Raw genomic sequence first — 54,467 nt, 5'->3', positions numbered from 1 at the left:
GCAGAAGCGCAGCATGAGGGCGGCCCGGGCTACGGCCGGAACTTCCTGAGCCAGCTGTTGACGGGTTCGACAACGGAATCCACAGTGGAGTCGAGCAGGCCCGTGCCGGATTCGTCATTCTTCCGGCTCTTCTGCCCGCGGTCCTCGGCGCTGTTTTCTTCCGGCGACGGAGTGGCCTGGTCGGAGGATTCGCCGGGCTGATCCGCGGAGTCCGTTCCGGACAGCTCCTCCGGCGCCGATTCGGACCTGCCCGCGCCGGAGGTTTCAGCGTCCGGCCTGCCCGTTTTGCCGTTGCCTGAAGCGGCTCCGGGTGCCCCGTCGTGTCCCTTTGCCGTCGGAAGTACCTGCGCGTCCGGTGCTGTCGTCGAAGCCTGGCCGTTGGCGTTGCCTGGACCGGCCGGGAGGGTATCCGGGCCGGCAGCCTGGTCATCGGCTGAAGAAAGAGCCTCGTCCAGCTGCAGGAACAGCGGCGAAACCCACGCCGGCCGTCCGTCCTGGTCCGAACCTGCCGGCGCAAGGGGAAGCGTCCAGTCCGGGGTCCAGTCCGTGGTCAGGTCCTGGATGGACCAAAGCCCGGAGCCGCCCTCCGATACCTGGCTGGTGGCGGCGACACCGCTGACCCCGAGGCCCATGCCGGCAAGGACTGCCAGGCCCACGATTGCCGGACGGTACTGGCGCAGCCAACGCTTCTTGGTCAGCTCATCCCGCGGTCCGGCCAGCATGGCCGCAAGTTCAGGACCGGGAGCAGGAACCTGCATCTGCGCCAGTGCGGCTATGGACAGGAGCGCGGCCCTGAGCTCGGGCACGTCCGCGTGGCCGGCGTCGAGCAGAAGCCGGTCAACGGTTCCACCAGAAGAGTCATCCCTGGTTGTCATGGCGCTACGTAGTCCTTTACGGCCGAATGTTCACGGAGTCTGTCCAAAGCACGTCGCTGAAGCTGTTTAACGGCCCCGGCGCTTTTCCCCATGATTTCGGCCACCTGCTCCACGGTGAGATCTGCAATGATCCGCAGGGTAAGGACCTCTTTTTGGTCCTCTCCCAGAATGTCAAGCAGTGCCAGCACTTCCCTCGGCGCCACCAGCAACATGGCCGCGGCTTCCGCCGAAGCCGATTCCCGCCGGTCAAACTCCGGTTCGAAGGGTTGTTTCGGCGGCGTCCGGCTTTGCCTCCGGTGATCGTCCACCATCCGCGCATGGGCCACCGAGAACAGGAAGGTGCGCAGTCCGCTGGCACCGCCGCTGAGGGTTTCTATACGGGGCAGCACCGCCAGGAAGACATCCTGCATGGTGGCCTCCGGGTCCTCGACGCCACGGGCGGTCAGGTAGCCCAGCACCTGCGACGCATAGCTCCGATAGACCAGATTGAACAACTCGCCGTCGCGGCCCTTAAGGGCCCGCAATGCATCGTCGGTCAGTGCTTCGGTCACGAACGTGTGGCTTTCGTTCAAGGGGGATGGCTACATCATTGTATGGCCATCATGTGGCGGCTGGGGTGGAACCCTCTCCATAACTTTACCCCTGGTAACCAAGGGAAAAAGCCGTCAGAGACCGCACACTCCTGGGCCAGCTGTCTGCTGAACCGGCTTCGGACAAAAAAGGGCCGGGCTGGAACATGATGGGGGACAGTTCCAGCCCGGCTCTCTTTTTGCAGTCAAGCGCCAGGCTCGAACCTGATGGGGGACAACTTCGAACCCGGCGCTTTCATAGTGGTAATCGCCACGGCACGGTTGAGGGTTACGCGGAATCCAAAAAACTTTTAAGAAAGTTTTTCAGGGCCGTTCCGGTACCGGATCAGGGGCTGGATCCGGGCGGAATAACGGGCCCGCGACACGGCCGGATCTGCCACATCGGAAGCTGGCATCACAGTATGCACTCAGTGTATAGATGGGGTGTGAACAACTCCCTCGCCTTGCTGGGCCTCCTCAGCCGCCAGCCCAGCTACGGCTACGATCTCAAGCATTCCTACGACCGCTACTTCGGAACCGGGAAGGCCTTGGCTTTCGGCCAGGTATATTCCACCCTCGCCCGAATGGTTCGTGACGAACTGATCCGCGCCTTGGGCGGGGAGACCGGTTCCGGACCGGACCGCAAGAAGTACGAAATCACTTCCGCCGGCCAGGTCAAGGTCCACGAGTGGCTGTTCACGCCCGACGTTCCCTCGGAGTCCCTCCAAAGCAACCTGTTTGCCAAGACCGTGATCGCTTTACTGCTCGACGACGACGCCGAACGGCTGCTCGATGTACAGCGCAGCGAACACATGACCCGCATGCGTGAACTGACCCGCCTGAAAAAGGACGCGGACCTGATGCAGGTCCTGATGTGCGACCACGGCCTGTTCCACATCGAAGCCGATCTGCGCTGGATCGACCTCACGGGCGCCCGCCTGACCCAACTCAAGAAGGAGCTCCAGAACGCATGAGCACGATTAGCACCACGTCATCTGTTCTCAGTGCCCGCGGCCTGCACCACTCCTTCGGGCAGACCAAGGCCCTGCGCGGAATCGACCTCGACGTCCAGCGCGGCGAAGTGCTCGCCGTCATGGGTCCCTCGGGGTCTGGCAAATCCACGCTGCTGCACTGCCTGGCCGGTGTTCTTGTCCCCGACGGCGGTTCGGTGACCTACCGTCCCGCCGGTCGGTCACCGATGGAGACCAGTGCACTTGGGGAGCCGAAACGCGCACGGCTGCGGCTGACCGATTTCGGGTTCGTGTTTCAGTTCGGCCAACTACTGCCGGAGCTCACGGCGGCGGACAACGTCAGCCTCCCGCTCCTGCTGGCCGGGACCAGGCGGCCGGAGGCGCTGCGCCGGTCCACGGAACTGCTGGAACGCCTCGGTCTGAACGGGATGGGCACCAAGCTGCCTGGTGAACTGTCCGGAGGCCAGGCCCAGCGCGTCGCCGTTGCCCGTGCCCTGGTGGCATCCCCTGCCGTGTTGTTCGCCGATGAGCCCACGGGTTCGCTGGATTCCCTCGCATCCGAAAATGTGCTGACTCTTTTGCTCGAGCTTGTCCGCGAAGCGGGCACCACCGTGGTGATGATCACCCACGATGCCCGCACCGCCGCTTATGCGGACCGGGAAGTCATCGTGCGCGACGGCGGACTTGGGGCCGGATACAGGGTGACAGCGTGAATCCCGCATTGCTCAAACTGGCAGTCGTCGGCAGTCGCTCCTCCTATGGCAGGCTCGGCGGAATCGCCGGAGGAGTCGCTGTCGGAGTATGCCTGCTGTTGTTGCTGTGGGGCGGCGCCAACGGGCTTAGCGCACGTGATGACCGCGGCGCCTGGCTGCGCGAAACCGGCTTGCCCTCCGTGGCCGCGCCCCTGACGGCCGATCCGACCGCTTCGGGGCCGGCGATGCCGGTGCCGCTTACCGCGGACACGGTGCTCATGGAGGCCAACCCGGTGGAGGTCTTCCGCGACCGGCTGATCAACCGCCGCGACGTCGCGGCCCTGGACCCGACCACCGTCAAGATCCCCGGGATCGGCAGCCCTCCGGCACCGGGCCGCTACTATGCGTCCCCGGCGCTGCAGCGTCTGATCGAGGCGACTCCCCGGAACGAGCTTGGCGACCGTTTCGGGACGTTTGCCGGCACGATTGACGATGCTGCCTTGCCCGGACCTGATTCCCTGATCGTCGTCACGGGAGCAACGGAAACCGAACTCCGCCAGAACGGCAGGGCTTTCCTGGTGTCAGGCTTCACGACCAACCCTTATGGTGGCAGCGCGGCCGCCTACAACACGGTGCTGTCCATCGGGGCCATTGCGGTGTTCTTCCCTGTTCTGCTGCTGATCAGCATTGTCACCGGCCTGGGTGCTGCCCAGCGCAGGGAACGCTTCGCCACCCTGCGACTCATTGGCGCATCCCCGCAGGTGATCTCCAGGATCGCCGCCGTCGAAACCGCTGTCCCCAGCCTGATCGGGGCAGTGCTCGGCGTCGTGCTGGCCCTCGTGCTGAGGCCGGCTGCCGCACAGATACCGGTCAACGGCACCCGGATGTTCGCCGCGGATCTGGCCACCGGCCCGGCGTCGGCCGCCGCCGTCGTCGCCGTGGTGGTCACGGCCTCGGCACTGGTCGCCGCGCACCGCACGGCCCATGCAGGCACTGGCCCCTTGGGCGTGACGAGGGCGGTGCACGAAAAGACACCCACCATGTGGCGGAGCGTTCCCTTGCTGGCCGGTTTGGCCGCCATGATCACGGCTGTACTTATTATCCGCGTAATGGGGGTGCGGCTGCCGTGGTTGGAATCACCGCTCCTTATCGGCGGCTTCGTGCTGATCCTCGTCGGCATCGTAGCCATCGGCCCGTGGCTTACCCGGCTGGTGAGCCGGATGGGGCTGCGCCAGGCACGGAGCGCGGCAGGAGTCATTGCCGCCAGCCGGATCCAAAAAACCCCGGTGGCGACCTTCCGTTCCGTATCAGGTCTGGTGATTGCCGTGTTCGTCGTGTCCGTGTTCGCTGGGGGATCCAGCATCATCGAATCAACTGAGGCACCTGCCACTCGGCCCGGTCTGCTCCAGCCCACCAGCCTCCACGCGACCGTGAGCGCCGGAAGTACCCCTGCTCAGGTCGCCGACGCCGCACGCCAGGCGAAGGAACTGCCGGGAATCCGGAACGCCGTCGTCGGCTACGGCCCGGCAGCCCTCTCCGAAAGGGATGCCGGCCCTGAGATCTACCTTCATGCCGAGGACGCTCCCGGCCTCGGCTTCAAAGACATTCCAGCTGAAGAGACCGTCGCCGTTGATACGTCGTTCCTCTGGACGACGCACCCACTTGCCCTAAACCCGGCGCCCTCCGCCAGCCTGGACGAAATGGTGCCGATCGTGATTGTGCTCGGCACCGACGGGACCCCCGAGGCCATGGACCGTGCCCGGACGGCATTGAACGGTTCAGGCATCACGGCCATCCCGGCCAACTCCCCATTGGACCTCAACTTGCAGTCCACCACGCGCCTGATTCAGGGCCTGGCTGTGCTCGCATACCTCGGCATGTTTGTCGCGATCGCAATAGCCGGCCTGTCCCTGGCCGTCGCCACCGCGTCTGCCATCCTGGACCGGAAGAGAGTCCTCGGCCTGATGCGGCTGATGGGGATGCCGGTGTCTGTCCTGCGCCGGATCATCACCCGTGAAGCAGCGGTCCCGCTCCTGACCGTTCTGCTTCTCTCGGTCGGCCTGGGGTTCCTCGTGGCCTGGCTAATGGTGACGTTCATTGACGACACCTACCGGGTGACCTGGCCGTCGCCCGGTTACTTCATGGCCCTGGGCATCAGCCTGCTTCTGGCTCTCGGAGCGGTCATCGCGACATTCAGTCTCATCCGCAGCAGCACGGCGGTGACGGCTACACGCTTCGAATAGATTCCGCAGCGCGAGCGGCACCAAAGTTCCGGGAATCTCCGGGTTGCCGTCAGCGGCCCGTCAGCAGGCGGGACAGGGCTGATGCCAGCTCGGCGGCGTCCGGGCCAAGGCGCCGGCCCGTTTCACGTGCCCGATCCAGCCGGTCAGTACGGAGGTCGCTGTCCACGAGCCAGGCAACCAGCTCGAGTCGGGAGGCCCCCGCCATGGCAGCCGACGACGCCAGGCTTTGGGTTGCGGCACTTGCAGCCTCAACGTCTCCGCTGTCCAGGGCAGAAACCACGTTGTTGACCCTGGACGGGAGCAGGACCAAAAAGAGGTTCAGGAATTCAATAAGCCGGCTCTGGGAGTGGACACCCCCGGCAAGCTCCTGCACCCGCATGCGGTCAAGGACCGGTGCCCGGTTGATCCGGGCACGGTACCGGCGCGGCCCCTGATCCGGCGCTTCGGCCCGGTCCGGTAGCCCTGACGCGGGACCGGACTTGTACTTTTGTGACTTCAAGCTGAGACCCATGATGTCCATCCCTCCCGTTAGCGGTCCGACGACTGCCCTGTGGGAGCCCCACTCCAGGCGATGCGCCGGTGACTCCAACATAAGGAGCACCGACGCGCCGGTCACGAGTGGCCGGTACCCGGTTCACACCCGGTACCACCTGCAACATGGGTGCCACTACGTATCAACTTCCCGGCGGCCCTGCAGGTCCCGATCCTGTAACGCTCCGGCGCCGGGGGTTACGCGGGACGGTCGGGGGTGTCAGGATACCGGCATGAGCGAGGAAGTGATGGCCGTCCCTGCCGCCGGTCCGGCAGCGACCCCCAAACATGTGACCGGACTGATCAATCCCCAGGGTTCCGCCGCGACCCGGGCCATGCGCGAGCAGGCCCGCAGGCGGCGGGATGCCGAAGCGAAACTGCAGCAGCACCTACTCGAGATCCGCAACAAGCAGTCCGCCGGGTAGCCGGTAATCACTATAACGACGACGGCGGCGGGCCACCTTTCCGGGTGACCCGCCGCCGTCGGACGTCAGTGAGCGTCAGTCAGTTTTCAGTCCAGGATCAAATCGTTGACCACAATGGTCTGGTCGCGGTCCGGGCCGACGCCGATCGCCGAGAAGCGCGTCCCGGACAGCTTCTCGAGGGCAAGGACGTAGTTGCGTGCGTTCTCCGGGAGGTCCTCCAGGGTCCGCGCACCGGTGATGTCCTCGGTCCAGCCCTCGAAGTATTCGAAGATGGGCTTGGCGTGGTGGAACTCGGTCTGCGTCATGGGCATTTCATCGTGCCGGACGCCGTCCACGTCGTAGGCCACGCAGACCGGGATCTGCTCGATGCCGGTGAGCACGTCCAGTTTGGTGACGAAGTAGTCCGTGAAACCGTTGACGCGTGAGGCGTGGCGCGCCAGCACGGCGTCGTACCAGCCGCAGCGGCGGGGCCGGCCGGTGTTGACGCCGAACTCGCCGCCCGTCTTCTGCAGGTACATGCCCATCTCATCGAACAGCTCGGTGGGGAACGGGCCGGCGCCTACACGCGTGGTGTACGCCTTGATGATGCCGATCGAACGGGAGATCCGGGTGGGGCCGATGCCGGAGCCCACCGAAGCGCCGCCGGCGGTCGGGTTCGAGGACGTCACGAACGGGTAGGTGCCGTGGTCCACATCGAGGAACGTGGCCTGGCCGCCCTCCATGAGGACCACCTTGCCCTCGTCCAATGCCTTGTTCAGCACGAAGGTGCTGTCGATGACCAGCGGGCGCAGGCGTTCGGCGAAGGAGAGGAAGTAGCTGACGATCTCCTCCACCTCGATGTCACGGCGGTTGTACACCTTGACGAGGAGTTCGTTCTTCTGGCGCAGCGAGCCTTCAACCTTCTGGCGGAGGATGGACTCGTCAAAGACGTCCTGGACGCGGATGCCGAGACGGGCCACCTTGTCCATGTAAGCCGGGCCGATGCCGCGGCCGGTGGTGCCGATGGCGCGGCTGCCGAGGAACCGCTCGGTGACCTTGTCCAGCACCTGGTGGTAGGGCGCCACGAGGTGCGCGTTGGCGGAGACGCGCAGCTTGGAGGTGTCCGCGCCGCGGGCCTCGAGACCGTCGATCTCCTGGAACAGGGCTTCGAGGTTCACCACGCAGCCGTTACCGATGATCGGAACAGCGTTCGGGCTCAGGATGCCGGCAGGAAGGAGCTTGAGCTCATACTTCTCACCGCCTACGACGACGGTGTGCCCGGCGTTGTTGCCGCCGTTCGGCTTGACCACGTAGTCGACGCGGCCGCCAAGCAGGTCAGTGGCTTTACCTTTGCCTTCGTCGCCCCACTGGGCTCCGACGATCACGATTGCTGGCATGGGATCCTCCCCCATTCGTTCGGGCTGGACCGCAGCCGGTTCACCAAAGTGATCCGCCAAGGGACAGCGCCGTTCATGAGAATGCCCCGAACGTACCGGCCTTCGCTGGTCCGCGGGGCAGCGCAGCGACGCAAGAGTTCCGGGGCTCTTACCACCCAAGTTTAGCCGATGACGGCCTTTGCCCCGTTGATGGCCCGCCGCGGCCCTTCGCACGGAGTAAAGGACCGCGGCGGCCTGACGAAGGCGCCTCTACTCGTCGTCGGCCTCCTCGCCCGGGCGGGAGGTCTGGGTGTCAAGGGTGTCCCAGAAGGAGGTGTCGGCGTCGGCGATTGATCCGTCAGCGATGGCAGCCGCAGTGGATGTCAGCGTGGTCACCGTCTGCTTGATCAGGTAGCCGTTGCTGCGGAGGCCGAGGGCGTAGCCGTCCAGGTAATGGTCAGACATGCCCCGCATTTCAAAGAGCAGGGTGGCTATCCCGTACTCCACGGCGATGCCGTTGCGGCTGATGGTCTCGGCGCTGCCGCCCACGTACTTGCCGAGGTGGCCCCAGCCCGTGGAGTCCACATTGTCGAACACCACGGCCCCCAGCTGCTTGGACTTCTCAACCACCGCCGGATCGGCATTGGGGGTGGTGGGGTACAGAATCGAGCCGGACACCAGCTCCCCGTCGCGTTCGCTGCGGGTCCCCTGGTGGTGCAGGTCGATCATGTAATCGATGTTGTACTTGCGCATCACGTTGTCATGCAGAGCCCGGGTCTCGGGCTGGACCTTGGCTACGTGGTCGCGGTTCAGGTCCACCCCCTCGGCGTTGTAGCGGGTGAGGTTGCGGTCGCCCTTGGCCTGGTAGTCATCCAGCGGGAAATTAACGTCCCCCATGGCCCCGTCCGAATTGAGCATGGGGACGATCAGGATGTTCACCCCGTCAAGGATGTCCTCCGATTTGCCCGTGCCCAGATGCCTCACGAATTCGAGGGCGCCTTCGGTGGTGAGCTGCTCGTTGCCGTGCTGCTGCGTCAGGTAAAGGATGGTGGGCTTGGCCGGGTCCGAGATGTACTTCACCAGGTGGATGTCCCGGCCCTTGACCGTCTGACCTATGACTTCCAGCTCCATCGCGGACTGGCGCGCGTCCTGGTCCTTGAGGAAGGAGACCATTTCTTCGTAAGTGGCCAGCTTCGAAGTGGTGATCTGGCCGTTGCCGTCATAGTTGGGTCCTTCGCCAACGGCATTGGCCAGCGGAACAGGCGCCGCCACGACGGCCAGAGCCAGGGCACCGGAAACGGCAAGGGTCCTGAAAGTCGACAGGTTTTTTCTCACGGGCGAAACCTCTTTCGAGTGCGTTGATGCGGCTGGCCGCCATGTCCCCCATCGCGGTCCGTGACAACAGCCAACCAAGCTCAACGAGTCCTGTCAATAAACTCAACAAAAGCTGACTGGAGGCGGGCTGGACGATCCTTCCCTGGCCGAAAGGTGGGACCGACATCCCGTTCGCGGACATCATCGGGTCAGTGCTGCAGGTCAACGCCGGCGCCTACTGCTTCGAAGCCGCCAGTGTCCGCCACGAACATGAATGGCCGGTCTGGGGAAGACACCAGGCTCCCCGAGGGCAAGGTCATCATCCCGGGCGTCGTCTCGCACGCCACCAACGTTGTGGAGCACCCCGACCTCGTAGCGGACAGGTTCGTCAGGTTCGCTGACCTGGTGGGCCGTGAGAACGTCATCGCGTCCACTGACTGCGGGCTGGGCGGCCGCGTCCACCCGCAGATCGCCCTGGCCAAGCTGGAGTCTTTGGGCGAAGGCGCCCGCCGCGCCACGAAGCAGCTGTGGTGACGGCTTAGCGAGTTTTCCCTCACTTCCCGGTCCGGGATGCCGGGCCTGCCGCTGCCGGCAGGCCCGGCATTTCGCTGGGCTTGATAGACTGATAAAGATCGATCAGGAATCGGTCCACTCACCACATTTTCAAACCACACCGTAACTGGCGTGCCCGGTAATTGGCATGCCTGCTTTCGGTGTGGCAGCGTCACCGATCCCGCAGGAGACCCAGCAATATATGACAGCCCTGGCTACTGAATCATTCCGCGAGCAGCTTCTGAGCCGCCGTTACGAACCCAACGTCGCAGCTGTCAATGAGCTGTGCGACACCTTCCAGAGCCTCAAGCCGGACACCGTGGTCCCGTACGTGGATCCGATGCACGACGTCGACGAGTGCCGCATCATCAGCCTGTACTCCAACATCGGCACCGCCGATGAGTCCGGTTTCATCACCGCCGGCGACAGCGAAGCAGCCACCCGCATGCTCGGCGTGCAGTGGAAGCTGGGCCTCCGCCCCGAATTCGTGATGCCCTGGAACGTCCACCCGTGGCACATCCCCGGCGAGCCCAACGGCAAGTTCACCCCGGACCAGATTTCGGCAGGCCTCAAGCCGCTGCTGAAGTTCCTTGCCTTGGTGCCCCGCGCCTCCGTGATCGTGGCCCACGGCACCGAGGCCAACCGCCTGGCCCAGCTGCTGCTGAAAACCGAAGTTCCGATGATCTGGCGCCGCGGACTGAAGACCTACAAGGTCCGTTCGCTGAGCGGCCGCGCGTTCGCCGGCACCGAGGCACGCCAGCAGCAGTACCTCGACGAAATGCACGTTGTGTACGCTGACGCCATGGCCCGCACAGGCCTCACGAAGGTGAACTAACAGCCTGAACCAACAACGACGGCGGCTCCCCACCCGGAAAGGTGGGGAGCCGCCGTCGTTAATTCAGTTGAGGTTTTCGCCGATGGCTGCCTTGGCAGTGGGATCGGAGTCATTGAGGAACTTCTCAATGCGCTCCGGTTCCTCTGCCTCGCCGATGGCGGACGCTGCACGGCCCAGGGAGTACAAGGCGCGCAGGAAGCCGCGGTTGGGCTCGTGCTCCCACGGGATGGGCCCCACTCCGCGCCAGCCGTTGCGCCGCAGCGAATCGAGGCCCCGGTGGTAGCCAACCCGGGCATAGGCGTACGAATCGACAATCCGGCCATCATTCCAGGCTTCCTCGGCCAGGATGGCCCAGAGGAGCGAGGAGGTGGGGTGCTTCGCCACGAGATCCAGTGCCTCCTGGCCGAGGGCCAGGTGCTGGTAGATCTCAGGCTCCGCGGGCAGGAGTGTGGGCTCCGGGCCCATCAGGTTCCTGCGGAACTCGTCGGACATGATTAGAACGTCTTTCCGGCCGAGCCGAGCTGCTTGGTTGCCTCAACCACGCGGGCGGCCAGTCCGGCTTCAGCGGAGGCACCCCAGACGCGCGGGTCGTAGGTCTTCTTGTTGCCGACCTCGCCGTCAACCTTCAGCACGCCGTCGTAGTTCTTGAACATGTGGTCCGCCACGGGACGCGTGTAGGCGTACTGGGTGTCGGTGTCGATGTTCATCTTGATGGTGCCGAAGGAAACGGCGTCCGCGATTTCCTGGTCCGAGGAGCCGGAGCCGCCGTGGAAGACGAGGTCGAACGGGCTGTCCTTGCCGATCTTCGCACCCACCTGGGCCTGGATGTCCTTGAGGATCTCCGGGCGCAGCTTCACGCCGCCGGGCTTGTAGACGCCGTGCACGTTACCGAAGGTCAGGGCGGTGATGTAGCGGCCGTTCTCGCCGGCGCCGAGGGCATCGATGGTGGCCAGGGCGTCTTCCACCGTGGTGTACAGCTTCTCGTTGATCTCGTTCTCGACGCCGTCTTCTTCGCCGCCGACCGTACCGATTTCGACCTCGAGGATCATCTTGGCGGCCGCGGTGCGCGCCAGCAATTCGCGGGCGATGCGCAGGTTTTCCTGGAGGGTCTCGGCGGAGCCGTCCCACATGTGCGAGTTGAAGATCGGGTTGCGTCCGGCTTTGACCTCGGCCTCGGAAGCTGCCAGCAGCGGCAGGACGAAGCCGTCCAGCTTGTCCTTGGGGCAGTGGTCGGTGTGCAGCGCGATGTTCACGCCGTAGTTCTTGGCCACTTCACGGGCGAACGCCGCGAAGCCCAGGGAACCGGCAACCATGTCCTTGGTGGACGCGCCGGACCAGTAGGCCGCACCGCCGGTGGAAACCTGGACGATACCGTCAGACTCTGCTTCGGCGAAGCCACGGAGGGCCGCGTTCAGCGTCTGCGAGGACGTGACGTTGACGGCAGGGAAAGCGAAGCCGCCCGCCTTTGCGCGGTCGATCATCTCGGAGTAGATCTCTGGGGTTGCAATGGGCATGCTGACTCCTAAAGTGAATTTCGTCTACGGGTTGTGTTGACCCTGGAGTGAACCTCGTCGGCTAGCACCCATCCTAGCCATTTCTGCGCGGGGGCAGTGTTTCGGGTCACTGGCCGGGTAACAGTTTGCACCGGGACCGCTGCGTCGAGGTGGCACTTCGCGGCACTTCCAGGCCCTTCGACTGCCGCGATCTGTCATCTCGGCAGAGGTTCAGACCTGCTGGCTGAACACGTGCCGGCGGATCCAGGCGTGCATAGCGATGGCCGCCGCGGACGCCGCATTGATGGACCGGGTGGAGCCGAACTGTTCGATCGAGAGCGTGTCCAGGGCGGCGGCGTGCACTTCCGGAGTCAGACCGGGACCTTCCTGGCCGAACACCAGGACGCAGTTTTTTGGCAGGTCGTAGGTTTCCAGCGGCACGGAATCGGGGAAGATGTCGATGCCGATGATGGCGAGCCCCTCCCCCTGCGCCCACGCCACGAAGTCCTCCACGGTGGGGTGGTGGCGGACGTGCTGGTAGCGGTCGGTGACCATGGCCCCGCGTCGGTTCCACCGGCGTCGTCCGATGATGTGGACCTCCTTGGCGAGGAACGCATTGGCGGTGCGCACCACGGTGCCGATGTTGAGGTCGTGCTGCCAGTTTTCGATGGCGATGTGGAACTCGTGGCGCTTGGAATCCAGATCCGCCACGATGGCTTCATGCTTCCAGTAGCGGTATTTGTCCACCACATTGCGGCGGTCCCCGTCGGCCAGGAGGTCCGGATCCCAGTGCTCGCCTTGGGGAAGCTCACCTTCCCAGGGCCCGACGCCGACCTCCGCCTTGGGCTCCGCTTCCTCCCCTGGGCGGGAACCGTGAGGGAGGACGGGCTGGGCTGGGGTCTCGGGGTCAGTCACGCTTCAACTTTAGCCGCGGCTTAGCCGTCCAGCTTCCAGCGGTTGGCGCGGTAGGAGTTGCCGATTTTCTCCAGCAACTCCGGGTTGGCGCGCCAATAGCTTTCGTGTCCGCTGACGCCCATCATCTGCGGCGTGCCCCACGGAGTCACGGTAAACAGGTTGACAGCCCGGATGGCGTCACCCCCGGCGTTGGTGCAGGTGAAGCCGACGACGACGGCCGCCGCGCGGCGGAACTCCCGGATTTCCGGTGCTGTCGCCGCAAAATTGCTGGCGCACTTGTGGCCTACGAGGTGCTGCGGCAGTTCAGCGGCGGGGATGGCTTTGAGCTTTGCCTCAATGTCCTTGATGGCTGCTTGAACCTTTGCGGGCTCCTTGCCGTACTTCCCCTCCTCTGCTTCGGCGAAGAAGGCGAAGGCCGTGGAGATGCCGTCACCGTCACGCTCTTCAGTGCCCTTGGCGACTTGCTGCATGGGGGCGCCGGTGGCCGGGTCCGTGGTGATCCCGAAGGTTTCGTCGCTGCTCCACGAACCCAGGTAGGTGAAGGAGGATTCCCCGGTGACAAAGCGCTTGAAGAGCGGGTCGTCGGCGGCCGGAACGTTTGCCGGTCCCTGCAGTTCGTCCCATCCCTGGGGAAGCGGGAACGCCCCGGCCGGCATGTCGTCCGAGCCTGAATCCTCGGACGGTGCGGCGGATGCCTCGGGAGCAGCGCTCTCCTCCGCCGCTGCCGAAGATGCGGCTGCCGAGGGCTCGACTGGTGCCGGGCTGTCCTCTGCCTGCGGTTTGCTGAACGCCGGAATGACCCAAACGAACACGGCGATCAGGGCAATGATCACGGCGGCGGCGATGGCACCCAGCACAATGATCAGGTTCTTGTTGTTGCGCGGCGGCTGCGGCTGCTGCGGCGGCGGAAAACTCTGTGTGGGGTAGGGCTGCTGCGGGTGGAGCGGCGGCGGTGCGCTGTGGTTGTTGCTCATGGTGGGCCCTTTCAGGTGCTTGCAGGCATCCTGTGGTTCCCCGGATGCCTGGCGATGTGCGGCTGCGGGGACCTGCCGGCCCATGCCGGCACAACAAACCGCCGCAGATATCCCCCGATCCGCGGCCGCTGGCACGCTGGTGCCAGCTACGAGCCTAACGGAAAGGAGAGCCCGGGGACGCCGCGGCCGGGTCCGTCATTCTTCGGCCCCCGGATGTTCCGCCGCCCGAAAAATGACAGACTGGGAGCCGGAACCGGCCCATCAGCGTTGGAGGATCAGCATGGCAGAGTCAGACGAAGTACGTTCATCGGCAGCGGTTTACCGGAGCGGCCAGGAGATCGAGTGCTGGCTCACCGACATGGACGGCGTCCTGGTCCACGAAAACCAGCCGATCCCCGGGGCAGCGGAACTGATCCAGCGCTGGGTGGACACCTCCAAGCGCTTCCTGGTGCTCACGAACAACTCCATCTTCACGCCCCGCGACCTGGCCGCCCGGCTGAAGAGCTCCGGACTGGAGATCCCCGAGGAGAACATCTGGACCTCCGCCCTGGCCACCGCCCAGTTCCTGAAGGACCAGGTGCGCGGATCCGAGTCCGGGAACCGCGCCTACACCATCGGCGAAGCGGGACTCACGACGGCGCTGCATGAGGCCGGCTTCATCCTCACGGACCAGAACCCGGACTTTGTGGTGCTCGGCGAAACGCGAACCTACTCCTTCGAGGCCATCACCATGGCCATCCGGCTGATCCTTGCCGGTGCCCGGTTCATCGCGACCAACCCGGATGCCACCGGCCCGTCCAAGGACGGCCCCATGCCCGCCACCGGCGCCATCGCGGCCCTGATTACCAAGGCCACCGGCCGGGAGCCCTACATTGTGGGCAAACCGAACCCCATGATGTTCCGCTCGGCCATGAACCAGATCGATGCACACTCCGAAACCACCGCCATGATCGGCGACCGGATGGACACCGACATCATCGCCGGCATGGAGGCGGGACTGCACACGGTGCTGGTCCTCAGCGGGATCACGCACAAGGACGACATCGCCGCCTACCCGTTCCGGCCCAACCAGATCCTGAACTCGGTGGCTGACCTCAAGAGCCAGATCTAGCGCCGGACCGGCCCGCAGGCTAGCGCCGGCCCGGCCCGCAGGCTAATAAACGGTCATCCTGGGCCCGCCGGAAGGCAGCGGGAAGATCTCATCCTGGAGGTCCTGCAGGATCGGCCGGTAAACGAACGGGTTCCACTGCGGGCTGGCGTGCGCCGGCAGGGCGTCGTCGGTCCGGCGGTCGTTGGACACCATGTTGGCTGCGAACGTCCGCGCCCACGACTCGCGGGCCGTCTGGTAATTCACGGTGCCGTCACGGGGGTTGCCGATGAAGGCCATCCTTGTTCCGCCCAGCTTGCCGGCGAACCGGGTGGCGTCAAAGTGGTAGATGTAGGCGGACTCGGACTGGATCAGCACGCTGGACGGGGCAATCGGTGACAACTGCTCCATGCTCTGGTCCACCACCTGGCGCCAGGACCGTTCGTCCTTGTGCACGATGCGCTCGCCCAACTCGTACCCGCCGCGCAGCACGGTAGGAACCCGGAATCCGCCCTCGTAAAGCACCACCACGCCTTCGAACCAGCTCTGGTCCAGGACATCGAACTTGCTGTACGGGCTGGAGTCCAACAGGATGAATTCCACTTCCACGCCGTGCAGTTCGCGCAGGCGGGCAGCAACCTGCGTTGCCACCATGCCGCCGAAGCTGTGGCCGTAAAAATACAGGCTGGTCAGCTGCTTAGCGCGAACGTGTTCAATCACCGCGATCACGATCTGGTCAATGTCCAACCCCTGGTTGGAATAGCCGACGGCGGCCAGCTGGCCGCGCTGGTTCAGGGCACCGCGCAGGGAGCCAAGGATCCACTGCGCCTCCTCCCAGCTGGTTTTGTAGCCGGGAAACAGGATCCAGCTGGCGTTCGGGTAGTAGCTCTCCGCGAAGTCATCACTCATGGTCAGGATCTTGTTGGTGCGGCGCTCCGCCTGGACGTGCCGGGTGAAGAACATGTCGGTGGCCAGCAGGGAGGCCGCACCGGCTCCGATCAGGAAGTTTCGCCGGGAAAATCTCTTGAGTTCGGCGGCATGCTTGAGGAGGCGGCCCTCGGCTGATCCGGGGCCGCCCTCAGGCTGTGGTGGCTCCTGGACATACGGCACACCTCTACCGTAGCCACAGCGGAAGCCGGATATGAAACCCGCGAAACCAGCTAGATTACGGGCTCGGCCGGAAGTGCCGGCAGGGCGTCCGTTGAGTCCTTCCGGACGGCTTCAACACTCTTCCGCCGGGAGATCTCCATCCCGATGGCGTCGTACTGCGCCAGCAGTTCCGTGCCGGCGATCGCGGCAGGATCATCCAGCAGTCCGAAGACTGAGTCGCTGGCTGCCAGGAGTTCGTCGTCGGAGTACTGGGCCAGGGGCCCGCATCCCGAAGGGTCGATGGAGGCCGCAAACTCCCCGGTTATTTCAATGGTTTTCAAGCCCGCGCCGGCGTCAGCAGCCGAGCCCGCCGGCCGCGGCATGAATTCGAGTGAAACGCCTGATGCAGCCGAAAGGCCGCCGTCGCCGGCGCCGCCGTCGATCGCGTTGAGGTCGTTGCGCAGCCCCACGAGGGCGGGCGACTCCACGAAGGCGGCCTGGGAGAGGTCCACGCGGATGTGGGCGGTGATGCCCATGCGGCGGATGCGGCGGATGACGTGCACCAGGGCGGGTCGGGAATCCTGGTTGAGGCTGCCCCGGACATCGATCCGAACAATATCGGCGGTGACGTCCAGCTTAACGAGGGCATGAAGTTTGCGGTCCATAGGTACTCCAAAAAAGGGTGTCTATGGCCGACGGCTCAACCTTGCACAGCGTATCCTCCGCAGGGCGGCACCACAAGCCTGCGGTTTGCCCGGTTCCGCTACCCGGCCTGGCTTCGGCCTTCGCGGCGGTTCTGGCTTCGGACGTCAGTGCGGTCCTGGCCGCGGTCCTGACCATGTCCCGGCTCCTCGAAGTGCGTGCGGGTGCCTGCCCCGCCAACAGAATCCACCAGCGACTTGGCGATGTCCCGCAGCTTGACGTTGCTGTTGCTGGACGCGTCGGTCAGGATTTGCACTGCCGCCTCCTGGCTGCAGCGGTTCTGCGCCATCACGATGCCCACGGCAATGTCGATGGTGGTCCGGGATTCCAGCGTGGCACGGAGGTTGGTGGCACTGTCCGTGTGCAACGAGAACCTGACGGCCAGGCGGAGCGCCTGCGAGATTTCGCGGGTGTATTCCCTGGCGCGGGCCGCCGCTTTTTCGTCGAACTTGCGCGGGACATCGGAGTAGAGGTTCAGAGCCGCCTTGGCTTCCCCCTGCAGGCTGAAGGGAAGCGACAGCACCGAACGCAGCCCGTGCGAGGCCACGGCGTTGGCGTAGTCGGGACCCCACCGGTCCTCGTCGAAGAGGTCCGGGACGTGGACTTCCCGTTCCTCCTGCGCCGCGGTCAGGCAGGGTCCCTGCGACAGCCTGTACTGGATCTCGTCCACCTCGCGCGCGGAATCGCTGCTCCAGCCGATGGTGGCGGCCTTGCGGTCCCGGAGCAGGGTGATGCCGCAGAGTGCGTCGTCGCCGTCGCCCGCCATCTGGTGCGCGGAAAAGCGCGCCAGTTCGTTGAGGAAGTCCTCGAAATCGGCGCTCTCCAGAATGAGGTTCTGGATTTGGTCGACGGTGGTGGGAGCTGGGTTCAACGGAGGCATGGCGCGTTCTCTCCAGGAGCGTGACTTGAATTTGAACTACACAAATTGTAGGGTCACGCCTCGCAGCCATCCAAGCGGGGTTAGCTTCCGGCTGAATCGTGCCGTCCCTGCCGGTTGCCGGCCCCCGCCGGTACCTGCCCCGTTAGATCAGGCCAAGCTAGTTCAGGCCAAGCTCGTCCTTGCCGAAAGCGAACAGGTACGGAACACCGGTCTCCGCTTCGATCTTTTCCTTGGCGCCGGTGTCACGGTCCACGATCACCGCGACAGCCACAACGTTGCCGCCGGCCTTACGGACACCCTCGACGGCGGTGAGCGCGGAGCCGCCCGTGGTGGACGTGTCCTCGAGCACCAGCACCTTGCGGCCCTCCACCGAAGGACCTTCCACCTGACGGCCCATGCCGTAGGACTTCTGCGCCTTGCGGACAACAAAAGCGTCCACCGTCCGGCCGGCGTCCCCGGCGGCGTGCATCACGGCGGTGCCCACAGGATCGGCGCCCATGGTGAGCCCGCCTGCGCACTCAAAGTCGATGCCGGCGTCGTCAATCAGCGAGAGCATGACCTGGCCTACCAGCTTGGATGCCTCGTGGTGCAAAGTGATGCGGCGGAGGTCGATGTAGTAGTCGGCCTCGGCTCCGCTGGACAGGATCACCTTGCCTCGCACAACGGCGAGTTCCTTGATGAGTTCAAGCAGTCGGGCACGGGCGGCGGCAGCGTCAGCTGCAGGGAAACTGGTGGCAGTCATGGGGTCCAGTTTAGTGGCTCCGCAGTGTGTGACGTCGTCCCCGCCGCCGGGGGGAACGGGCGGGAGAACCAGCCCGCGAGCGCCACGGGACTTTCTACTCTATGAATGTTTCCCGGCGAGGAGTCCGATTGAATCATGACGGCCGGAACCGCTCCATCCACCCGCTGGCCCGCAATTCCCAAGGACATCCGCGGCCTCGCCGTCCGCCCGAACATGGTGGACTACGATACCGGCCGCGCCGCCTTTTCCTGGGACGAGGCGCGGCGCGCACTCTCCGGATTGCCCGACGGCGGCGTCAACATTGCTTATGAGGCCGTTGACCGCCACGCCTCCACCGAACGGGCAGGCCACGAAGCCCTGCGTTTCATCCGCGCCGACGGCACCGCGCATTCTTTGACCTACGCAGAGCTGGCAGAACAGACCGGACGGTTCGCCGGCGTCCTGCACGGTCTGGGTATCGGCCGCGGGGAACGCGTCTTTTCGCTCATGGGCCGCAGCCCGGAGTTATATGTCGCGGTTCTGGGAACGCTCAAGAACGCCAGCGTGTTCTGCCCTCTGTTTTCCGCCTTCGGCCCGGAACCCGTCCGTCAACGCCTGCACCTGGGGGCTGGCCGCGCCCTGGTCACCACGCGTGCGCTGTACCGGCGGAAGGTTGCCCAGATCCGCGACGAGCTGCCGGAGCTGGAACACATCCTGCTGATCGATGCCGAAGGCAGGCCGGACCCGGGAACCCTTGACCTGGCCGAGCTGATGCGCGACGCCCGGCCGCGGGAAACCGCCTCAACCCGCGCCGAAGAAATGGCCCTGCTGCACTTCACCAGCGGCACCACCGGCACCCCCAAAGGGGCCATCCATGTGCACGACGCCGTCACCGCCCACCGCGCCACCGGCTTCTTTGCGCTGGACCTGCACCCGGAGGACGTCTACTGGTGTACGGCGGATCCCGGCTGGGTCACCGGCACTTCCTACGGCGTGATCGCTCCCCTCACCCACGGCGTGACCACCATTGTGGACGAAGAGGAAATGGACGCGGACAGGTGGTACCGGATCCTCGCCGAGCAGCACGTCACCGTCTGGTACACAGCCCCCACCGCCCTGCGCATGCTGATGAAGGCCGGTGCCGGGCACCGCCGTGATGCAGGCCACGACCTGTCCGCCCTGCGGTTTGTGGCCAGCGTGGGCGAGCCGCTCAACCCCGAAGTGGTTGTGTGGGGCCAGGAAGCCTTCGGCCAGCCCGTCCATGACAACTGGTGGCAGACAGAGACCGGCGGCATCATGATCTCGAACTACGCCGCCATGGAGATCCGGCCCGGCTCCATGGGCCGGCCCCTGCCCGGCGTGGAGGCCGCGATCGTGGCCCGGGACCAGGACGGCAATGCGGTGCTCCGGAACGGCGAGGCCGTGCTGCTGACCGAACCGGAGGCGGTGGGCGAATTGGCCCTCCGGCCGGGCTGGCCTTCCATGTTCCGCGGCTACCTCCACGAAGACGAGCGTTACCGGCGCTGTTTCGCCGGCGGCTGGTACCTCACCGGCGACCTCGCGAAAACGGACGCCGACGGATACTTCTGGTTTGTCGGCCGGGGCGACGACGTCATCAAGTCCTCCGGGCACCTGATCGGCCCGTTTGAGGTGGAGAGTTCGCTGATGGAGCACGAAGCCGTAGCCGAGGCCGGGGTAATAGGCGTCCCGGATCCCGTTGCCGGCGAGGTGGTCAAGGCTTTCGTGGAGCTTCGCACCGGCTGGCAGCCGTCGGAGGCGCTCAAGCTGGACATCATCGGTTTTGCCCGCAAACGGCTGGGGGCCGCAGTGGCTCCCAGGCTGCTCGATTTCACCGATGGCCTGCCCAGGACCCGGAGCGGCAAGATCCTCCGGCGGCTCCTGAAGGCCCGTGAACTCGGCCTCCCCGAGGGTGACACGTCAACCATCGAGTCACCGGCCGGCCCCCGCCCTGGAGCGCCCGAATGACCGGCACATCAGCGCGGGGAACGGGAAGCGGGGACTCCGACCATACGCGGCACCTCCTCCACCAGATGCTGCGGGTACGGCGGCTCGAGGAGCAGTGTGTGGAGCTCTACAGCGCGGCCAAGATCCGCGGATTCCTGCACGTCTACATCGGTGAGGAAGCGGTGGCCGCCGGGGTGATGAGCACCCTGGGTCCGGATGACGCCGTGGTGGCAACGTACCGCGAACACGGCCACGCGCTGTTGCGCGGCGTGCCGGCGGGAGCCATCCTGGCCGAAATGTACGGTTACGTGGAGGGCTGCTGCCGGGGCCGCGGCGGCTCCATGCACCTGTTCGACGCCGCCACCCGCTTCTATGGCGGCAACGCGATCGTGGCGGGCGGGCTGCCGCTGGCTGTGGGCCTGGCACTGGCGGACAAGATGTCCGGGCGCTCCCGGGTGACGGCCTGCTTCTTCGGCGAAGGCGCCGTGGCCGAGGGTGAATTCCACGAAAGCCTGAACCTTGCAGCACTCTGGCAACTGCCCGTCCTGTTCTGCTGCGAGAACAACCTGTACGCCATGGGAACGGCGCTGGCCCGCTCCGAATCGCAGACCGACATCGCCCTCAAGGCGGCCGGCTACGAGATCGCCTCGTGGTCCGCGGACGGGATGGATGTGCTCGCCGTCGAAGAAACTGCCCGGCGCGCGGTGGATGCCGTCCGGGCAGGCGGCGGGCCGCATTTCCTCGAGCTCCGGACGTACCGTTTCAGGGCCCACTCCATGTTCGATCCCGAACGGTACCGGGACAAGGCGGAGGTCTCGCGCTGGATGGAGCGCGATCCGATCGACAAGCTACGGAAGGCGTTGGAAGCTGCCGGGCAGCTGTCGGACAAGGACTGGAAATCCATCCAGCAGGACGTGGAGGCCGAAGTGAAGGCCGCGGTGGAATTTGCCGAGGCAGGCACGCTGGAGCCGGTGGAGGATCTGACCCGGTTCGTCTACAGCGAGCGGAGCCCGCAATGAAGACCACCTACCGCGAGGCCATGCGGGCAGCCATCAGGGATGCCCTCCAGCGCGACGAGCGGGTGTTCCTCATGGGGGAGGATGTTGGCGCGTACGGCGGGTGCTTCGCCGTGAGCCTTGGCCTGTTCGAGGAGTTCGGTCCGGAACGGATCAGGGACACTCCGCTGTCCGAATCCGGCTTCGTGGGCGCAGGGATCGGAGCGGCACTGGGCGGGATGCGGCCCATCGTGGAGATCATGACCGTCAATTTCAGCCTGCTGGCGCTGGACCAGCTGGTAAACAACGCGGCCACCCTGCTGCACATGTCCGGCGGCCAGTTCAACGTGCCGCTTGTCATCCGGATGACAACGGGTGCCGGCCGGCAGCTCGGTGCCCAGCACTCCCACAGCCTGGAGGGGTGGTACGCGCACATCCCGGGCCTGCGGATTCTCACCCCTGCAACCCTCGAGGATGCCCGCGGAATGCTGTGGACGGCGCTGGAGGACCCTGATCCGGTACTCATCTTCGAGCACGGCACCCTGTATAACGTGGCCGGGGACCTCGCTGACGACGCCGGCCCCGTGGATATCAGCACGGCAGCGGTCCGCCGTCCCGGCCAGGACATTTCGCTCATCACCTACGGCGGAACCCTGCCGGTAGTGCTCGACGCCGCCGCTCAGCTGGCGGGCGACGGCATCAACGCCGAGGTGCTCGATTTGCGCGTGCTGCGCCCGCTCGACGACGCCGCCATCCTGGGCAGCGTGGCGAAAACCCACCGTGCCGTTGTGGTGGACGAAGGCTGGCGGAGCGGCAGTATCTCCGCGGAACTGAGTGCACGAATCACCGAAAATGCCTTCTTCGACCTGGACGCCCCCGTGGGCCGCGTGTGCAGCGCCGAAGTACCGCTGCCGTATGCCAAACACCTGGAACTGGCGGCGCTGCCCACGGCGGAACGAATTGTCGCTGCGGTTCGCGAGGCGGTAGGCGCCCGTGGGTGATTTCAGGATGCCGTCCCTGGGCGCGGACATGGAACACGGCAAGATGGTGGAGTGGCTGGTCAAGCCCGGCGACTTCGTGCACCGCGGCGATGTGGTGGCCGTGGTGGACACGGACAAGACCGTGATGGACGTGGAGTCCTTCGAAGAGGGCGTGGTGGCCGAGCTCCTGGTGGACGTCGGCACCACCGTTCCGATCGGCACTCCGCTGGCCCGGATCACCCAGACCCCCGACGACGACGCCGGTCACGCAGGACATCAGCCCCCGAGCCAACAGGCGCAGGTTCCTCCCCCGGTCCGGCACCTGGCGCACCAGCTCGGGGTGGATACGTCCGGGATCCGCGGAACGGGAAAGCACGGTGCAGTCACCCGCGCCGACGTCGAACGCGCTGCGGCGGCACGGCCCGGACCGGCGCGGCCCGGACCGGCTCCGCCTGGTGCAACGGCTCCGCCGGGTCTCGGGGCTGAGGGAGCTCCGCCGGCGGGCGGCCGGATACGATCCTCTCCGCGGGCCCGGCGGCTGGCGGACCAGCTCGGCATCGACATCGGCACTGTGCCCGGGACGGGACCGGACGGCGCCGTCACGGAGGGGGACATCCAGCGTGCCGTGCGTGGGCGCGGGACGCCCGCTCCCGCCGAAGAGGCGCTGCCCGCGGGGAAAGCGTTGCCCGCCGAAGAGGCGCTGCCCGCGGAGGGAGCGGCTCCCGCCGAGGAGGCGCCGCCGTCGGAAGCGCAGGACCGCCTGTCCAGCCTTCGGCGGGCCGTCGGATCGCTGATGACCCGGTCCAAGAAGACCATCCCGCACTACTACCTCAGCACCACGCTGGACCTGCGTGCCGCCATCGCCTGGATGCTGCTGGCAAACCAACAGCGGCCGGTGGCCTCGCGGCTGGTTCCCTCGGCCCTTTTGTTGAAGGCAACGGCCCGGGCCGCCCGGGAGGTTCCGGAAGTTAATGGTTTCTTCACCGACGGGGTGTTCCGGCCGAGCAGCTCCGTGCACCTCGGCGTTGCCGTGGCATTGCGACATGGCGGCCTCGTAGCACCCGCCATCCACGACGCCGATACCCTGGCCGTTGACGTGCTGATGCAGAAGCTGCGGGACCTGGTCAGCCGGGCGCGTGCCGGACGGCTGCAGCGCTCCGAAATGGCGGACCCAACCATCACTGTCACAAATCTGGGCGATCTCGGAGTAGAGGCCGTTTACGGCGTCATCTATCCGCCGCAGGTGGCCATGGTGGGCCTGGGCAAGGTGATGGAGCAGCCCTGGGCCCACGACGGCATGCTGGGTGTCCGGGCCGCTGTTACCGCCACCCTGTCCGCCGACCACCGGGTCAGCGACGGGCTCCGGGGCGCCCGCTTCCTGGCCCGCATCGATGAACTGCTGCAAAAACCGGAGGAGCTATGAACGAGCAGGACGCACGGCAGGCCGTGCACTCGGCCATCGGACAGGTTGCGCCGGACGTGGACCTTGCCGCCCTCGACGAAAATTCCCGGCTGCGGCAGGACCTGGAACTGGATTCGCTGGATTTCCTGAGGCTCGTGGAGACCATCGACGAATCCACCGGCGTGGACATCCCTGAACGCGACTACAACACCGTGGCCACGGTGAAGGGCCTGATCGACTACGTCGTCTCCCGCGGCTGAGCGCGGCGGGCAAATCCGGGCGCATGCTCGGGCAGGGGGCCGAAGGCAACGAGCCGAGGCATGATGCGCCTGACCACCGGGGCATGCCGGACAAAAAACAGCAGGATCGGCGGAGCACCGGTCCTCCTTCCGGCGAACAATGGAACGAACACGGCCCGGTGCATGATGCGCTGCACGGCCTGGACAACAACCGTGGGCATGAGACGCCGCCGTTGCACCGCAGCGAGATCCTTCACGGATACCTGGCCCCGGAGGAGGGCCGGCGCCAGCCGCGCGGCTGCGGCCACGGCATCCTGGATGGCCAGGTTGATGCCCACGCCGCCCGCCGGCGACATGGCATGGGCGGCGTCGCCGATGCACAGCAGTCCGTCCACATACCAGCGCCGCAACCGGTCCAGGCGCACATCCAGCCAGTGAAGATCATCAATTGATCGGATCGAGTCCACCCGGTCCGCCAGGTCGGGACGCAGGGCCGCGACGCGTTCCCTGAACCGTTCCACTCCCTCGGAGCGGATCCGCGCATCTGTTCCCTTGGGGCCGAGGTACCCCATTTGGTAGTAGTCGTCCCGGAACAGCGCGATCATGGCTTCACGGCCCCGGAATGCCGGAACGATGCCGGCCACGGCGCCTTTTTCCGAAGCGTGGCGCGGGAGCTTGAACCACCAGGTGTCGAAGGGAACGGGATACTCCTTTGACTGCAGGCCAGCAGCCCGGCGCAGCACAGAGTGCCGCCCGTCCGTGGCCACCACGAGGTCAGCGTGCAGCGCACCTTCCGCACCTGTGCCTTCGCCATCCCCGCGAGTCCGGTAGCGGACGCCGGTGACACGACCGCCGTCGAACATTAACGACGTGGCTTCATGCTCCATCAGCAGAGTGAACGTGGGTTCGCGCGCGGCTTCGGTGGCCAGGAAGTTCAGGAAGTCCCACTGCGGCATCATGGCGATGTAGTTGTAGGGGGGCTTCAAGGACGCGAAATCGCCCAGGGTGACCAGCCCCACGCCGGGGATGGGAAAGGCGACGTTGTTCAGCCGGCTCTGCGGAAGCTCGCGGAATCCGTCGCCCAGGCCGAGTTCGTCAATCAGCCTGATTGTGGAGGCATGCACGGTGTCGCCGCGGAAATCGCGGAGGAAGTCGCCGTGCTTCTCCAGGACCGTGACCTCGACCCCCGCCCTGGCCAGCAGCAGGCCCAGCATCATGCCTGCCGGCCCTCCGCCCACAACAACGCACCCCGTTCGCTCCATGCACTTAAGCTACGCCTCCGGGCATGCGCGAGCACAGAGCGCGAACGGACAGTTAAGCCCCGGATCCCCGGGCCGCAACTGTCCGTTCGCGCTGTTGCCGCGTCAGAGCCGGGTGTCGAAGGAATCGCAGAACACGTTCTCGTTGAACGTCCCCTGGAATTCCGACCTGCCCATGATCTTCTCGATGGTCGCCCGAATGGCCTCGGGCGACCCCGCGTGGGCGTGGATGGCGGTCTTCACCATCGGCACGTCAATCAGGTGGTTGGGCTGATTAAGCGAGACGAACACGGTGGGGACCTCGGTGACGTACCACGGGATCTCCGCGGCCATCGGGGTGGACCACTTGATCCGGATGGCTGCCTCCTGGGCAAAACCCTTCACATTGGCGAACACGAAGGCGGCGTCGTACTTGTCCGCATAGTCGCCGGTGGCTTCCTCCGAGATGACCGACATGAAGTTCACGCCGGTCTCCCCTGCGGCCTCGCGCTGGTCCGCCGTCTTGAACAGGTGCACCTCGAAGCCGGCGTTTTCCAGCTCCGCCTTGACGGTGTCCAGGTAGGCCAGCGGGTCCGCGCGGGTGAAGTCCGCACCGCCGGAGATGCCGTACAGGCGGATCCGTTTGTGCGTCTCCGGCGTGATGGGCAGATTGTTCGCAGTGTCCTTGACCAGGGTGACGGTCTTGTCCGCGATCTCTGCCGCAATGGCCCGGTGCGCTTCACTACCGATCACAGCGAGTGCGTCCGCTGGCGGAACAAGCTCGTTGCGTGCCTTCCGGTGAAGGCCCAGCGAGGCCTTGAGGGCCAGGATCCGGCGCAATGCGTCATGCAGGCGCTGCTCGCTGATGACGCCGGACTTGTAGCCGTCCATCATGTACTGGAAGTCCTCCGCGGGGTTGCGGAAGAACAGGAACATGTCGCAGCCGGCCGCGATGGTGGCCGGCACCAGGTCCTTGCGCTTCATGGCCTGGGTAAGGCCAATCATCTGCGAGGCGTCGGTGAGGATCAGCCCGTTGAAGCCCAGCTCGCCGCGGAGCAGGTCCTGGAGCAGCTCGGGTGACAGGGTGGCGGGCAGGATGTCCTTGTCCGCCATCCCCGGGCGGAAATGCCGGGAAAGTTCCGGCGCCCCGATGTGCCCGATCATGATGGACTGCACGCCGTGCCCGATCATTTCCCGGTACACGTGCCCGTAGCTCCGGTTCCACTCCTCGTAGCCGAGGGTGTTGTAGGAGGTGACCACGTGCTGGTCGCGTTCGTCCATGCCGTCGCCGGGGAAGTGCTTCATGGCGCAGGCGGTGGGTGACTCGCTGATGCCGTCGAAGTACTCCTTGGCGCGCTCCACCACGACGTCCGGGGTGTTGCCGAAGGCCCGGGTGGAGATGACCGTGTTCCGCCAGTTGTAGTGGATGTCCACGATCGGCGCGAAGGCCCAGTTGCAGCCCAGCGCCGCGGTTTCGACGCCGGCCACCTGACCCATCTGCCGGGCGATGCCCTTGTCCGGGTGCGAGCCGGCCTGCAGGTGCGTCGACACGAACGTGCCGTCGTCGCAGCTTCCGGCTCCCCCCATTTCCGGGTTGGAGGCCACCAGCAGCGGGATCCGGGTCTTGGACTGTGCGTAGCGGATGTGTTCCTGCACCGCAGCCGAGGGGCCCGGCCGGTAGCGCATGCCGCCCACGTGGTACTTCTCCAGCACGCCATCGAGGTACTCCGGGGAGTAGTCGTTGTTGTGGTTGATGAACAGCTGCCCGATCTTTTCCTCGAGGCTCATCCCGGCGATGGTGGAATCCACCCATGCCACGGCGTCGTCGTCGAGGTTGAACGGCACGGCCTGAAGGTCGACGTCGAACTGGCGCGGCTGGGTGCCCGCGTCACCGGCGCCGTTTCCGGCGGCGTTCACGACGGCGGCAACGGCGGCGAGCGCTTCGGTCACCACCTGCTGTACCGGAGAGGCGATGTCCACCACGACGCCGGCTTCATCGGCGTCGAGCGGTTCCAGTGTGGCGAGCTGCGAATTAAGGAGGGCGGGCGGCATGAAGTGGCCGGAACGGCCTTCAGTCCGTGCCCGCAGCACCTCTTTGCTGCCATGCAGGTGCAGGAAGACGGTGTCCGGAGCCTGTTCGCGGATGGCGTCCCGGTAGCTGCGCCGCAAGGCGGAGCAGGCGAGCACCAGGCCACCGTTTCCGGCGGCCGCGAGTTCGCTGCCGACCGTGGCCAGCCAGGGCCAGCGGTCCTCGTCCGTCAGCGGCGTGCCGGCAGCCATCTTGGCGACGTTCTCCACGGGGTGGAGGGAATCGCCGTCAAGGAACGGTACGCCGAGTTCGCGGGCCACGAGGTCGCCGATGGTGGTCTTGCCGCAGCCGGAAACGCCCATGACGATGATGCGGTGTTTGCTGTTCACTGCCGGCGCCTCACCAGTCATGGACGGTGCCGTCAACGAGACGGTTGTAGGGCAGGTAGGCCTGCTGGTACGGGAACGCGGCTGCGGCTTCCTCGTTGAATTCGACACCGATGCCCGGCTTGTCGCCCGGGTGCAGGTAGCCGTCCACGAACGTCATGGACTGCTCGAAGACCTCGTTGGTCTTGTCCGAGTGCTGCATGTATTCCTGGATGCCGTAGTTGTGGATGGCCAGGCCCACGTGCAGCTGGGCGGCGAAGCCCACCGGGGAGATGTCGGTGGGGCCGTGGAAGCCGGACTTGATCTGGTACTGCGCGGCGAAGTCCATGACCTTCTTCAGCGGGGAGATGCCGCCGAAATGGGTGGAGGCTGCCCGGACGTAGTCGATCAGCTGTTCCTTGATGATGGTCTGGTAGTCGTACACGGTGTTGAAGATTTCACCGATGGCCAGCGGGGTGGTGGTGTGCTGGCGGACCAGGCGCAGGGCCTCCTGGTTTTCGGCCGGGGTGCAGTCCTCGAGCCAGAACAGGTCATAAGGCTCCAGGGCCTTGCCCAGCTTGGCGGCCTGGATGGGCGTCATGCGGTGGTGTCCGTCGTGCAGCAGCGGCAGTTCCGGCCCGAATTCGTTGCGGACGGCTTCGAACACGGTGGGCAGGTGGCGCAGGTAGGCGCGGGTGTCCCAGTCCTCTTCCACGGGGAACGCGCCGCGGCCGGCGGGTTCGTAGTCGTAACGCTCGCCGGAGGCCTGGGCCTGGGCTGCGACGCCGTAGACGGCCTTGATGCCGGGGACGGCGGTCTGGATGCGGACCGACTTGTACCCGAGTTCCAGGTGCTCGCGGACGGAGTCGAACAGGGAGGGGATGTCCGCGCCGGAGGCGTGGCCGTAGGCGCGCAGGCCGTTGCGTGAGGCACCGCCGAGGAGCTGGTAGACCGGCATGCCGGCCATCTTGCCCTTGATGTCCCACAGCGCCATGTCCACGGCGGCGATCGCGGCCATGGTCACGGGGCCGCGGCGCCAGTAGGAACTGCGGTACAGGAACTGCCAGGTGTCCTCGATCCGGTGCGGGTCCTTGCCGATCAGCAGCTGTGCAACGTGTTCCTTGAGGTAGGCGGCCACTGCGAGCTCGCGGCCGTTCAGGGTGGCGTCACCGATGCCGGTTACGCCGTCCTCCGTGGTGATCCGGAGGGTTACGAAGTTACGGGAAGGGCTTGTCACGAAGACTTCCGCGGCAATGATTTTCACAGCTTTTCCTTTCGAGCGGGGCTGAGGCGGGGAGTAATGGGAAAGTTAGTTGGAGTTGGCAGCGGACGGCTTGCCGGCGCCTGCAGTGCCGGAACCTGCGGTTGTGGAGCCTTCGGTGCCGGCGCTTGCAGTGCCGGCGGCTTGGCCGCCTGCCTGGCGGGCCCGGATCTCCGTGAGGATCTCGGCATGCATGGCGTCGGTGAGCTTGTATTTGGACATGACCAGCACGGCCAGGATGGTCAGCACGGCCGGAAGGGCACCGGCGGCGACCTGGATTCCGAAGATGGCGTCGGCGGTCTGTGCTCCGCCGGACTTGTAGCCGCCCAGCGCCAGGGCGTAAGCGGCGAGCGCACCGCCCACGGCCTGGCCCGTCTTGCGGGTGAAGGAGAACAGCGCGTAGGTGATGCCCTCGGTGCGGACACCGGTCTTCCATTCGCCGTATTCCACAGTGTCGGCTTCCAGGGCCCACACCACGATGTTGACGGCGAGGACGCCTACAAGGCTGATCAGGAGTCCGCTGAAACCGATCCAGACCTGGCTGGCGGGCGTGAAGAAGATGATGATTCCGCCCACGACGGTGACCAGCGACGAGTAGATGTACACGCGCTTCTTGCCGATGGTACGGACCAGTTTGGGCATGAACCCGGCCAGCACGAAGGTGAGGACGAGCTGCGTGATGGACAGCACCGGGTACAGGTCCAGCCGCCCCAGCACGTCGCGCAGGTAGTACAGCTGCACCGAGGTCAGGGCGAGGTAGCCGGAGAGGAAGAAGAAGGAGCTCAGGCAGAGCATCAGGAGGGGCTTGTTGCCCTTGAGGGTGTCCACGCTCTGCTTCAGCGTGACGTTCGGGACGGCGCGGTGGACGCGTTCCTTGGCGGTCAGGACGGTGAAGAAGTAGAGGGCCGCACCGATGACCACGAACACCAGGGTGATGGTGGTGAAGGTTCCCTGGAGGTCGGCTCCGGGCTTGATGAGCGGTGCCACGAAGATTCCCAAGCCGGAGCCCACCAGCAGGGCGCCGATCAGGCGGGCGGAGCCGAGTTTGGCCCGCTCCCCCGGGTCCTGGGTCATGGCGCCTGCCAGCGAGCCGTACGGGATGTTGACCAGGCTGTACGCCAGGCCGAGGGCCGCGTACGTGACGTAGGCGTAGAGCAGGGTGCCGGATTCGCCCAGCTGCGGCACGGAGAACGTTGCCACGCTCAGGAGCAGCAACGGGATGGAGCCGAACATGATGAAAGGGCGGAACTTGCCGAAGCGCTTGCTGAAGGCCCGGTCCACCACGCGGCCGGCAAAGACGTCCGCGAAGGCGTCAAAGATCCTGACGGCCAGGAGCAGGGTGCCCGCCGCGGCCGCGGAAATACCCGCCACGTCCGTGTAGTACACCAGCAGGAACATGGTGGCGGTGGTGAAGGCGAGGTTGTTGGCTGCATCCCCGGCGCCGTAGCCGACGATGCTGAGCTTGCTGAGCTTCTTCATAATGTGGGCTCCTTTACCCGATGCCTGCCCCGTGGAGCCGGCGGAAAATGGTCACGTGCTAGGGGGCGGTGCTGCGGGCCTTGGTGCCCGCCAGCGCGGTCCACCGCTGGCGCAGCGCGAACGCGGCCGGTTTCGGCCGGCGGTCGCGGGTGAAGACGCCCTTTTTGTTGCCGTCTACGCGCATGATGCCGTTGGACGTCTGGAAGTCGGCGAAGTTCCAGACCTGCTCGCCCACCATGGCGTCCACGCGGTCGAAGACCCGGTGGTACATGGCCAGGAAGGCTGCCTGGTATTCCTCGCTCCAGGGCTGCTCGTAAATGGAGTGGAAGCCGGGCATGGTGTCCGGCCCGTACTCGGTCATGATCATGGGCTTGCCGTACTTGGCCTCCCATTCCCGCAGTTCCTTTTCCAGGACCTGCTCCGCTGTTTCCAGGTCCCCGTTGTTCAGGTACCAGCCGTAGTAGCGGTTGAGCATGATGACGTCGAAGAGGTCACCGAGCAGTTCCTTGTCCGGGGTGTCGAACATGACGTTGACGTAGCCCACGGGACGGGTGGGATCCAGCTCACGGGTGAGTTCCACCAGCGGCTGGAAGTACTCGCGGGCGCCTTCCTCGGAGCCGTTGGGTTCGTTGGCGATGGACCAGATGACAACGGACGGGTGGTTCTTGTCCCTGGCCACGAGTTCGGTGATCGCCTGCCGGTGGTTGGCGGCGGTGTTGGCGTCCACGCCGCCGTCCACGTAGGTCTTCTTGGAGATGCCGCCGAAGACTGCCCCGAAGCCGAGGTGGAGGCCCACGGCCGCGGTTTCGTCGATGACCACAATGCCGTGGCGGTCGGCGAACTCCATGACTTCCTCGGCGTAGGGGTAGTGCGAGGTGCGGAAGGAGTTGGCGCCCACCCAGTCCAGGAGCTGGAAGTCATTGACCATCTGGGCGTTGCTGTGGCCCTTGCCGACCGTGACGTGGTCCTCGTGCATGCCGAAGCCGGTGAAGTAGAACGGTTCGCCGTTGATGAGGAATTCCTTGCCGCGCACCTCCACGGTCCGGACCCCGACCGGCAGCGTGTAGCTGTCCAGCAGGCGGCCGCCGTCGCGGATCTGGGCGGTGAGGTTGTAAAGGTAGGCTGCACCGGGCTTCCAGAGCACGACGTCGTTGATCACCAGCGCGCCCTGGGCGCCGTCCGCGGTGGCAACCTCGACGCCGTCGGCGTCCGTGAGCGTAACGGTCACCATTTCAGTGCCCGTCCCGCCGGCGGCGGTGCCCGCCGTCGCAATCGTATAGTCAACGGTGCCGGTGGCGCCGTCGAAACCGGTCACTACCGTGATGTCGTCCACGATGACGGCCGGGGTGCTGAACAGCCACAGGCTGCGGTGCAGGCCGGCGTAGTTGTAGAAGTCGTGGAGGTAGGCCTGCTGGCGGCGGCCGTCCTCGGTGGCGGTGATGCTGCCCGGCGGGATGGTGGCCTGTGTGAGTTCGTTGTTGACCGAGATGGTGAGGCGGAACGTCTTGCCCGGGCTGACATGGTCCGTGATGTCCGCGCTGAAGGGCATGTAGCCGCCCGTGTGCTGTGCCACGAGCATGTCGTCAACCCACACCATGCCCTCGTGCGTGGCAGAGTCGAGGCGCAGGTGGATGCGCTCCCCTGCCCAGCCGCGCGGGACGCGTACTTCGCGCTGGTACCAGACGTAGCCCACGTGGTCGCGGATGGCCTTGTCCGGGAAGACGTCGTTGTAGCTGGCGGGGACGCCCATCTCCAGGCCGGTGTCCAGCGGCGCCTTGAACCATTCTTCCCGGTGGCCGGCGCGGTCGAAGTCCACCTTGAACGCGTAGAGGCCGTCAAGGTTGACGAGTTCGCGCGTTTCGCTGGATTGGGGCTTCAGCATCTGGGGGTTCCTATCGCGTCTTTGCGGGCGGTGCCGGGAGGAGGATTCAGGGGAGGCCGGGGCGGGCGCCGGTTTTGCTCTTGTTGTAATCCTAGTCACTTGGCAATCAAATGGCAAGCGGTTGCCATAATTTTATTGAAAGTTCATTGAAAACACTGCCGCCCGGCCCCCGCGATGCGGGAGCCGGGCAGCAGCGCGTGTGCGGAGGACGCTAGAGGGAGACAGCCCGCTCCCCGAACGTTCCGCACAGGTCTTCAACCAGGGCCACGACGGCGGCGTCCCCGGCCAGGTTGGGATCCACCAGCGCGAGCAGGGCACGGACCCGCTCGGTGCCGCTGAGCCGGTTGGCTTCAGCTACCTGGCTGGCCAGCGGATCCTGGAGCTCGTCCGCGGCCGCGGAGTAGTCCATCCAGGCGGCAATCATGAGCGCGGCGGCCGCGCCGGACCTGCCCGCGGCACGTTCGGCCTGCAGCACCGGAACGGCGCGCATCCGCAGCTTGGTGCTGCCGTCCATGGCAATCTGCGCGAGGTGGTGGGCGATCCGGGCGTTGCTGAAGCGCGCCAGCAGCGCTTGCCGGTAGGCCGGGATCTGCAGGTCTGCCGTCCCTTCCGCGCCGGAAAGGTTCGCCTCGGCCTCGTCCCAGAAGCTTTCAACGGCCTGTCGGCACAGCGGGTCCGCCAGCGCCTGGGCCACGGTGGCGTGCCCGCGGAGCTGGCCCGCGTAGGCCAGCAGCGAGTGCGCGCCGTTCAGGAGCCAGAGTTTGCGGTTCTCGTACGGCTCGATCTCGGCAACGAACACGGCTCCGGCGTCTTCCCAGCGCGGACGTCCGGCGGGAAAGTCACCGCTGAGCACCCAGTTGGAAAAGGGTTCGGCCACGACGGGGGAATTGTCCCGGTAGCCGCATGCGGCCTGAACGGCGGCGATGTCCGCGTCCGTGGTGCGCGGCGTGATGCGGTCCACCGACGTGCTGACGAAGCTGACGTTGCCGTCGATCCAGTCAGCCAGGCCCGCGTCCCAGGCCCCGGCCATGCCCACCACGGCGTTATGCGCCACGGTGCCGTTGTTGGAGAGGTTGTCGCAGCAGACCACGGCCAGCGGTCCTGCTGCGGCAGCACGGCGGGCGGCGAGGGCCAGCACCAGCCGGCCCAGCGGCGTCGCCGGTTGTCCGTCTCCGGAGGCCAGCAGCGCGAGGTCGCCGACGACGTCGTGCGCCTTTCGGTCGAGCTGCCCGTCGGCGCCAAGCCGGTAAGCGGCCTCAGTGATGGTCAGGGTGACGACGGCGGTGGCGGGGGCCGCGAGCAGCTCCGCCAGCCGCTGGACGTCGGCTCCGTCAACCGCTTCCACGATGCTGTCCACCACGGTGAAGGAGTCGCCGGCGTCGGCGCGTTCCACCACGGTGTACAGCCCGTCCTGCTCTGCCAGGGCCAGGGCGGCGTCGGGGCGGCGTCCGGTGAAGGACGCGATGCCCCAGTCCGCGGCGTCGCCCGCCTGGTGCGTGTACCAGGCCTGATGCGAGCGGTGGAAGGCACCCAGCCCCAGGTGCACGACCCGCACGGGTGCCTTGGCCGACGGGTGCAGGCGGCGGTTCAGCCGGGGCAATTCCACAGCGGGCTCTGCTTCGCGTTGCAGGTCGATGCTCACAGCTTGAAGACCTTCCGGGGAGAGCCGTCCACGATGTCCACGATCAGTTCATGGGCGCGCTCTTCGCTGACACGGTGTTCCGCGACGAGGCGGGCCAGGAAGGAGGCCTCGATCCGGCGGGACGCGTCGTGGCGGGCGGGAATGGAGCAGAAGGCGCGGGTGTCGTCGATGAAACCGGACGAGCGGGAGAAGCCGGCGGTCTCGGTGACGGCCGAGCGGAAGCGCAGCATGGCGTCCGGTGCGTCCAGGAACCACCACGGGGCGCCCAGGTAGACAGACGGGTAGAAGCCTGCCAGCGGCGCGAGTTCGCGGGAGAACACGGTCTCGTCCAGGGTGAAGAGCACCAGGTGGAAGTCCTTGGCGGTGCCGAAGTCCTGCAGCAGCGGGCGGATCGCCTCGGTGTAGTTGACGGCGAACGGGATGTCGTGGCCGGTGTCTGCGCCGAAGTTCTCGAACGTAGGACCGTGGTGGTTGCGGTAGGACCCCGGGTGGATGGTCATGACCAGGCCGTCCTCCACGGACATCCGCGCCATCTGGTACATCATGTGGGCTTCGAAGTCTTCGCGGTCCTGCGCCGTGGCCTGGCCCGAGCGGGCGCGGTCAAACAGCTTCGCCGCATCGCCGGCGTCGAGCTTCAGCGTGGCGGGCGTGCGGACGCCGTGGTCCGCGGACACTGCGCCGTGTTCCACGAAGTAACGACGCCGGTTCTCCAGCGCGGTGATGTAGCCGGCGTAGCCGGTGGCGCCGTCGCCCGCTGCCGCGATGAGCCGGTCAACGTTCGCGGACCACTCGGGGTGCGCGATGTTCAGGTACTGGTCCGGGCGGAACGTGGGCAGGACGCGGCCGTGGAACGTGGGGTCCTGTGCGATGGCCTTGTGGCTGGCCAGGCTGTCCAGGGGATCGTCCGTAGTGGCCAGGACCTCGATGTTGAAGTCCTTGAAGAGCTGGCGGGGGCGGAAGCCGGGCTCCAGCAGCTTGGCGGAAATCGCGTCGTAGCTGGCATCGGCGGTCTCGGCGCCGATCTCCTGCGCCAGGCCGAACACGCTGCTGAACTGGGTGCGGAGCCAGTAGCCGGAGGCGGTGCCTTCGAACAGGGGCCAGGCCTTGCAGAACTCGTGCCAGACGGCGCGGGAGTCCGGCTGGGTGGTGTTTGAGGGCCGCAGCCGGTCCAGGGGGACACCGCTGGCGTGGATCAGGCGGGTGACGTAGTGGTCCGGGCTGACCAGCAGCGCTGCCGGGTCCGGGAAGGGGGTGTTGTGCTCGATGACTGCGGCGTCAACGTGCCCGTGCGGGGAAATGATGGGGAGGTCCTGGACGCGCTGCAGGAGGTCGCGCGCAATGCTGCGCGTTCCGGGGTCCGCGGGCAGGAGCCGGTCTGGGTTGGCGGCAATCGACTGTGACATAGATCAATGGTCCGGCCTGCCCTAGGGCTTTGTCAACCGGTTGCCATTAATTGCCATTAAGTTGCGGGCTAGTGACGCAGATTTGGGACCTAGCCCGCGGGAAGGAGCCGTCCGCTCGAGCCCCGCAGCACCAGCTCCGTTTCGACCCGCAGGGTGCCCGCCGGCTCCCCCGTTCCGTGCAGCAGGTCAAGCAGCAGGGTGGTGGCGCCCGAGCCGCACTCCCCCAGCGGCGACCGCACGGTGGTGAGCGGCGGCGTCGTGAAATCCGCGCCGAAGATGTCGTCGAAGCCCACGATGCTGATCTGGTCCGGCACCACCAGGCCCGCGGCCTGGAGTTCCTGCATGAGCCCGATCGCCAGGAGGTCGTTGTACGTCAGCACGGCCGTCGCCCCGGTGGCCCGGACGTCGCGCGCCACCTGCCTGCCGCCGTCGACGGTGGGTTTGCTCGATTCCAGCCGTACGGCTTCAAGCCGGGACCATTCGCAGGCGGCCTGCACGCCTTCCCAGCGCCGGGCGGACATCCAGGACTGCGGCGGCCCGGCCACAAAGGCAACTTTCGTGTGCCCGTTGGCGGCCAGGCTGCGGACGGCCTCGCTGATCCCCTTGTTCACGTCGGGAACCACGCACGGCACGCCGTCCACCTCGCGGTTGATGACCACCACGGGCTTGTCGCGGGCCAGGGCGCGGATGTCGTCGTCGTCCATGCGCGGGCTGGCCAGGATGAGGCCGTCCACGGTGGCCATCATCCGGCGGGCTGCAGTCAGCTCGGTGACCCCGGACTCGGCGGATTCGGCCAGCACCAGGGTGTAGTCGCGCAGGGTGGCGGTGGTCTGCGCGCCGCGGATGATGTCGAAGAACGTGGGGTTGGTGATGTCCGCGACGATCAGGCCGAAGGTGTTGGTGCGGCCGGTGGGCAGGGCGCGGGCGAACGGGTTGACCTGGTAGTTCAGCTCGGCGGCGGCGTCCTCGATGAGCTTCTGCGTCTTGGCGCTGACCCGGCCCGGCTTGCTGAGCGCGCGGGAAACCGTGGACGGATTGACGCCGGCAACTTTGGCAATGTCGTAGATCGTGGCGTGGGATTTTCCGTCGCGGGCGTGCTTTTTGGCCGGGCTTGCTGGTGCGGCGGCGTCCGGCGTCTTGGGTTCAGTCACCGCCCCATCCTAACGATGAAACAGCCCAACTAGGTCGCATTTAACGTCGTCAAAAGCGCTCATAACGACATTAACTGCGACCCAGTTGGGTGAGATGGCCAGCGGTTGCCGCAGCCCACCGCCGGCGGGCCCGGGTTACGAGCGCTCGGCGAACTTGCCCTCGTCCGCGATGCGCTTGTTCAGCTCGGCCAGGAACACGTCCTCGTCGAAGTCCAGCCCCACTTCGGTGCCGGTCCAGCTGGACAGGTGGATGGCGTTGGCCAGCCGGACGCCGTTGATGCCGTCCGATCCCGGGGCCAGCAGCGGGGTGCCGTCCAGGATGTTCGCCGCGAAGTTCTCCAGGACGCCGGCGTGCTGGCCGCCCCAAACCGATTCGAACTCGATGACTTCGGTGGTGTAGTACTGCTCCGGGTTCAGCTCGCCCATAAAGAGCTTGCGGACATCGTCCATGTCCATGGCGTCGCTGAGTTCGCGCTCCGGCTTCTTCAGGCGGGTCACGGTGGCGGTCTTGGAATTTTCGACGACGATCTTGCCCTGGTCGCCCAGGATCTCGAAGCGGTCGGTCCCCACGAGGTCGTGCGTGGCGGTGACGAAGACGCCGGTGGCGCCGTTGCCGTAGTCCACCACCGCGGTGACTTCGTCCTCCACCGCAATGTCGCGGCGGAAGCCGTACGCAACCTTGGAGTAGACGGACCTGGGCACGCCGCAGATCCACTGCCACAGATCCAGCTGGTGCGGAGCCTGGTTGACCAGGACGCCGCCGCCTTCGCCGCCCCACGTGGCGCGCCATTCGCTGGAGTTGTAGTACCCCTGCGGACGCCACCAGTTGGTGATGATCCAGTTGGTGCGCCGGATGGCGCCGATCTCGCCGTTCTCGACGATTTCCTTCAGCTTCCGGTACAGCGGGTTGTTGCGCTGGTTGAACATGATGGCGAAGGACAGTTCGGGCTTGCTGGCGGCAAACTCGTTCAGCTCCTTGACCTGCTTGGTGTACACGCCGGCCGGCTTCTCCACGAGCGCGTGGATGTTGCGCTTGAGGGTCTCGATGCCCATTTCCGGGTGTAGGAAATGCGGTACGCAGGTGACGACGGCGTCGACGTCGCCGCTTTCGAGCATGGCGATGTAGTCGTCGTAGAACGGCGCGTCCGGGTAGGTGGCCGAGGCCAGTTCCTTCTTCGCGGGATCGGTGTCGCAGATGGCGCCGACCTCCATATTGGGGACCATGCCGTCCGTGATGAACCTGGCGTAGGCGCCGCCCTGCTGGCCCAGGCCGATGATGCCGAGGCGTACTTTCCTGCTCATATGTGAATTCTCCATAGTCAGTCGTTGCGTATTAGAAAAGGTCGGCGTGGCCCAGTGCCACCAGGTTGTCGTAGGAGGTTTGCAGCGCGTCCCAGACGGTGCGGCCGTACAGCTCGTCCTGCTCCACCAGCATGTACCGGGCGCCGGCAGCCTCCGCGGCCGGGATGATGGCGGGGAAGTCCAGATTGCCTTCGCCCACTTCGGCGAACTGCACCACGTTCCGGAACTCCGCCATGAAGCCCGCGAAGTCGCCGCTTTCCAGCATCCCGAAGGAGGCTTCCGGCATCTGGCCGATCCTGTAGTCCTTCAGGTGGACCATGGCGGTGCGGCCGGCGTACTTCTCCAGCGTGCGGACCGGGTCCAGGCCGCCGCGCTGCACCCAGTGCACGTCGATTTCCATGCCCATGGCCGGGGAGTTCTCGGCGATGACGTCCAGCATGTACTTGCCGTCGAACTTCGCGAACTCGATGTGGTGGTTGTGGTAATACAGTCCGATGCCCTGCTCCTGCAGCCGCTCCGCGTACTCGTTGGCCTGCTTGGCGAAGTCCACCACGGCGTGGATCGACTTCATGGCCGGGAACGGCAGCATGCCGATCCGCAGGAGCCTGCTGTCCAGCCGTTTGGCGTCGTCCACGATCTTGTCAAAATCGTCCTTCAGCGAATCGGCCGGCATGCCTTTGGGGGTTTCCATCGCCACGGACAGTGCCGCAATGTCCATGCCCAGTTCACTGCGGGAACGGTCCAGCTCCGCAACGTTCTGCGGGGTCATCGGGATCTGGGAAATCTCGACGGCGTTGTAACCGATCGCGCTGACCTTGCGGAGCGTTTCAAACGCCCCGAGTTCGCTGAAGCTGCCTTTCAGCATCATCGCTTGTACGCCTATTTTGGCCACTGTGTTCCTCCGTAGTTATGCGTGTTGTGTTGCATCAGGCACCCGCCCTTAGGCGGGAGCGCCGGCCTGTTCCAGCTGCTGCCGCTGGATTTCCAGCAGCCGGTGGCGGTCCGCCCGGCGCTGTTCCTGCCGGTCCGGATCGGGTACCGGGGAAGCCAGCAGGAGCCGCTGGGTGTAGGGGTGCTCCGGTTCCCGGGTGACGACGTCGGCCGGACCCTGCTCCACGATCTCGCCGTGGTACATCACGGCAACGCGGTGGCTGATGTGCCGTACGACGTCCAGGTCGTGGGAGACGAAAAGGTAGGACACGCCGGTGTCCTTCTGGATCTGCAGAAACAGGTCCAGGACACGCGCCTGGGTGGACAGGTCCAGTGCGCTGACGGGTTCGTCGCAGACGATCAGCTTGGGTGAGAGGGCCAGCGCCCGGGCAATAGCCACGCGCTGGCGCTGCCCGCCGCTGAACTCCCGCGGCAGCCGGTGGATGGCGTCCGAGGGCAGCCCCACCTGGTCCAGCAGCTCCTTGACCCGCTTCTTGGCCGCCGCCTGTTCCATGCCCTGCACGCCGAGCGGTTCGGCCAGGATGTCGCCGATCTCCAGTGCCGGGTTCAGCGAGGTGTAGGGGTCCTGGAACACCACCTGGAGGTCCCGGCTCAGGGTGCGCCGCTGCCTCCGCGTGGCGTGGCTGATGTCCTTGCTTTCGAAGATGATCTTTCCACCGGTCACGGGGGCAAGGCCCAGGACGGCCCGGCCAAGGGTGGTCTTGCCGGAACCGGACTCCCCCACCAGGCCCAGGGTCTCGCCCTGGCCGATGGTGATGTTGATGTCCGTCAGGGCCCGGAACGGCTTGGCGCGGAACTTCTTGCTGGGGTATTCGACCACCAGATTGTCCACCCTCAGGAGCGGGGTGGTTTCCTTGACTTCCACAGTGCTCACGCGACCGGCTCCTTCTGGCTGGATACAAGCATGGACATGGGGGTTTTGCCTTCAAGCATGGAGGCCAGGAGGGTCTGCGTGTACTGCTCTTTCGGGTTGCGGAGGATGTCGCGGACGGAGCCCTCCTCCACGAGCCGGCCGTTCTGCATGACGGCCACCCTGTCGCAGAGGTCCGCCACCACCCCGAAGTTGTGGGTCACCAGGATCACGCCGATGTTCAGGCGCTGCTGGAGTTCGCGCAGGAGGTCCAGCACGTCGGCCTGCACCGTGACGTCCAGGGCGGTGGTGGGCTCGTCCGCGATGACCAGGTCCGGTTCGCAGCTGATGGCGCCGGCGATAAGCACCCGTTGGGCCATCCCGCCGGAGACTTCATGCGGGTAGGCGTTGAAGGTCCGTTCCGGATTGGCGATGCCGACGTCGGCCAGGAGCTTCAGCGCCCGCTTGCGGGCTTCGTCCTTGCTGATGCCGAGCACCCGCACCATGGGCGTGACCAGCTGGTAGCCGATGGTGAAGGCGGGGTCCAGGTTGCTCATCGGTTCCTGCGGAATGTAGGAAATCCGCTTGCCGCGCAGCGTGGACAGCCGCGCCTGGTTGACGCGTTCGTCGCCCGGGGCCACGGTGTAGTTGCCGTCGAACTGGATGGAGCCGGCCACGATGCGGGCGTTGTCCGGAAGCAGGCCCAGGATGGAGAAGGCTGTCTGGGACTTGCCGGAGCCGGACTCCCCCACGATGCCAAGGATCTCGCCGCGGTCCACGTGGAAGGAGACGTCGTCCACCACCTTTTTGATGGAACCGTCAGCCTGCGGGTAGCCCACGCCGAGATTGGTCACTTTCACCAGGTGGTGCTCGGTGCCGGCGTCCACGGCGGCAACCGCCGCCTTGCGTGACGGGCGCACCGGGGCGGATGCCGCCGTCGTACTCGCTCCCGTGCCGGGCGCTGCCTTTTTCTTGCGGTGCTTGATTTTTTCCCCGTCCTCCAGGGCATCGCGGATGGCGTTGCCCAGCAAAACCAGGCCGCCGATGGTGAGCGCCATGGCCAGCGCCGGCCAGAAGAGCAGGGTGGGGGTCAGGTAGACGTTCTTGAAGCCCTCGGAGAGCATCACGCCCCAGGTCGCTTTGGAAGGATCGCCCAGGCCCAGGAACTCGAGCCCCGACTGGATGGCGATGGCCACACCGGCAATGGCCGCGGTCTGGATGATGATCGGGGCGCGGACCACGGAGAAGATGTGGCGGGCGATGATGCTCCAGTCCGAAAGCCCGGACACCCGGGCGGCGTCAACGTAGAGCTCGTTACGGACGGACTGGACGGCGGTGCGCGTCAGCCGGAAATACGCCGGGCTGATGAGGATGCCGAAGGCAATCATCGAGATCCAGACCGAAGGGCCGAAGGCGGCGCGGATGGTGAGCAGCACAATGAGGCCGGGAAGGCTCATGGTGATGCTGACAACCCAGTTGGAGACGGCCTCGAACGTGCCGGAGTAGTAGCCGGCGATCAGCCCGGACGGCAGGCCGATGGCGATGGCGACTCCGGCGCAGAGCAAAGCCGACAGCAGCGTCAGCTGTGCACCGAAGAGCAGGCGGCTCCAGACATCGCGGCCTGCACTGTCCGTGCCGAGGATGTTCACCGAGTCGGGCGCGGCCAGGGTCTTGGCAATGTTCGCGTAGTTCTCGTCGAACGGCGCCAGGACGGGGGCCAGGAGCGCGAGCAGGGAGATGGTCAGCAGGATCAGCAGCGCAGCGATGCCGAGAGGGTTCCTGACCAGGCGCTTGAAGACGTTGGAGCGGACCACCGTGCCGGACTGGCCGGCCTGCATCGGGGAGGCAGCTGCGGTGACCGCGACCGTTTCTACAGAATCGCTCATGACACACGCACTTTCGGATTGAGCCAGCCATTAAGGATGTCCACCAACAGGTTCACCACGATGACGACGACCACCGTGTACATCACGACGCCCATCACCACCGGAAGATCCGTCTGGGTGGTTGCCGTGACCGCCAGCGGTCCCATGCCCGGGAGGGCAAAGATCTGCTCGATGATCACCACACCGCCCAGCATGCCGATCAGCTGCAGGCTCAGCACTGTCAGGCCGGCCGGGGCGGAGCTGCGCAGCACGTGCTTGAACAGGATCTCGCGCTCGCCGATGCCCCGGCTGCGCAGGGTGCGGACGTAGTCCCGCTCAAGCTGTTTGATGACGGCGCTGCGGATTTGCTGCGCGCCGCCGGTGACGCCGTTGATCAGCAGGGCGATCACCGGCAGGGACATCGAATAGACCCAGGCGTCCGCGCCGGAGTCCGGTGAAATGGTGCTCGTGGCGGGGAAGAGGCCCAGCTGGATGGCCAGGACGGTGACCAGGATGACGCCGATGACGAACCCCGGGACGGAGTCGCCGATGATGGCGCCAACCTGGACCACCCTGTCCACCCAGCCGCGCTTGACTGCGGCGGCCACACCTATGAGTGCGGCACAGATGGCGATCAGGATCATTGCAACGAAGACCATGGTCATGGTGACCGGAATCCGGCTGGCCAGGGAGTTGGCCACCGGCTCGGAGGTGAACCATGAGGCACCAAGGTTCCCCGTCAGCGCATCGCCCACCCAGGCGAAATAGCGGACAACGAGGGGCTGGTCCAGCCCCAGTTCCTGTTCCTTCAAGGCCACCTGTTCAGCGGTGGCCTGATCGCCCAGGATGTTCCGGGCGATGCTGCCGCTGGACATGTACAGCAGGAAGAAAGTGAGTGCCGAGACAACAAGCAGCACCACCACCCCGCTGCCCAGCCTTTTCGCAATGAACCTGATCATGGTGTCCTACTTGGCGGGTGAGTAGTTGTAGATGGACGGGACGGCCTGCTGGATCTGCGGCGTCACGTCAACCTTGGAGTTGTGGTAGTACATCTGGTTGACGCGGAACAGCGGTGCGAACCAGGCCTGCTCCACCACGTACTTGTTGACGTCCTGGGCCAGCTTTCCGGCGTCGGCTCCACCGCCGCGCACGGCCTCGATCTTGGCGTCCAGCTCCGGATTGGCGTTCTTGAACGGGTTGTAGAGCGCCTTGGTGGAGATGATCTGGTTGATGGCCACCGTGGGCTCGCCCTGGAAGAGGGAGAAGTACATGGTGGTGTATTTCTGCGCAGCCACATCGGAGGTAAACGTGTTGGTCAGCGCAGCACCGACGTTGAGCGTGATGCCGACGTCAGCCAGCTGCTGCTTCACCACGGAGATCTGGGTTTCGAAGTTCGGGACGGCCGGAATGTCCAGCGTGAGGCCCTTTTCGTAGCCGGCTTCCTTGAGGAGCTGCTTGGCCTTCGCCGGATCGTAGCTGTAGTGGTTTTCCAGCTCTTCAGTCCAGGCTCCGCTGGCCTTGCCGAACGGCTGTGACGTGGGAGTGCCCTGGCCGAGCATGACCTGGTCCAGGATGGTCTTGCGGTCGAAGGCGTAGTTGATGGCCTGGCGGACCTTGACGTCCTTCAGTGCCGGGTTCTTGGCGCCGTCGCGGTCCAGCAGCAGCAGCCCCTGCCAGTCCACCTCGTTGGCGGCGAGCTTCATCTTGGCGCCCTCGGCCTGCTTGCCCGTCTTGGGATCCAGGATGGTGGCGTCGACCTGGCCGGAGACCAGGGCGTTGGTGCGCGCCGTGATGTCCGCCAGGATCTTGAACGTGAGCTTCTGGTACTTCTGCAGGTCCTTGTTCCAGTAGTCCTTGCGCGCATTGAACACGGTCTGCGAATCCTTGACCGACGCGGCCTTGTCCATGACATACGGGCCCGAACCTGCCGGCTCGGTCTTGATGCCTTCGGAGCCGAGGGCTTCGGGGCTGCCCATCAGGCCGGCGGCCTGGCTGAGGAAATACTCCAGCGCCGGATCCGGCGTGGAGAGGTTGATGTCGATGGTGTCCGCATCCACGACGGCAACATCGGAGACCGACGCGAGCTGGGCCATCTGCGGGCCGTTGGCCTTCTTGAAGTGGTCCATGTTGGCCTTGGCAGCCTCGGCGTCGAACTTGGCGCCGTCGCTGAAGGTGACGTCGGTGCGCAGGTCAACCGTGAGCTTGGTGTTGGCCTCGTTGTACTTCCATTCGGTCGCCAGCATCGGGCTGAGCTTTCCGTCCGGTTCGCGCAGGATCAGCGTGTCGTAGACGGCCTGGTAGGGCTGCAAAACGTGGCCAACATGTGCCTGGGCCGGATCCCAGGACCGTACGTCCTGGATGGTTCCGATGGTCAGGGCAGTGGCAGCAGCCCCCGCGCCGGGGCCGGACTTTGCGGTGCCTCCGCACGCGGTCAGCGCGAGCGCCGCGCTGACGGTGAGGGCGGTCGCTGCCGCCTTGGGACCTAACTTCATTGTTGGCTCCTTGGATCTGTGGAACGTGAGACTTTCGGAAAGAGGTCGGTGTGGCGTGGACCACACCGGCCTTGTGAGATTCAGAGTACGCATTACTGCCCTATTTGGCAACCGATTGTCAAAGATGTTGCAATGTTGCCTTGTGGCGTTCAGAAATGAAACGTTCTAACACGTTTTACGGGATACAACCGGTTGCGATCGCGGGCCCTTACAAACGGTTGCGGCGCGCGTCAGGAGACCGCTGCGGCAGCTTCGGGGTAGCTCTGCCGGTAGACGTCCTTGATGATGCGCAGCGACTTTTCCGCCTCCGCGGGGCTGATCCAGAACGGCTCCGGCTCCTCCAGCCGGGCATAGAAGTCCTTGATCAGCAGCTCGTGCGAGACACCCCAGTAGGACCTGCCGCCGGAGTCGCTCCTGCGCTCCGGCACGACGTCCACCCGCCCGTCCGCATGCGTCACCGTCAGGTCGCCGCGCAGGCTCAGCACCGCTTTCTCAGTGACGACGTCGAGTGTCACCGGCGCGTTGAACGCATTGGCCAGGGTGGCGTAGAACGCGCTCCGGGCACCGTTGGCGTGCTCCGCCACGAATTCAGCGGTGTCCTCCACCTCGATCGTTTCGCCCAGGAACCGCGTGGAAGCGTTGCCGCTGACCGCCACCACGTCCCCCACCAGCCACTGGAGCAGGTCCACGGTGTGGATGGCCTGGTTCATCATCAGCCCGCCGCCGCCACCGGCCCAGGTGCCGCGCCACGGCCGGCTTTGGTAGTACTCGGCCGAGCGCTGCCACAGCACGGTTGCGGACGCACCCACCACGGACCCCAGCTCGCCGGACTGCAGCAGGGCGTGCATGGCCTGCGACGTTGCGTTGTACCGGTTCTGGAAGCACACGGCGATTTTCGCCCTGCCCGCCGAGGCCGCCTCGACCAGCCGCGCACCTTCGGCCAGGGTGTGGGCCAGGGGCTTCTCCACGATGACGTTGACGCCGCGTTCCAGGCAGTCCGCAGCCAGCGCGGCGTGCTGGTCATGCGGGGTGCAGATATGCACCACATCCGGCCGCACGGCGTCGATCAGGCTCAGGTGGTCGGCGAAGCCGGGGACGCCGTAGGCGGCCACCGCGGCAGCCAGCCGCTGCGGATCCGCATCGCATACCGCCACCAGCGTGGCGCCGTCGAGCTTTGCCAATGCCTCGAAGTGCACGGCTGAAACGTCGCCGCAACCGATGACCGCCGCCGTCGTACTCAAGAGAGTTCAACCCCGTTCTTCGCGGCCAGCGCGGCAAAGGCCCGGGCCGCGATACCGAAGGCCACCGGCCCCGAGAAGCCGCCCAGTTCATGGGCGCTGGCCAGGTGCGGTTCCAGCGAGGCGAAGCCCTTAAAGCCGTCCGCCTTCAGGGCAGCGATGGTGGCATCCAGCTCGCCGTCGCCTTCGCCGGAGGGCACCACTTCGCCGGTGGTGGACAGCGCATCCTTGACCTGGAAGTACTCGAGGTACGGCCGCAGCATCGCGTAGCCGTCGGTGTAGGGCTTGACGCCCACCTGCACAAAGTTGGCGTTGTCCCAGGCGATGCGCAGCGCCGGGGAACCCACCGTCGTCATGATGTCCAGGACGCGCTCGGGGGTGTCACCGTAGATGCCCTTTTCGTTTTCATGCAAAAGTACGACGCCGGACTCGTCAGCCAGCGCTGCCAGCGCACCCATGCGGGCCATGACGTCGTCACGGATGTCTTCAGCGCTCTGGCCGTCCGCACGGTAGAAGGAGAAGATCCGGATGTACTTGGTGTCGAGGCCCTTGGCCACGGAAATGATCTGGCGGAGGCGCTCCAGCTCGTGTTCCACCGGCAGGCTCACGTCCACCTTGCCGATGGGGCTGGCCACCGCGGACACCTTGAGGCCCTTTTCGGCGAGAATGTCCTTGAGCGTGGCAACCTGCTGCGGTTCCAGCTCGGAAACATTGGTGCCCCAGGCGCTGCGCACCTCGATGTGGCTGGCGCCCAGGGCCAGCAACACGGCGGCCTGCACTACCGGGTCCGGATCAATTTCATCGCCGAAGCCTGAGAGCGGCCAGACTGCGGTTGTTGTTTCGCTCACGCGGATCTCCTGGGTTTCGCGGCCGCCGCACGGGCAGCCCTCATTCGGCTCAGTGCGGTGACGCAGTTCACAAACGGTGTCCCGCCCAGTTTAGCCAGCGTGACGGCTTGTGACAACCGGTTGCCATTCTTTGACAATCTGTGGCATTCTTGGCAGAGCGGATCTGTGTCGGCAGTCACAGTCCTGTTCAACCGACCCGGCCGTCACGGCCCGGCCACCACGTTCAGAGAGGAGCGCCGTGGCTACGACGCAACCAGCAGCAGTGGACCGCCCGCCCACCATCCACGACATCGCCGCGCTCTGCGGTGTGGCGGCCTCCACCGTTTCCCGGGCGCTTTCCACGCCGGACAGGGTCAACATCAGGACGCGCCAGCGGATCGAGGCGGCCGCGGCACAGCTGCACTACATTCCCAACAGCCAGGCCAAGGCGCTGAGTTCAGGCCGCACCGGCGCCGTGGGTGTGCTTGTCCCGGACATCACCAACCCTTTTTACTTCGACCTCATCAGGGGCACCCAGCTCCAGCTCAAGGCGGCAGGCTACACCCAGCTGCTGGTGGACACGGAGGAATCCGACGAGGTGGAAGCCAGCACCATGGAACAGCTGCGCAAAAGTGCCGACGGAATCGTGGTGGCCGCCTCCCGGCTGACTGACGAGGCCCTGCTCGCGGCTGCGGCGAAAATGCCCATGGTCACCATCAACCGTGACGTCCCCGGCGTCCCCGCAGTCCTCATCGACACCCCGTCCGCCACCAGCCAGGCCCTGGACCACCTCATCTCGCTGGGCCATACCCGCATCGCCTACATGGCCGGACCGCCCACGTCGCAGTCCAGCGAACGCCGCTGGACTGCCCTGTCCGTCGCAGCCGAGGAGCGCGGGGTGGAAGTGCGCCGGCTGGGGCCGTTCGCTCCCAAGACGCAGTCCGGTGCGGCCGCCGCGGACGCCGCCGTGCACAGCGGGGTCACGGCCTGCATCGCGTTCAATGACCTCATCGCCATCGGCATGCTCCAGCGGCTGCGCGAACGCGGCATCCGGGTTCCGGAGGACATGAGCATTGTGGGCTGCGACGACATCTTCGGCGCCGACTTCTGCAATCCGCCGCTGTCCACCATGGCGTCCCCGATCGAACAGGCCGGGCGCGTGGCGGTGTCCATGCTGCTGGCCCAGCTGAACCCGCTGGCCGGCGGCGGCACCCGCAGCCGGTCCGTCATGCCCACCCACCTCACGGTCCGCGCCTCCACCGGGCCTGCGCCGTTGTCCTGATCGGCTGCTGGCGCGGGCGCCGGGCCGCAGGCTCCGGCTCCCCCGCCGGCGTAATTCCCGGCCTGATTCAGGCGGACACAGTTGAGCATGGTTGACACTGCTGACTAGTCTGGATCACATGCGCGAACTCCAGGCCAGGATCATTGAAGAAATGGGCGTCCAGCCCCGGATCGACCCCGCCGGGGAGGTGCGCAAACGCGTCACTTTCCTGAAGGAGTACCTCAAGGCGACGGGCACCAAGGGCTATGTCCTAGGCATCTCCGGAGGCCTCGATTCGTCGCTCGCGGGCCGGCTGGCCCAGCTTGCCGTGGAAGAGCTCGAGGCGGAAGGCACGGAAGCCAATTTCGTGGCGGTCCGCCTTCCGTACGGCGTGCAGCATGACGAGGACGACGCCCAGGCCGCCCTGGACTTCATCAAGGCCAAGACAGAGTGGACGTTCAACATCTCCGCAGCGGTGGACGGCTTCGAGGACGAATTCGAGAAGACCGTGGGCAACGGCATCTCCGACTTCCACAAGGGCAACACCAAGGCCCGCACCCGCATGATCGCGCAGTACGCCCTTGCCGGCGAGCACAACTACCTGGTGATCGGCACGGACCATGGCGCTGAATCTGTCACCGGGTTTTTCACCAAATACGGCGACGGCGGCGCCGACATCCTGCCGCTGTTCGGGCTGAACAAGCGCCAGAACCGGGCACTCCTCGCTGAGCTCGGCGCCCCGGCCCGGATCTGGGAGAAGGTCCCCACGGCCGACCTCCTCGACGGCAAGCCCGGCCGCACCGACGAGGACGAGCTCGGCCTGAGCTACGACCAGATCGACGACTACCTCGAAGGCCGCGACGTCCCGGACGCCGTTGCCGAGTCGATCGAGCAGAAGTACCTCCGCACCCGCCACAAGCGCACGGTCCCGGTCACCATCTTCGACACCTGGTGGAAATAGCCCTAGATTGGGCTAGCCGCCCGGCCGGGCGGCACCCGCGCTGAAGCCCACCTGCGGCACTGCGCTTCGGCCGGCGGCGGGCCAAACCGGGGCACTTTGAACCTTGGCTGGCCCTTTCCGGCCCCAAATGCCGGCGTGTCCGTGTCAATGTGCCCCACGGCGGCCGGTTGGCTCCGCCGGACAGGACCAGCGCCCGCCGTCGTCGGCTCCTCTCCAAACCCTCAGGCGCCGCCCGGTGACCGCGTCAGCAGCGTGGAGATCCGGTGCGCCTCTTCCATCAAGAGGCGGCCCAGGGTTTCCTGCCGGTCGCCGCGGAAGCGCGGCTCGATCCCGGTCAGCGACAATGCCCAGGCAGGGCGCCCGCGCTGGTCGAACACCGCCGCCCCCATCCCCCAGCTGCCCTCCAGCACCAGCCCGGGGTTCACCGAGTATCCGGCCTGCCGGGTCCTGGCCAGGTTCTCCCGGACCAGGGCCTCGGTGTGGCCTGCGGCGAAGGTGCCGGCGTGCGCGGCCCAGTCGGCCAGTAGCTCTTCCTGCTCCGCCTCGGGCAGGAACGCCATGATCGCGGTTCCGGCGGATGCCACGCCCAGCGGGAACCGGACGCCTTCGTGCAGCACGAAGGAGCGAACAGGGAAGCTGCCTTCCTCCCGGAGCAGGCACACCGTTTCCGCTCCGCGGCGGATGGAGAAGAAGGCGCTTTCACCGGTCTCTTCGGCCAGCCTGCGAAGGCTGGGCCGGGCGATGTCCTCCAGAGGAAAACGGGCAGAGGCCACGGACCCCATCAGCAGGATCTCCGGACCCAGCACCCAATTGCCGCTTTGGGGGTCCTGGTCCAGGAGCCCTTCGGAGGCCAGCGAACTCAGCAGCCGGTGCACGGTGGGGCGGGTGAGGCCGGACTCGCGGACCAGTTCGACCAGCGGTGAGCCTTCCGGCTTGCGTCCGACAATGCGCAGCAGGGACGCGACGCGGCTGACGACTTGTGCGCCCTGGACCGGTAATGAAGACATCTTTTTTCCTCGGACTTTGTGTTTGACCTGCCAAACCATCCATATTATGGACAGCTGCCAGTCTACCGTCCACACTATAAAAAAGGCATAGTTCCGGCCGAAAACGTCCATTGACAGCCCCCATTTCAGCGCCGTAGGCTCCAACAGCAGAGGAGTAGTCCACAAAGTGGATTGCGCCAACGGCTCAATGAGGAGATGCAATGTCAAAGGTAAAATCCGGCGCGGCCGCCGCGCTGCAGGACGTGCTACGGGACGGCATGACGCTCGCCGTCGGAGGCTTTGGCCTCAGCGGCATCCCGGCAGACCTGATCGAGGCAGTCCGCGATTCCGGCGTCAAAGACCTCACCGTCGTCTCCAACAACATGGGCGTGGACGGCAAGGGCCTTGGTGTGCTGATCGAAGCCGGACAGGTCCGCAAGGTGATCGCCTCCTATGTGGGCGAGAACAAGCTCTTCGCCGAGCAGTACCTCGCGGGCAAGCTGGAGGTGGAGTTCACCCCGCAGGGCACCCTCGCCGAGCGCCTCCGCGCCGGTGGCGCCGGCATCCCGGCTTTCTACACCAAGACCGGGGTGGGCACCCTCGTCGCAGAGGGCAAGCCGCTCGCGGAGTTCGACGGCGAAACTTTCGTCCAGGAACGCGCCATCAAGGCCGACGTTGCCCTCGTCCACGCCCACACCGCCGATACCGACGGCAACCTGATCTACCGCTACACCGCGCGGAACTTCAACCCCGTGGTGGCAACGGCGGGCGCGGTGACCGTCGCTGAGGCCGAGGTAATCGTGGAGCCCGGGCAGCTGGACCCGAACCACATTGTCACCCCCGGCGTGTTCGTTCAGCGCCTGGTGCAGGCGAGCAGCCGGGTCAAGGACATCGAGCAGCGCACGGTCCGCCCCCGCACCGCGGAGCCCGTCTCCGCCTAGCCTAGGCCCGAACGAACACTTAAGCCCCCGAAGATTTCAAGACCCCAAGGAGAACCCCATGGCCTGGACCAGGGATGAAATGGCTGCCATCGCGGCCGAAGAACTGAACGACGGCGACTACGTGAACCTGGGCATCGGCATCCCCACGCTGGTGGCCAACAACCTGCCCGACGGCGTCCGCGTGGTCCTGCAGAGCGAGAACGGCCTGCTCGGCATGGGTCCCTTCCCCTACGAAGGCGAGGAGGACGCCGACCTCATCAACGCCGGCAAACAGACCGTAACGGTCCTGCCCGGCGGGAGTATCTTCGACTCCGCCGCGTCCTTCGGCATGATCCGCGGCGGGCACGTCAAGGTCGCCATCCTGGGCGCCATGCAGGTGTCCGGCGACGGCGACCTCGCCAACTGGACCATCCCCGGCAAGATGGTCAAGGGCATGGGCGGTGCCATGGACCTCGTGGCCGGGACACCGCGCGTCGTGGTCCTGACCGAGCACAACGCGAAAGACGGCACGGCAAAGATCGTTAAGGAATGCACCCTCCCGCTCACCGGGCTGAGCTGTGTTGACCGCATCATCAGCGATCTTGCCGTTTTTGATCTTGAAAAGACGGACGACGGCGGCCGGCGGCTCACGCTGACCCGCCTCGCACCCGGCGTCACCGTGGAGGAACTCCGCGGGAAAACCGAAGCCCGCTTCGACGTCGCCGCATCCCTCGATGCAACACCCACCCTTGAAGGAGCCACAGCATGAGCCTCAAAGAACAGTTTGGCAAGGACGTCCTGCTCACCGGCTGGGGCCACAGCCGCTTCGGCAAACTCACTGACGAGACCCTGGAATCCCTGATCGTGCAGGTCGCCACGGAGGCGATCGGCAACGCCGGCATCGAGCCCGGCCAGATCGACGAAATCTACCTCGGCCAGTTCAATTCCGGCATGATGCCCCTGGCCTTCCCGTCCTCGCTGGCCCTGCAGGTCTCGGAGCAACTGGCCAACGTCCCCTCCACCCGGGTGGAGAACGCCTGCGCCTCCGGGTCGGCCGCGTTCCAGCAGGGCACCAAGTCGCTGCTGGCCGGCACCGCCAAGACCGTCCTCGTGATCGGCGCCGAGAAGATGACCCACGCCGGAGCCGACGTCGTCGGAGCGGCACTGCTCGGCGCGGACTACGACATGGCCGGCAAAGCTTCCAGCACCGGCTTCACCGGCCTGTTTGCCGAGGTGGCCAAGCATTACGAGAAGCGCTACGGACCCGTTTCGGACGTGCTGGGCACCATCGCCGCGAAGAACCACCGCAACGGCGTGGACAACCCCTATGCACAGCTCCGCAAGGATCTCGGTGAGGAGTTCTGCCGGACCGTCTCGGACAAGAACCCGATGGTGGCCGATCCGCTGCGCCGCACCGACTGCTCCCCCGTGTCCGACGGCGCCGCCGCCGTCGTGCTTTCCGTCTCGCCCACCGGCGGGGCAACCGCCCCGGTGCGGCTCGCTGGATTCGGCCATGCGAACGACTTCTTCCCCACCGAGCGCCGCGACCCCACCGCCTTCAACGCGACGCGGGCCTCCTGGCAGCGCGCGCTGGGGATGGCCGGCGTCGGGCTTGAGGACCTTGACTTTGCCGAAGTGCACGACTGCTTCACCATCGCCGAACTGCTCATGTACGAGGCCATGGGGCTGACCGAACCGGGCCAGGGCACCCGGGCCGTGCAGGAAGGCTGGGTCTTTAAGGACGGCAGGCTGCCCATCAACGTCTCGGGCGGACTCAAGGCCAAGGGCCACCCCGTCGGTGCCACCGGAGTATCGCAGCATGTCATAGCAGCCATGCAGCTCACCGGAACCGCCGGCGGCATGCAGCTCGCCAATCCCCGCCGCGCCGCGGTGCAGAACATGGGCGGCGTCGGCATCGCCAACTATGTCAGCGTGCTCGAGGCGGTCTAGGAAAACCCGCGATGGGCCGGGAACCGCAGGGAGGAGCAGGCAGGGGTCACCACTGTCTTTTGATACTGCGGTTCCCATAGGATTTCAGAGGGCCACATGCATTTCCCGGCGACCGCCGGACCACAAGGAGGTGGCGGATGCCGACAGGACCGCCCAGTGCGTCAAGCAAGTTCCGCGCGCCCGAGCCGGTTGGCCAGTGGGTTCACCGCGCGCGGCTGACCGAGATGCTCCACTCGGACCGGAAACGGCGGCTCGCGTTGATCCACGCCCCGGCCGGTTTTGGCAAGTCGACCCTTGCAGCCCAATGGATGGAAAACCTGGCGTCCCAGGGCCTCGTGACTGTCTGGTTGTCCTTGGACCGGGATGACAACAACACCATCTGGTTCCTTTCCCATCTGCTTCAGGCAATCCGCAAAGCCCGGCCCGGATTCGAGGAGGAACTCCAGCAGTTGCTGGAGGAGCGGCCCGACGACGCTGAGCAATACGTGGTTCCCGCCCTCATCAACGCCATTGATGAGGGCGGTCAGGACATCGTCATCACCCTGGATGACTGGCATCTGGTCACGGAGCCCAGAACCAGGGCGGTAGTGGAGCGGCTGCTGGATGCCGGCGGCTCACATCTGTCCTTTGTTATCACGAGCCGCAACCGCTCTGGCCTGCCACTGGGCCGGCTGATGGTGCGGGACCAGCTACTCGAAGTGGATGCCGTTGCCCTGAGGTTCGATGAAAACGAATCCCAGGATTTCCTGGTCGGCATCAACCGGCTCGATCTGGATGCGGGAGACGTCGCCAGCCTCCACCGGACCACGGAGGGCTGGATCGCTGCGCTGCAACTGGTCTCCCTGTCCCTCAGGGACCACCGCGAGGCCTCGGAACTGATCGAACGGCTCTCCGGCAGGCACGCGTCCATTGGTGAATATCTGGCCGAAAACGTCCTCGACACCCTCGACCCGGAAACGCTGGATTTCCTCCTGCTGACGTCGGTTCCGGAACGGCTGTGCGCGGGACTGGCGTCCGCCCTCTCGGGGGTGGAACTGGGCCAGGCAATGCTGGAGAGAATCCAGGCGCAGGATCTTTTCCTGCAGCCGCTGGACGAGGACGGCACGTGGTACCGCTATCACCACCTGTTTGAGGACTACCTGCGCCGCCGCCTGGAGCGCGATTACCCGGGCCGGACCAAGGAACTGAACCTGATCGCGGCACGCTGGTATTCGGACAACGGATTCCCCAGTGATGCGGTGGATCATGCCCTCACTGCCGGCGACGTTAATCTCGCCGTGGAGATCGTCGAATTCCGGGCAATGTGGCTGGTGGAACACTCCAGCATGTCCACCCTGTTGGCTCTTGTCGGCAAGATCCCGGCAGACCATGTGGCCGGACAAGCCCGGCTCCAGACGGCCGTGGCCTGGGCCCATACGCTGCTTCACCAATCGGCAGCGGCGCAGAGTGCCTTGGACCGGGCCGAGACCGTGATGCCCGCCGATGCGACCCTGACCGAACACGACCGCTTTGAACTGGGCGTCGAAGGGCTCGTTGTTCAGAGCTGCATCGACATGTACGGCGACAGAGTGAACCACGTGGATGAACTGGACGAAAAGTGCTTCGCCCAGGCGGACCGGCTCCGGCCCTGGATCGTCTCAGTGGCAGCGAACGTCTCAACGTTCAAGAAGATCCACGACGGCGAGTACCCGCTCGCCCTGGAACAACAGCGCTGGGCCGCGAAGTTCCACGGCCTCACCTCGGGACCCTTCAGTGGCGTGTACGGACACTGTTTCGCGGGTCTTGCCGCCTACGCCCTGCTCGATCTGGACAGCGTGGACCAGCACTTCACTGCCGCCGTGGAACTCGGCCGGCGCAAGGCCGGGCGATACTCGCATGCGGCGCGCCTTGCGGGAGCGATGATGGGCCAGCTCCTCTATGAACGCGGCGAACTCGACAAGGCCGAAAAGTTGCTCGAAGAAACCCGCGAGCTGGGCTCCGAAGGCGGGGTGGTGGACTTCATGTTGTCCACATACGCCACGCTGGCAAGAATCAAAGCACTCCGGGGGGACACTCCGCGGGCCCGGGAAATACTCGACGAAGGCGATCTTGTGGCCGACAGTCTCGGCCTGGACCGGCTCAAACTCGTCATGAACCTGGAACGCGTGCAGTTGGGGATCAGCCCCCGGGCCAGCGACGCGGAACCCCACGGTGACTTTCCGGGGGCGGCTGCGGCGCAGGAAGCAGCGGCCACCAGGCCACGGCTGGAAGGGCTGGCCGAGACCAAGCACCAGATCCAGCTGGCCACGCAGCTGCGGTCAGCCATGGCTGACGCCGGGCACGGGGGCCCGGACTCCCCCGGCAGGCTGGACACGGTGAACGGCGCCCGCCGCTTGCTGTCGCGGGCTGCGGCCTATCTGGGGCCGAGGGCAGAGCTGAATGCCCGTATCCTGCTGGCGGCCGCCCTCGAACAGGCGGGGAACCGGGAGGAAGCCGAGACGACGCTCCGGCCCGCCCTGGAGACGTGCTCCCGGCTGGGCCTGGTCCGACCCGTGCTCGACGGCGGCGCAAGCTGCCTGGAGCTGGTCCGTGCTATCTCGGCCAGGCTGCGGCGGGAGCCTGCCCAGGAAG

At 66.0% G+C, this 54,467-nt stretch carries 47 protein-coding genes and 1 pseudogene (1 of these 48 only partly in view); 18 read left to right on the top strand and 30 right to left on the bottom strand.

Going from position 1 to position 54,467, the window contains the following annotated elements; all coding sequences use genetic code 11:
• Positions 1-29: 29 nt before the first annotated feature.
• Positions 30-875: a hypothetical protein gene (locus tag WMN78_RS21085; RefSeq protein WP_340535691.1), complete on the bottom strand. Its 846-nt coding sequence runs from the start codon at positions 873-875 to the stop codon at positions 30-32.
• Entirely contained in the window at positions 872-1,426 is a 555-nt protein-coding gene (locus WMN78_RS21080; protein ID WP_340535690.1) for a sigma-70 family RNA polymerase sigma factor, read from the bottom strand. Before WMN78_RS21080 ends, WMN78_RS21085 begins: the two co-directional genes overlap by 4 nt.
• Before the next feature lie 464 nt (positions 1,427-1,890).
• Between WMN78_RS21080 and WMN78_RS21075 the strand changes: the two genes are divergently transcribed.
• From WMN78_RS21075 to WMN78_RS21065, 3 genes are read left to right on the top strand one after another with little or no spacing between them, the layout of a single operon-like run.
• Positions 1,891-2,418 carry a PadR family transcriptional regulator gene (locus WMN78_RS21075; RefSeq protein WP_340535689.1) on the top strand — a complete coding sequence of 176 codons (528 nt, stop codon included), beginning with the start codon at positions 1,891-1,893 and terminating at the stop codon, positions 2,416-2,418.
• On the top strand, positions 2,415-3,128 hold the full coding sequence (locus tag WMN78_RS21070) for an ABC transporter ATP-binding protein (RefSeq protein WP_340535688.1): 714 nt from the start codon (positions 2,415-2,417) through the stop codon (positions 3,126-3,128). The genes WMN78_RS21075 and WMN78_RS21070 overlap by 4 nt, the downstream gene beginning before the upstream one ends.
• Entirely contained in the window at positions 3,125-5,350 is a 2,226-nt protein-coding gene (locus WMN78_RS21065) for an ABC transporter permease (RefSeq protein WP_340535687.1), read from the top strand. Before WMN78_RS21070 ends, WMN78_RS21065 begins: the two co-directional genes overlap by 4 nt.
• A gap of 49 nt (positions 5,351-5,399) precedes the next feature.
• Here the strand turns inward: WMN78_RS21065 and WMN78_RS21060 are convergent, their stop codons facing one another.
• Positions 5,400-5,861 carry an Hpt domain-containing protein gene (locus WMN78_RS21060; protein ID WP_340535686.1) on the bottom strand — a complete coding sequence of 154 codons (462 nt, stop codon included), beginning with the start codon at positions 5,859-5,861 and terminating at the stop codon, positions 5,400-5,402.
• 253 nt (positions 5,862-6,114) lie between these two features.
• Between WMN78_RS21060 and WMN78_RS21055 the strand changes: the two genes are divergently transcribed.
• Entirely contained in the window at positions 6,115-6,306 is a 192-nt protein-coding gene (locus tag WMN78_RS21055) for a hypothetical protein (protein ID WP_340535685.1), read from the top strand.
• A gap of 86 nt (positions 6,307-6,392) precedes the next feature.
• Here WMN78_RS21055 and WMN78_RS21050 read toward each other — a convergent pair whose 3' ends face one another.
• Entirely contained in the window at positions 6,393-7,682 is a 1,290-nt protein-coding gene (locus tag WMN78_RS21050; RefSeq protein ID WP_317781021.1) for an adenylosuccinate synthase, read from the bottom strand.
• 249 nt (positions 7,683-7,931) lie between these two features.
• On the bottom strand, positions 7,932-8,996 hold the full coding sequence (locus tag WMN78_RS21045) for a M14 family zinc carboxypeptidase (RefSeq protein WP_340535684.1): 1,065 nt from the start codon (positions 8,994-8,996) through the stop codon (positions 7,932-7,934).
• A gap of 158 nt (positions 8,997-9,154) precedes the next feature.
• Between WMN78_RS21045 and WMN78_RS21040 the strand changes: the two are divergent.
• Both WMN78_RS21040 and WMN78_RS21035 read left to right on the top strand, forming a co-directional pair.
• A pseudogene (locus tag WMN78_RS21040) lies at positions 9,155-9,509 on the top strand (epoxyalkane--coenzyme M transferase); the annotation flags it as partial.
• A gap of 220 nt (positions 9,510-9,729) precedes the next feature.
• On the top strand, positions 9,730-10,362 hold the full coding sequence (locus tag WMN78_RS21035; protein WP_340535709.1) for a uracil-DNA glycosylase: 633 nt from the start codon (positions 9,730-9,732) through the stop codon (positions 10,360-10,362).
• 63 nt (positions 10,363-10,425) lie between these two features.
• Here WMN78_RS21035 and WMN78_RS21030 read toward each other — a convergent pair whose 3' ends face one another.
• The 4 genes from WMN78_RS21030 to WMN78_RS21015 form a co-directional block, all read right to left on the bottom strand.
• Positions 10,426-10,854 (bottom strand): DUF3151 domain-containing protein, encoded by a 429-nt coding sequence (locus WMN78_RS21030; RefSeq protein WP_340535683.1) that lies wholly within the window; start codon positions 10,852-10,854, stop codon positions 10,426-10,428.
• A gap of 2 nt (positions 10,855-10,856) precedes the next feature.
• Positions 10,857-11,876: a class II fructose-bisphosphate aldolase gene (fbaA, locus tag WMN78_RS21025; RefSeq protein ID WP_340535682.1), complete on the bottom strand. Its 1,020-nt coding sequence runs from the start codon at positions 11,874-11,876 to the stop codon at positions 10,857-10,859.
• Between the two features lie 210 nt (positions 11,877-12,086).
• A complete protein-coding gene (locus tag WMN78_RS21020) occupies positions 12,087-12,770 on the bottom strand; it encodes a TrmH family RNA methyltransferase (RefSeq protein WP_340535681.1) in 684 nt (227 codons plus the stop codon).
• 20 nt (positions 12,771-12,790) lie between these two features.
• Positions 12,791-13,744: a hypothetical protein gene (locus WMN78_RS21015; RefSeq protein ID WP_340535680.1), complete on the bottom strand. Its 954-nt coding sequence runs from the start codon at positions 13,742-13,744 to the stop codon at positions 12,791-12,793.
• A gap of 280 nt (positions 13,745-14,024) precedes the next feature.
• Here WMN78_RS21015 and WMN78_RS21010 point away from each other — a divergent pair, with 280 nt between their 5' ends.
• The gene (locus WMN78_RS21010; protein ID WP_340535679.1) at positions 14,025-14,855 is read left to right on the top strand and encodes an HAD-IIA family hydrolase; all 831 of its coding nucleotides are present in this window, start codon (positions 14,025-14,027) and stop codon (positions 14,853-14,855) included.
• A 42-nt stretch (positions 14,856-14,897) separates the two neighbouring features.
• On the opposite strand, the gene WMN78_RS21005 is transcribed toward WMN78_RS21010, so the two are convergent.
• From WMN78_RS21005 to pyrE, 4 genes are all read right to left on the bottom strand, one after another.
• Positions 14,898-15,941, bottom strand: a complete 1,044-nt coding sequence (locus WMN78_RS21005) for a thioesterase domain-containing protein (protein WP_340535678.1) — start codon at positions 15,939-15,941, stop codon at positions 14,898-14,900.
• 50 nt (positions 15,942-15,991) lie between these two features.
• A complete protein-coding gene (locus WMN78_RS21000) occupies positions 15,992-16,585 on the bottom strand; it encodes a hypothetical protein (RefSeq protein ID WP_340535677.1) in 594 nt (197 codons plus the stop codon).
• A gap of 98 nt (positions 16,586-16,683) precedes the next feature.
• Positions 16,684-17,502 carry a GAF and ANTAR domain-containing protein gene (locus WMN78_RS20995; protein WP_340535676.1) on the bottom strand — a complete coding sequence of 273 codons (819 nt, stop codon included), beginning with the start codon at positions 17,500-17,502 and terminating at the stop codon, positions 16,684-16,686.
• A gap of 157 nt (positions 17,503-17,659) precedes the next feature.
• A complete protein-coding gene (pyrE, locus tag WMN78_RS20990; RefSeq protein WP_340535675.1) occupies positions 17,660-18,244 on the bottom strand; it encodes an orotate phosphoribosyltransferase in 585 nt (194 codons plus the stop codon).
• Positions 18,245-18,379: 135 nt separating this feature from the next.
• Between pyrE and acsA the strand changes: the two genes are divergently transcribed.
• From acsA to WMN78_RS20965, 5 genes are read left to right on the top strand one after another with little or no spacing between them, the layout of a single operon-like run.
• A complete protein-coding gene (acsA, locus tag WMN78_RS20985; RefSeq protein WP_340535674.1) occupies positions 18,380-20,209 on the top strand; it encodes an acetate--CoA ligase in 1,830 nt (609 codons plus the stop codon).
• A complete protein-coding gene (pdhA, locus tag WMN78_RS20980; RefSeq protein ID WP_340535673.1) occupies positions 20,206-21,207 on the top strand; it encodes a pyruvate dehydrogenase (acetyl-transferring) E1 component subunit alpha in 1,002 nt (333 codons plus the stop codon). The genes acsA and pdhA overlap by 4 nt, the downstream gene beginning before the upstream one ends.
• A complete protein-coding gene (locus tag WMN78_RS20975; RefSeq protein ID WP_340535672.1) occupies positions 21,204-22,184 on the top strand; it encodes an alpha-ketoacid dehydrogenase subunit beta in 981 nt (326 codons plus the stop codon). Before pdhA ends, WMN78_RS20975 begins: the two co-directional genes overlap by 4 nt.
• Entirely contained in the window at positions 22,177-23,586 is a 1,410-nt protein-coding gene (locus WMN78_RS20970; protein ID WP_340535671.1) for a dihydrolipoamide acetyltransferase family protein, read from the top strand. The genes WMN78_RS20975 and WMN78_RS20970 overlap by 8 nt, the downstream gene beginning before the upstream one ends.
• The gene (locus tag WMN78_RS20965) at positions 23,583-23,825 is read left to right on the top strand and encodes an acyl carrier protein (protein ID WP_340535670.1); all 243 of its coding nucleotides are present in this window, start codon (positions 23,583-23,585) and stop codon (positions 23,823-23,825) included. Before WMN78_RS20970 ends, WMN78_RS20965 begins: the two co-directional genes overlap by 4 nt.
• Here WMN78_RS20965 and WMN78_RS20960 read toward each other — a convergent pair.
• The 16 genes from WMN78_RS20960 to WMN78_RS20885 form a co-directional block, all read right to left on the bottom strand.
• Positions 23,804-25,066, bottom strand: coding sequence for an FAD-dependent oxidoreductase (locus tag WMN78_RS20960; RefSeq protein ID WP_340535669.1), 1,263 nt, complete (start codon positions 25,064-25,066; stop codon positions 23,804-23,806). The two genes, WMN78_RS20965 and WMN78_RS20960, sit on opposite strands and share 22 nt — an antisense overlap.
• A 102-nt stretch (positions 25,067-25,168) precedes the next feature.
• The gene (locus tag WMN78_RS20955) at positions 25,169-27,433 is read right to left on the bottom strand and encodes a gluconokinase, GntK/IdnK-type (protein WP_425341193.1); all 2,265 of its coding nucleotides are present in this window, start codon (positions 27,431-27,433) and stop codon (positions 25,169-25,171) included.
• A 37-nt stretch (positions 27,434-27,470) separates the two neighbouring features.
• Entirely contained in the window at positions 27,471-28,700 is a 1,230-nt protein-coding gene (manD, locus tag WMN78_RS20950) for a D-mannonate dehydratase ManD (RefSeq protein WP_305943393.1), read from the bottom strand.
• Positions 28,701-28,745: 45 nt separating this feature from the next.
• Positions 28,746-30,176, bottom strand: coding sequence for a glucuronide transporter (gene uidB / locus WMN78_RS20945; RefSeq protein WP_340535667.1), 1,431 nt, complete (start codon positions 30,174-30,176; stop codon positions 28,746-28,748).
• Positions 30,177-30,234: 58 nt separating this feature from the next.
• Positions 30,235-32,058 carry a beta-glucuronidase gene (uidA, locus tag WMN78_RS20940; RefSeq protein ID WP_340535666.1) on the bottom strand — a complete coding sequence of 608 codons (1,824 nt, stop codon included), beginning with the start codon at positions 32,056-32,058 and terminating at the stop codon, positions 30,235-30,237.
• Between the two features lie 211 nt (positions 32,059-32,269).
• Positions 32,270-33,700, bottom strand: a complete 1,431-nt coding sequence (locus tag WMN78_RS20935; protein ID WP_340535665.1) for a mannitol dehydrogenase family protein — start codon at positions 33,698-33,700, stop codon at positions 32,270-32,272.
• Positions 33,697-35,103 (bottom strand): glucuronate isomerase, encoded by a 1,407-nt coding sequence (gene uxaC / locus WMN78_RS20930; RefSeq protein WP_340535664.1) that lies wholly within the window; start codon positions 35,101-35,103, stop codon positions 33,697-33,699. Before uxaC ends, WMN78_RS20935 begins: the two co-directional genes overlap by 4 nt.
• Positions 35,104-35,192: 89 nt before the next feature.
• The gene (locus tag WMN78_RS20925) at positions 35,193-36,254 is read right to left on the bottom strand and encodes a LacI family DNA-binding transcriptional regulator (RefSeq protein ID WP_340535663.1); all 1,062 of its coding nucleotides are present in this window, start codon (positions 36,252-36,254) and stop codon (positions 35,193-35,195) included.
• A 135-nt stretch (positions 36,255-36,389) separates the two neighbouring features.
• Positions 36,390-37,556, bottom strand: a complete 1,167-nt coding sequence (locus WMN78_RS20920) for a Gfo/Idh/MocA family oxidoreductase (protein WP_340535662.1) — start codon at positions 37,554-37,556, stop codon at positions 36,390-36,392.
• 31 nt (positions 37,557-37,587) lie between these two features.
• Positions 37,588-38,424 (bottom strand): sugar phosphate isomerase/epimerase, encoded by an 837-nt coding sequence (locus WMN78_RS20915; protein ID WP_340535661.1) that lies wholly within the window; start codon positions 38,422-38,424, stop codon positions 37,588-37,590.
• 72 nt (positions 38,425-38,496) lie between these two features.
• Positions 38,497-39,381, bottom strand: a complete 885-nt coding sequence (locus WMN78_RS20910) for an ATP-binding cassette domain-containing protein (RefSeq protein WP_425341192.1) — start codon at positions 39,379-39,381, stop codon at positions 38,497-38,499.
• Positions 39,378-41,243, bottom strand: a complete 1,866-nt coding sequence (locus tag WMN78_RS20905; RefSeq protein WP_340535660.1) for a dipeptide/oligopeptide/nickel ABC transporter permease/ATP-binding protein — start codon at positions 41,241-41,243, stop codon at positions 39,378-39,380. The genes WMN78_RS20910 and WMN78_RS20905 overlap by 4 nt, the downstream gene beginning before the upstream one ends.
• A complete protein-coding gene (locus WMN78_RS20900; RefSeq protein ID WP_340535659.1) occupies positions 41,240-42,181 on the bottom strand; it encodes an ABC transporter permease in 942 nt (313 codons plus the stop codon). Before WMN78_RS20900 ends, WMN78_RS20905 begins: the two co-directional genes overlap by 4 nt.
• Before the next feature lie 6 nt (positions 42,182-42,187).
• Positions 42,188-43,714 carry an ABC transporter substrate-binding protein gene (locus WMN78_RS20895; RefSeq protein ID WP_340535658.1) on the bottom strand — a complete coding sequence of 509 codons (1,527 nt, stop codon included), beginning with the start codon at positions 43,712-43,714 and terminating at the stop codon, positions 42,188-42,190.
• Positions 43,715-43,944: 230 nt separating this feature from the next.
• Positions 43,945-44,955: a Gfo/Idh/MocA family oxidoreductase gene (locus WMN78_RS20890; protein WP_340535657.1), complete on the bottom strand. Its 1,011-nt coding sequence runs from the start codon at positions 44,953-44,955 to the stop codon at positions 43,945-43,947.
• Entirely contained in the window at positions 44,952-45,800 is an 849-nt protein-coding gene (locus WMN78_RS20885; RefSeq protein WP_340535656.1) for a sugar phosphate isomerase/epimerase family protein, read from the bottom strand. The genes WMN78_RS20890 and WMN78_RS20885 overlap by 4 nt, the downstream gene beginning before the upstream one ends.
• Before the next feature lie 238 nt (positions 45,801-46,038).
• Here WMN78_RS20885 and WMN78_RS20880 point away from each other — a divergent pair, with 238 nt between their 5' ends.
• Together WMN78_RS20880 and nadE are read left to right on the top strand one after the other, a co-directional pair.
• A complete protein-coding gene (locus tag WMN78_RS20880; RefSeq protein WP_340535655.1) occupies positions 46,039-47,061 on the top strand; it encodes a LacI family DNA-binding transcriptional regulator in 1,023 nt (340 codons plus the stop codon).
• 118 nt (positions 47,062-47,179) lie between these two features.
• A complete protein-coding gene (nadE, locus tag WMN78_RS20875; RefSeq protein WP_340535654.1) occupies positions 47,180-48,001 on the top strand; it encodes an ammonia-dependent NAD(+) synthetase in 822 nt (273 codons plus the stop codon).
• A 221-nt stretch (positions 48,002-48,222) separates the two neighbouring features.
• Here the strand turns inward: nadE and WMN78_RS20870 are convergent, their stop codons facing one another.
• Complete coding sequence (locus tag WMN78_RS20870; protein ID WP_340535653.1) at positions 48,223-49,008, bottom strand: IclR family transcriptional regulator; 786 nt, start codon at positions 49,006-49,008, stop codon at positions 48,223-48,225.
• A 200-nt stretch (positions 49,009-49,208) separates the two neighbouring features.
• On the opposite strand from WMN78_RS20870, the gene WMN78_RS20865 reads away from it, so the two are divergent.
• The 4 genes from WMN78_RS20865 to WMN78_RS20850 form a co-directional block, all read left to right on the top strand.
• Positions 49,209-49,928 carry a CoA transferase subunit A gene (locus WMN78_RS20865; protein ID WP_340535652.1) on the top strand — a complete coding sequence of 240 codons (720 nt, stop codon included), beginning with the start codon at positions 49,209-49,211 and terminating at the stop codon, positions 49,926-49,928.
• Between the two features lie 58 nt (positions 49,929-49,986).
• Positions 49,987-50,676 carry a CoA transferase subunit B gene (locus WMN78_RS20860; RefSeq protein WP_340535651.1) on the top strand — a complete coding sequence of 230 codons (690 nt, stop codon included), beginning with the start codon at positions 49,987-49,989 and terminating at the stop codon, positions 50,674-50,676.
• Positions 50,673-51,857 carry an acetyl-CoA acetyltransferase gene (locus tag WMN78_RS20855; protein WP_340535650.1) on the top strand — a complete coding sequence of 395 codons (1,185 nt, stop codon included), beginning with the start codon at positions 50,673-50,675 and terminating at the stop codon, positions 51,855-51,857. Before WMN78_RS20860 ends, WMN78_RS20855 begins: the two co-directional genes overlap by 4 nt.
• 137 nt (positions 51,858-51,994) lie before the next feature.
• Positions 51,995-54,467: the 5' portion of a helix-turn-helix transcriptional regulator gene (locus WMN78_RS20850; RefSeq protein ID WP_340535649.1), read on the top strand. The gene runs 332 nt beyond the window's last position; only the first 2,473 of its 2,805 coding nucleotides appear in the window; it begins with the start codon at positions 51,995-51,997; its stop codon lies beyond the right edge, outside the window.

It is taken from the genome of Arthrobacter oryzae, assembly GCF_037911235.1.
In the GTDB taxonomy this organism is placed as follows: domain Bacteria; phylum Actinomycetota; class Actinomycetes; order Actinomycetales; family Micrococcaceae; genus Arthrobacter; species Arthrobacter oryzae_E.
This window is presented reverse-complemented; position numbering and strand designations above follow the sequence as displayed.

Excerpts from the sequence above, each read along its gene's own strand:
- WMN78_RS21085 (WP_340535691.1), bottom strand. The coding sequence starts at position 875 with ATGACAACCAGGGATGACTCTTCTGGTGGAACCGTTGACCGGCTTCTG.
- WMN78_RS21070 (WP_340535688.1), top strand. The coding sequence starts at position 2,415 with ATGAGCACGATTAGCACCACGTCATCTGTTCTCAGTGCCCGCGGCCTG.
- WMN78_RS21060 (WP_340535686.1), bottom strand. The coding sequence starts at position 5,861 with ATGGGTCTCAGCTTGAAGTCACAAAAGTACAAGTCCGGTCCCGCGTCA.
- WMN78_RS21055 (WP_340535685.1), top strand. The coding sequence starts at position 6,115 with ATGAGCGAGGAAGTGATGGCCGTCCCTGCCGCCGGTCCGGCAGCGACC.
- WMN78_RS21050 (WP_317781021.1), bottom strand. The coding sequence starts at position 7,682 with ATGCCAGCAATCGTGATCGTCGGAGCCCAGTGGGGCGACGAAGGCAAA.
- WMN78_RS21035 (WP_340535709.1), top strand. The coding sequence starts at position 9,730 with ATGACAGCCCTGGCTACTGAATCATTCCGCGAGCAGCTTCTGAGCCGC.
- WMN78_RS21030 (WP_340535683.1), bottom strand. The coding sequence starts at position 10,854 with ATGTCCGACGAGTTCCGCAGGAACCTGATGGGCCCGGAGCCCACACTC.
- fbaA (WP_340535682.1), bottom strand. The coding sequence starts at position 11,876 with ATGCCCATTGCAACCCCAGAGATCTACTCCGAGATGATCGACCGCGCA.
- WMN78_RS21015 (WP_340535680.1), bottom strand. The coding sequence starts at position 13,744 with ATGAGCAACAACCACAGCGCACCGCCGCCGCTCCACCCGCAGCAGCCC.
- WMN78_RS21010 (WP_340535679.1), top strand. The coding sequence starts at position 14,025 with ATGGCAGAGTCAGACGAAGTACGTTCATCGGCAGCGGTTTACCGGAGC.
- WMN78_RS21000 (WP_340535677.1), bottom strand. The coding sequence starts at position 16,585 with ATGGACCGCAAACTTCATGCCCTCGTTAAGCTGGACGTCACCGCCGAT.
- WMN78_RS20995 (WP_340535676.1), bottom strand. The coding sequence starts at position 17,502 with ATGCCTCCGTTGAACCCAGCTCCCACCACCGTCGACCAAATCCAGAAC.
- pyrE (WP_340535675.1), bottom strand. The coding sequence starts at position 18,244 with ATGACTGCCACCAGTTTCCCTGCAGCTGACGCTGCCGCCGCCCGTGCC.
- acsA (WP_340535674.1), top strand. The coding sequence starts at position 18,380 with ATGACGGCCGGAACCGCTCCATCCACCCGCTGGCCCGCAATTCCCAAG.
- pdhA (WP_340535673.1), top strand. The coding sequence starts at position 20,206 with ATGACCGGCACATCAGCGCGGGGAACGGGAAGCGGGGACTCCGACCAT.
- WMN78_RS20975 (WP_340535672.1), top strand. The coding sequence starts at position 21,204 with ATGAAGACCACCTACCGCGAGGCCATGCGGGCAGCCATCAGGGATGCC.
- WMN78_RS20965 (WP_340535670.1), top strand. The coding sequence starts at position 23,583 with ATGAACGAGCAGGACGCACGGCAGGCCGTGCACTCGGCCATCGGACAG.
- WMN78_RS20960 (WP_340535669.1), bottom strand. The coding sequence starts at position 25,066 with ATGGAGCGAACGGGGTGCGTTGTTGTGGGCGGAGGGCCGGCAGGCATG.
- WMN78_RS20955 (WP_425341193.1), bottom strand. The coding sequence starts at position 27,433 with ATGGGCGTTTCCGGCTGCGGCAAGACCACCATCGGCGACCTCGTGGCC.
- uidB (WP_340535667.1), bottom strand. The coding sequence starts at position 30,176 with ATGAAGAAGCTCAGCAAGCTCAGCATCGTCGGCTACGGCGCCGGGGAT.
- uidA (WP_340535666.1), bottom strand. The coding sequence starts at position 32,058 with ATGCTGAAGCCCCAATCCAGCGAAACGCGCGAACTCGTCAACCTTGAC.
- uxaC (WP_340535664.1), bottom strand. The coding sequence starts at position 35,103 with ATGTCACAGTCGATTGCCGCCAACCCAGACCGGCTCCTGCCCGCGGAC.
- WMN78_RS20920 (WP_340535662.1), bottom strand. The coding sequence starts at position 37,556 with ATGAGCAGGAAAGTACGCCTCGGCATCATCGGCCTGGGCCAGCAGGGC.
- WMN78_RS20915 (WP_340535661.1), bottom strand. The coding sequence starts at position 38,424 with ATGATGCTGAAAGGCAGCTTCAGCGAACTCGGGGCGTTTGAAACGCTC.
- WMN78_RS20905 (WP_340535660.1), bottom strand. The coding sequence starts at position 41,243 with ATGAGCGATTCTGTAGAAACGGTCGCGGTCACCGCAGCTGCCTCCCCG.
- WMN78_RS20900 (WP_340535659.1), bottom strand. The coding sequence starts at position 42,181 with ATGATCAGGTTCATTGCGAAAAGGCTGGGCAGCGGGGTGGTGGTGCTG.
- WMN78_RS20895 (WP_340535658.1), bottom strand. The coding sequence starts at position 43,714 with ATGAAGTTAGGTCCCAAGGCGGCAGCGACCGCCCTCACCGTCAGCGCG.
- nadE (WP_340535654.1), top strand. The coding sequence starts at position 47,180 with ATGCGCGAACTCCAGGCCAGGATCATTGAAGAAATGGGCGTCCAGCCC.
- WMN78_RS20870 (WP_340535653.1), bottom strand. The coding sequence starts at position 49,008 with ATGTCTTCATTACCGGTCCAGGGCGCACAAGTCGTCAGCCGCGTCGCG.
- WMN78_RS20865 (WP_340535652.1), top strand. The coding sequence starts at position 49,209 with ATGTCAAAGGTAAAATCCGGCGCGGCCGCCGCGCTGCAGGACGTGCTA.
- WMN78_RS20860 (WP_340535651.1), top strand. The coding sequence starts at position 49,987 with ATGGCCTGGACCAGGGATGAAATGGCTGCCATCGCGGCCGAAGAACTG.
- WMN78_RS20855 (WP_340535650.1), top strand. The coding sequence starts at position 50,673 with ATGAGCCTCAAAGAACAGTTTGGCAAGGACGTCCTGCTCACCGGCTGG.